The sequence below is a fragment of the Microcoleus sp. Pol1C5 genome (assembly GCF_036701115.1).
Lineage (GTDB): Bacteria > Cyanobacteriota > Cyanobacteriia > Cyanobacteriales > Microcoleaceae > Microcoleus.
In genome coordinates, this window is record NZ_JAUBQE010000011.1 from 1 (window position 1) to 57,671 (window position 57,671).

A 57,671-nucleotide genomic window follows, 5' to 3' on the forward strand; every position below is an offset into this window, starting at 1 on the left:
CTGTGAGATTGCCGTTGCGATTGTTGCCTCAAGAGTTGACTTCGGCAATCAATTTAAAGTCAACTGTTTTGGTAGGGCCTTTAAACCCCTCAAATGATACCGTCCCCTCTCTCGAAGGCTTGCACGTTTTAGCTGTAGACGATCGGCTCGATACCAGGGAACTCTTAGAATTTGTGCTCAAAAGCTACGGGGCGGAAGTTTCGACGGTGGAATCTGCCAGAAGTGCGATCGTTGCTATGAAGGAAAACCCCGGCAGATATGACGTGCTAATCTCGGATATCGGAATGCCAGAGGATGATGGGTATTTCTTAATTCGAGAAGTGCGAGCTCTTGCAGCAGAAGCCGGAGGAGAAATTCCCGCCGTTGCGCTGACTGCTTATGCGAGCGATCGAGAACGCGAAAAGGCGATCGAAGCTGGTTTTCAAATACATATTTCCAAACCTGTTCAGCCCGATCAAATAGCATTAATAGTTGCCAATTTAGCGGGAAGATATTAATTTTTTTGGAGTTTTGATTTATGATATTTGAGATTAGATTAGGCAGTTAAACTCTTGTCCCCCCCTTCTTAAGGGGGGTTAGGGGGGATCGATCCGAGATTAGGAGGATGATGACCAAATTAAACGACTCGAATTTCCACCTACCTTACAACCCAAAACTCATCTCTATCGCCAAGGAACTTCGGAAAAATCCAACTCCAGCCGAAAAGAAACTTTGCCAAGATTTTCTCATAAATTTCCCTTTTAGAGTTTTGAGACAGATCCCGATCGACAATTTTATTGTAGATTTTTATTGTGCTGCTTTAAGATTGGTAATTGAGGTTGATGGCGAAAGTCATTTTACCGAATAGGGGAAACAATATGATGCGGAAAGAACAGGGATTTTCGAGGGGTATGGACTGCAAGTCGTCAGGTTTACGAATGTTGATGTGTTGCAGTGTTTTGAGGGAGTTTGTCAGGAGTTGTTGAGTGTGTGCGATCGTCATTCTTAGCGCCAGATCCCCCCTAACCCCTTTTAATAAGGGGGGGACAAGAGTGCGATCGGGCATCTCGTAATAGTTAAGGCCAGATCCCCCCTAACTCCCCTTAATAAGGGGGGGACAAGAGAGTTAGGTTGCGCTAAAAACAATTGCTAAAAATACCACAATATGAGAGTATACAAAAAAATATAATAATTACGGAGTTCAGATTCTTGGTAAATATTAAATGTCGGGGCATTACTTTCTCAAATATCGAAGCCGTAATCTTTGACAAAGACGGCACTCTAGAGGATTCTCAAGAGTTTTTAAGACTGTTGGGGATGAAGCGAGCGCGCCTCGCAGACGCTCAAATTCCGGGGGTTGGAGAGCCTTTACAAATGGCTTTTGGCATCGAAAGCGGCAGCATTGACCCCACGGGCTTGCTAGCAGTCGGTAGTCGCAGGGAAAATGAGATTGTTGCAGCGGGCTACATCGCGGAAACCGGCAGGGGATGGCTGGAATCTTTAACTATTGCGCGCCGCGCTTTTGACGAAGCTGACGAAATGTTTAAACATAGTGCTGTTTCTCCTTTATTTGTCGGCAGTTTGGAAGTGCTGAAATATCTTTCGGAAGCGGGTTTAAAACTGGGAATTCTTTCGGCGGCTACAACGGAGGTTGTGCAGAAATTTGTGAAACACCACGCATTAGGTGACTACATTCAGTTAGAAATGGGAGTGGATTCAACGGTTCACAAACCCGATCCGAAATTGTTTTTGGAAGCTTGTGAGAAACTCGGAGTAAATCCCGCAGCAACTTTAATGGTGGGAGATTCAGCGGGCGATATTCAGATGGGTAAAAATGCGGTCGCGGCTGGCTGTATCGGGATTTGTTGGGGGAAGGCCCAGGCTAGTCATTTGGAAAATGCGGATGTGGCGATCGCATCTTTGGATGAAATTAAAATTTTAGCAGATTGAGCAAACATGACATCGCCTGGGCAGGTTTTGCTTGGGAAAATCTCGCTTGTAGCTGAGTCCAGATCCCCCCTAACCCCCCTTAAGAAGGGGGGGACAAGAGTGTTCAAAGTCTCCCTTTTTAACGGGGAAGAGTCTTCTGTTTCGTCCCCCCGTTAAGAAAGGGAGACAAGAAATAGCATTCAAAGTCCCCCTTCTTAAGGGGGATTTAGGGGGATCTGGCCTCGGCTATAAGCGAGAGATACAAAGGTTTTTAATCTTAAGTTAACACGATAAAAAGCATTGCCGTTTCCCTACAGCTAACAACGCAAACCCAGAATTACGACATCTCTTTCAACGCCGTCAAGTTCGGCAACTTGTGGCATATATCCCCAGCGCTGAAAGCCAAATTTTTCAAACAATCTTACACTCGGCTGATTGTGAGCAAAAATTATTCCTATGAGAGTTTTAAGCTTCAATTCTGAACTCCGCACAATTGCCGATTGCAATAAATTTTGTCCGATTCCGCAGCGTTGGCGATCGGGTGCGACGTAGATGCTAACTTCTGCTGTATGCTGATAGGCGGCGCGTCCGTAGAAAAGCTGAAAACTCAGCCAGCCAACAATATTTTGTTCTGATTCCATTACCAAAATCGGCCAGGAATTGGGCGAGTGTTCTCTGTACCACGGGAGGCGGCTTTCAACTGAGACTGGTTTTAAATCTGCTGTGGCCATTCTGCCCGGTATTGCTGCGTTATATATTTGGACAATTGCTGGCAAATCGCTTTCTTCTGCGTCGCGAATTTTCATCGTTGGGTTGGCTGTTGACGGTTGACTGTTAACTAATGACTAATAACTAAGGACTCTTGTACAGTTCCATAATATCGCTGAGGGCCATTCTTGAATTTGGTCCCAAAGTCAGCAGCGATGTGTGTCCTCGCTGCAAGTGTTCTGCCGCCGCACAGCCGATCATTGCGGCGTTGTCCGTACAATATTTTAATGGCGGAAACAATACTCGCAAGTTGTGTTTTGCTGCTGCTGCTTGTAAGTGTTTTCGGAGTCCGCTGTTTGCTGCAACTCCCCCGCCCACTACAATAGTGGTAAGCCCGAAATTTACCGCACAGTCGATCGCTCTTTTTGTTAAACCCTTGGCTACTGTTTCCTGAAAGCTGGCCGCAATATCATTAATTGTAGAGGCAGGCAAGAACCCTTCCTCATCCACATTGTTATTTTGTTTCTTGAGTTTCTGTACTAATTGCAAAACTGCGGTTTTCAAGCCGCTAAAACTGCTGTCGTAGGGATGGTAGCCGCCACCAGGCAAGGAAATTCTGCCTTCTGGTAGAGGATATGCTTGGGGATTGCCAAGGGCGGCCAATTTGTCAATCAGCGGCCCGCCCGGATATCCTAGCTGCAACAGTCTCGCAACTTTATCAAAAGCTTCGCCGGCAGCGTCGTCGCGCGTGTGTCCTACTGTTTCATAAACGCCGCAATCTTTGACATAAATAAAGCTAGTGTGTCCCCCGGAAACTAACAAACACAAAAACGGTGGCTGCAAGTCGGGTTCGGTAAGGTAAGAAGCGTAGATGTGCCCTTCGAGGTGGTGGACGCCTAAAAAAGGTTTTTGATGGACTATTGCCAAGCTTTTCGCCGCTGTCAGCCCGACTAACAATGCACCTACTAAACCGGGGGCACAAGTCGCTGCAATGCCGTCAATTTCTGACCAACTGAGGTTTGCTTCACCGAGACACTGGGCAATTACCTGATTGAGCATTTCTAGGTGACTCCGCGAAGCCACTTCCGGCACAACCCCACCAAACTGCTCGTGGATTTTAATTTGCGATGCTACAACATTGCTGCAAACTTGACGATTCTTAACAATTGCTGCTGCTGTTTCGTCACAACTTGTTTCGATTGCGAAAATGGTTGCCATTAACTGGTAATTTTATTTGATAGGTTAGTTATTGCTAGCTTAACTAATTCGGCGCAAGTCCCCCGCTCTACCTGTACTCAGGTTATTGTTAAGGGATTTTTGCCCGCTCGACAGGTAAGGTCATCATCTGATGCAAGGAAGGAATATCCTCGCGGTATTGCTAGCTCAGCATTGACCTATGAAAACGCTAATCCCTCATTCTATTGGGATTTGCTGCATCAATGATGGATACTTTACACTGTCAACAAACACGGTAATCTGGATTCCAGATCGGCAAGTTGAAATGCTTGTACAAAAACTTATTGTTTTGTAACAAAAGGAAACAATTCCATGCGACGATTGTTTGCTGCAATTTTAGTGTTGAGTGTCTGGATCAGTTTTGCTCCAGTTGCTTCGGCTTACAATTTAGTGCCGTGCAAGGACTCTCCCGAATTCAAGGAACTGGCTAAAAATGCACGTTCTACCAATGGCGACCCGGCATCTGCGAAAGCAAGATTCGATCGCTATTCCCAAGCTATGTGCGGCCCGGAAGGATACCCGCACTTAATCGTAGACGGCAACTTGAGCAAAGCAGGGGACTTCTTGATTCCTAGCATACTGTTCTTGTATATCGCAGGTTGGATTGGTTGGGTGGGCCGTTCTTATCTGCAAGTTACCAAAAAATCAGCAACCCCAGAGGAAAAAGAGATTATTATCGACGTTCCTTTGGCAATCAAATGTATGCTGAGCGGCGTTTTATGGCCTCTGGCAGCTCTCACATCAATCACCAGCGGTGAAATGTTTGCGAAGGACGACGAAATTACTGTTTCCCCCCGCTAAAATTGGGAAATGGAGAAGAGCTAATAGCTAACAGTTAATTCATTAACTGGAAATTAGCAATTAGCCATAGACCGATCGGCAATTACCAACTGTCTCGAATTTTCAGGAGCAGAATTCATGCAATACTTTGTCAAGTTTCTTTCGACAGCACCAGTATTGGCTATCCTTTGGATATCTATTCAAGCTGCGGCTTTAATTGAATTTAACCGCTTTTTCCCAGACCTGCTTTTCCATCCAATGCCTTAAGATTTGAGGCCAATTAGGTTGCAAAACCTAGGAGGTAAAAGTTGAGAGTTTTGATTTTTGAATTATGAGTTACAGGTTAATTTAAAGCTCAAATATCAAAACTCTCAAACCATACCAGTTCGTGCTAGACAGCGTATAACTGGGTAAAATCCAAGGATATCAACTATTTAGTTATCAAATTAGTTACCAATGACTAATGATTACTGACTAATGACTAATGACTAATGACTAATATTGTGAATCGATGAAGTCTTATCTCGCCGCAGCAATTCAAATGACTAGCTTGCCTGACCTGCAAAAAAATTTGGTTCAGGCAGAGGAATTAATCGACCTGGCAGTGCGTCGGGGTGCCGAGTTAGTTTCCTTACCAGAAAATTTCTCGTTTATGGGCGAAGAGGAGGAAAAGATTGCTTTAGCAGAGGCGATCGGACTCCAAAGCGAAAAATTCCTCAAAACGATGGCCCAACGGTTCCAGGTAACGATTCTGGGCGGCGGATTTCCAGTGCCGACTCCAGGGGGAAAGGTATACAATACTTGTTTGCTGGTAGACCCAAACGGCACTGAAGTGGCAAGGTACAGAAAAGTACATTTGTTCGATGTGGATGTTCCCGACGGCATTACTTACAGGGAATCGAACACTGTGAAAGCTGGTGAAGATTTGCCGTCGGTTTATGTGTCGCCGGAGTTTGGGACGCTGGGACTTTCGGTGTGCTATGACGTGCGGTTCCCGGAAGTGTACAGGCATTTGTCGTACAAGGGGGCTGATATTTTGTTCGTGCCAGCGGCGTTTACTGCTTACACTGGCAAGGATCACTGGAAGGTTTTATTGCAAGCTAGGGCGATCGAGAATACTTGTTATATGATTGCCCCAGCACAAACTGGCCGCCACTACGGTCGCCGTCAAACTCACGGTCACGCGATGATTGTAGACCCTTGGGGTGTTGTGTTGGCGGATGCTGGAGAGGAACCGGGTGTGGCGATTGCAGAAATTAATCCCGATAGATTAGAACAAGTCCGCCGCCAGATGCCGTCGCTGCAACACCGGGTTTTTCTGTGAATGAATTTTGAGATTAATTAATCTCAAAATTTCATTTCCCGTCAGCGACAAGACCTGAAAAGTTTTTATTGTCGCGAGGAATTGTGTAGGTTCGTACACAAAAAAACTTAGCTCATGTGGGTGCGATCGACAATAATAAGCGGGTGGGGACGGATTTACGCCGATCGATGAGTGATATTGTCGATCGGACGTGACTCTGGCCCCCACAGCTTAATATATTGTTTTTTCCCGCCGATGAACGGCCAATAACTCGCGATAAAATATCTAATGCAGGTTCAATGGGCGTGCACTTCTGCTAAAAGGCGAATTGGCGAAAGTAGAATTGCACGAAATGCGTCTTTTTGGAGAAATGAAACACACTCTTTCGGTTTTAGTTGAAGATGAAGCGGGTGTCCTCACTCGAATTGCTGGTTTGTTTGCCCGTCGGGGTTTTAATATTGAAAGTCTGGCCGTTGGCCCGGCGGAACAAGGAGGAGTGTCTCGGATTACGATGGTTGTACCGGGAGATGACCAAATTATCGAGCAGTTGACAAAGCAACTGTACAAGTTGATTAACGTGCTTAAAGTTCAGGATATAACGGAAATTCCCTGTGTGGAACGGGAGTTGATGTTGCTGAAAGTTAATGCTGCTAGCGGGACGCGATCGGAGATCATTGAGTTAGCTCAAATTTTTAGAGCGCGAGTTGTGGATATTGGTGATGATACGCTGACATTGGAAGTGGTGGGAGATCCCGGTAAAATGGTGGCGATCGTCCAGGTTCTGAATAGATTTGGGATTAAGGAAATTGCTCGTACTGGGAAAATTGCCCTGACGCGGGAGTCGGGGGTAAATACTGAGTTTCTCAAGTCTTTGGAAGCGAAAGTTTAAGGAAGAAGGAAGAAGGAAGTTCGGCAACGGATTCTGTAACGGATGTAACGGATGTCAGTCCGAAGGAAGAAGGAAGAAGGTTTTAACTTCCACTTGCTAATTTCTAATTTCTAATTTCCAATTCCCGATTCCCGATTCCGAATTAGCAATTCCCAATGACTAATGACTCCTGACTCATTACCACTTGGGTTGACTTTCTATCAAAAGTGTGGCTGCGATGCTGTCTATCGGCTTTGAGAAAAAGTATCCTTGTCCGTATTCGCATTGCAGCGCTCTGAGTAAATTAAGCTGTTCGATAGTTTCAATGCCTTCAGCAATTACATCCATACCTAAATGACTCGCTAAAATTAAAATAGTCTGTACAATCGCTTCGTTGCCTTCATCTTCAGTCATGCGGCTGACAAAAGCTCGATCGATTTTTAAAGCATCAGTTGGAAAAGTGTGCAGGCGGCTCAAAGAAGAATAGCCCGTTCCGAAATCGTCAATATATAATTGAATTTCTAAATTTTTCAATTCCGCGAGGATAGCCACTGCAGATTCGGAATTCTCCATGATGACGCCTTCAGTAATTTCTACCTTTAAAGTGCGGGGGTCAAGCTGAGTTTCTTGTAAAATTTCGCGAATGCGATCGATTAAATCCGGTTGTTTAAATTGTTGATTAGAAAGGTTGACGCTGACAGTCAACGGCGGATTGGCTGGGAATTTTTGGTGCCACTCGTGGATCTGATGACAAGCCGATCGCATCATCCACCAGCCCATAGGTATAATCAATCTAGTTTCTTCAGCTACTAAAATAAACTCGCCAGGAGATACGACACCCCGCTGCGGGTGATACCACCGCAGCAGCGCTTCAAAACCGCTGATTTTACCGGTAATTAGAGAGACGATGGGCTGATAGTAAAGCTGAAATTCCTGGCAGTCTAAAGCGCGTCGCAGGTCGTTTTCCAGTTGCAAAAGGGCGACGGCGCGAGTGTGCATACTTAAGTCAAAAACTTCGTGGCGAGCTTTGCCCAATCCCTTAGCATGATACATGGCAGCATCTGCATCTCGGAGCAGTTCTTCCGGTCGATCGTACAATATCGACAACGGGACATTGCGAACAGGAGAGTCGGAAGATAAGCAAGACAAAGAAGTTTCCCGATCTATATTTCCCAGATTTTCGGGGCTCGACAGTTTGCGGGTTTCCGTTGGACACGGAGGAACACCAGAACAAACAATCCCAATGCTAGCACTGGTAAAAACTTGATACTCGTTAAGGTAAAAAGGCTCTGCCAGTTCCGCTTGCACTCGTTCGGCAATCTGGATCGCATCCTCGGTGCTTTTGATATTTTCCAGCAAAATAGCGAATTCGTCGCCGCCGAGACGGGCAACAGTATCTCCAGCGCGCAAACAGATTCCCAGGCGCTGCGCGATCGCGATCAGCAACCGATCGCCCACTAAATGCCCCAAACTGTCGTTAACAACCTTAAAGCGATCGAGATCGATAAACAGCACCGCAAATAAAATCTCGGGACGGCGTTTTGAAAGATCGATCGCGTGTCCCAAGCGATCCATAAATAAAGATCGGTTGGGCAAACCGGTTAGCATATCGTGCAAAGCATCGTGTACTAACTTATCTTCGGCTATTTTGCGGAGGGTGATATCCTCGACAGTGCCTTCGTAGTAAAGTAAATTTCCGTCAGGGTCGCGAACTGCCCGGCCGTTCTCGGAAACCCAGATAGTAGTGCCGTCAGCGCGGTAAACTTGGGACTCGAACTCAGACACAAAACCGTGTTTTTCGATCGCGCGCAAAAACTCCCCACGTCGGTTGGGATCGACGTAGAGTTGGCGGTCTATGTCTTGGATATTCGCGATCAATTCGGTGGCCGACTCGTAGCCGTAAATTCTTGCCAAAGCAGGGTTAGCGCTGAGGTAGCGTCCGTCGGGCGTTGTCTGAAAAATGCCTTCGATCGCATTTTCAAAGATACTGCGGTATTTCTCTTCCGCCTGTTGCAGCGCGAATTCGGCCTGCTTGCGATCGGTGATATCGGTCAACGTGCCGAGATAGCCTAGAACTTCCCCGCTTTTGGTCATTTCTGGCACTGCTTGCCAAAATACCCAGGTTGTGAAGTCACCGTTGCAAAAGCGATACTCTAACTTACAGGGCAACTTGTCTGTGACAGCGCGATACCACTGGCTCAAAACCCGCTCGCGGTCTTCCGGATGCAAACTTTGCGCCCAACCTTCGCCTAGTGCCTTTGGCGCAGTCAGTCCCGCCATCTCCAAAAATCGCTCATTGACATACAAGCAATCTCCAGCAGCGTCGGCGCGGAAAATCCCGACCGGCAGTATTTTTGCCAAGGTGTAATAGCGGTATTCGCTTTCTAGCAGCGCGCTGGCAGCTACTTTCGTCTCTGTGATATCAAACATTGCGCCTTGAAGGATGACAGACTTGCTTGCTTCATCGCGAACTGCGGTTGCTTGATCGCGGAACCAGACGACTCGGCCGTTGCGGGCGATCGCGCGGTATTCTGAAACCAGCGACCCCTCGCAGAAGATATCTTCTCCATCGGTGAATTTCTGTGTAGCGTTTTCAACTAACACGCGGTCGCGGTCTTCTGGGTGAACAAGTTTCAGCCACAAGTCGGGATCTGCTCTCCATTCAGCTACAGAATAACCTAGAAAAGTTTCTATTTGCGGGCTGATGTAAAGTTTGGCAGCCTTGCGGTTGAGGGGAGAAATGTAGGTGACAGCGGGCATTTGTTCTACCAGGGCGCAGTATTTCGCTTCTACAGTGGACAGTGCTGCTTCCAGGCGTTGCCGCTCTAATTCGGCGGCGGCCCGTCCCGCAAAGATGCTGAGAATTAATCGGAATTTGGCAAGATGTGCTTCCACCAAGGGTCGATCGTGAAAAATACAAATAATGCCTAAAGGTTCGCCGTAAGAATTTTTCAGCAAGACTCCCAGGAAACTGCGCGCACCTGTAACTACCGGTCTGCGGTCTTCTGGAAAGGTTTCACAGAGGTGGTCGGGACAGGAATACATTCCCGCCTCCAGCACCCGCGCTTCGGGAGTATTGGCGGCGTCGCACTCAAAGTTTGGCTGTTGCTGCCCGTCGCTCCAAAAACTGATAAGTTGCAATCTATCGGCAGCAGCATCGGTGCGTGCCTTCGACTTAATCGATTTGGCAGCGATGGCGGTGCGAACTCCCAGTGCTGAGGCTAAGTGGCAAACTAAAGCATCAAAAAATTCTGCCCCCCCCGGCGAATCAGTACCCGCTAGGATTTCGCCCAACAAATCTTCCTCTAATTGTGCGAAACCATTAACTTTGGGAGGGTTCTCGGCATTCGGGCGATCGGGATTGTCTCCCATCGAACCCGAAATGCCCAGACTTAGGGTTTTGGAGGTTTGAGGCCCCACAATAGGCGGAGAATTCACACTTAGGCGCTCTTGCTTGACCCAGAATACAGCCCGGCCCATACCTAAAACTTTACCCAAGAAGCTGTCAGTTGCCGGCCACTGATTTGGGTTGGGGAAAATCAAAAAGTTTTTCCGCATTTTCAATCTCGCAGATAAATCGTCGGGTTTTAATTCTGCCAACTGCCGTTGCTCTTGGGTTAGTGGTAGGTTGGAAGGCCTTCGGTGCCACTTGAGATAAATCGCGGACACCAAGGCTAAAATCGCCGATAATCCCAGAAAATATGCAAGAATCTCAAAGTAAAAAAATAAATCTAGCTCGAACATCGATTAGCACCGCTCGACAATTATTGTAGTTATCTGAAGCCAATCTATTTAAAAATAACTAAGTATCGTCACGGATGGGTAACGAATACAAGGTCAAATCGCCGTGAAGGCGACAAGAGAGTTAAGAGTTGACAAAAAACCGGGCAATAGTTAACATTACCCAACTTTTTGTGTTTCTTTTTGTACAGGTTCAACCCGTACAGGTGAAATTGCAAACACATATATACGGTTATGGCACTCCTCTAAGGGTGAGCTTACGTTTACTTTTATAATCATATTTAACGCTGCATTCACCTCAGCATTAATCCAACTTTCCTTGAAAGACCTAAACCACCCTCGTTTACCTCTCTTACCCTGGTAAGACTCTTGCTTACCGACAGGCTCTAAATCCAAAAAGATGCACTTATTTGTATAAGATGCTTGTGTAACTATTACCTTGATACCGAATAACTCAGTTTTGTAAATAATATACCTTATGATTTTGGCATGAGGAATTACAACAAATTTATGATGTTTTTTTTCTAATTTTATATTTGGTTTCTTCCTCACATTTGTGCCAATAATTAACTGGATTATTTTCTCACCAACCAACCGCTTGACAATCAAACTGCTGGTTTGATGAAGGTAGTTTTCTAATCGCTGGTTTCGATTAAAGGTGATTTGCTGGATTTGGCGCGTGTTAGATTTTCCCTGGTCACGTTTTGACAGTAAAAATGCTCGGCGCTGATGGCAACATGGATTAATTGATTTGAGATGTTTTTTATGATATATTGTTGGAGTAAATGTTGGCTTAGTGGATGGCAAAGCAACGAAGCAATCAATGCGTAAATATATACCTGCTATGAGGTGATAATTTAAATCCACCAAAGTTACAAGCTTTTGATGGGCAGCCTCAACAAAGTAGAGCGCTGTTTCAAGACCTATCCTTACCTTGATGACATTTTGGGATTTTGTAGAAATTATTATGTCACTTTGAGAGAAATGAAGTAGTCCATTATTTTTGTCACCTCCCTTTTTTTCTATGGACTGGTTATCCTGAATTAACAATTGACGTTCCCAGATTTTATGTTTGTATTGGGGGATGCTGGGGAGGAATGAAAATCGAGGTAGAGGTGGGTCATCAGCTATTCTTGAATTTTTGCAATCGGCCCAATTTATAACAACTTGATTGCTAATTTTAGCAGGTAATGATTGAGAGTAGTATGTAGGTTTTAGGATAGCAGATAACTGTTTGATAATTCTAGTACCGCCAACTTTAGTTCCAGAATTAAACAAGTGTTTCCTCATATAATATTTACCGTCGTTGTAGAGACTTCTCGACATAAACGATAAGTAATCAAGTTGTTTATAAAACTGATGCTGCCGATCTATGTACGGCCTTTCAACAACAATCATAAATTTTGGGATAAACGATTTTTTTTTGTTGCTTTGCTAAGCAATGTACAATAAAGTCTAGGGATTATCTGATCTAGTGTAACACCCATGATGAAAGCGATCGTTTTTCAAACCCCCGGCAGCCCGTCCGTATTGAAACTACAACATATCCCTGCCCCTACTATACAAAGAGAAACTGAAGTTTTGGTACGGTTGCGAGCGGCGGGTATCAATCCGATCGATACTAAGTTGCGATCGCGCGGCACTTTTTACCCCGATAAAGCTCCTCACGTTTTGGGGTGCGACGGTGCTGGAGTCGTAGAGTCTGTCGGTGCTGGCGTGCAAAGTTTCCAAGTGGGAGACGAGGTTTTTTTCTGCAATGGCGGTTTGGGCGGGTCGATCGGTACTTATGCTGAGTTTGCCGTTGTAGACGAACGCTTTCTCGCCCTCAAGCCTGCTGCTTTAAGTTTTGCTGAGGCGGCAGCGGCACCATTAGTTTTAATTACAGCTTGGGAATCGCTGTACGATCGAGGGCGCTTGCAAGCCGGCCAAAAAGTGCTGGTTCAAGCTGGTGCAGGCGGTGTCGGCCACGTCGCGGTACAGTTGGCGAAATTACAGGGGGCAGAGGTTTGCACGACTGTTAGTTCTGAGGAAAAAGCCAATTTTGTCAAGCACTTAGGTGCAGATTCAGTTATTTTATACAAAAATACCAATGTTGTCGATGAGGTTTTGACTTGGACTCAAGGACAAGGAGTTGATTTGGCTTTCGATACAGTCGGGGGAGAAACTTTTTATCAAACTATTCCGGCTGTGAAGATTTATGGAGATTTGGTAACAATTTTGGAACCCGATCCAGCTTTGGGCAATTTGAAAACAGCGAGAATGCGGAATCTGAGAATTAGTCTGGAATTAATGTTAACACCGATGCTGGAATGTTTGGTGGAGGAACAGGAACAGCAGGCTCATATTTTGCAGAAGTGTGCTCGTTTGTGCGATCGCAACTTGCTAAAAATTCATGTCACCAAAACTTTCCCTCTCGAAGAAGCGCCAGCCGCTCACGAACTGTTAGAAACAGGCTCAGTAACCGGTAAAATAGTGCTTGAAATTGGGGTTTAAAAATGCGGATTTTTAAATAAAAAATTCACAACTGATATCATTTCCGGTCGGGAAACCGCGATTTTTGTAGGGCGGGTTCACCAAGAAGACCTGCCAATAATTGACAATCTCAAAAACTCGCCCCGACCGGGATATTATCCTTAATCGCTCGGACATGATATGAAATTCTTGGAGAGAAATGTGCAAAATCATGGTTAATAATTTTGAGATAGTTCTGGCTAATTCAACGACCAAGGTAAATCTTGCTTTTATATCAAATCCGTTGGCATCGGAATGATTCATCTCTCTCTTCCCTTTCTCTGTATCCTCTGCGCCCTCTGCGGTTTAATCATTCCAATACAACCAGAATTCATATTATTACGCTGATGATTAAAAGGCTGGCAGCCTAAAAGATGTCAAATCGGTTCTATAAACAAGAGCGAAAACCGCATAGGAAAAATGCCGCTGTCGATCGAGAAATTTGGCGGTCAAGTGCTGAATTTAACACGACCAAAGGCACGGCGCCGTGTCCTAATGTTGGATAACTAACGGCGATTCACTTGTAACCAAATTTCCAGCGTCACCAGCAGCCACAGCTTCAGCCCATAGCGGGGAAAAACTTCGCCACGATAGTTTAGCCACTCGCGGATTAGTGTTAGATCGAGGTAAGGCGCGATCGCCGCATGACGATTCAGCAGCAACGATCGCGCTTGCCGCTGCCAATCCCTCAAAAACCACTGCTGCATCGACATCACCATGCCACTTTTCGGACGGTTGACAATGACATCGGGCAGCAAATCCGCCACAGCAGCCTTGAGAACCGCTTTTTCCTGCGCGCCCGAAAGCTTATATTCTGGCGGAATTTGCAAACTCAGCGCTACCATCCGCGCATCGAATAGGGGCGATCGAGCTTTTAGTCCCGCCGCAGCCGTGAGATTATTCACCTTGGTCAAAATGTAATCGGCTCCTTTAAACTCAATGTTGAGCCGCATCAGCCGATTCAAAAACGTCGTTTCTGTCTGTTGCAATTCCTCAGCAAAGACGGAAGGCGCATTCTTCACCTTTTCCAAAACCTCCGGCTTCAGCAAACGTGGCAAATCCACATAGCATTTTTGAAACGAAGTCAAGTAAGCTGCGATCGGATCTGGTTTACCCTGAATAGAACCATACAAACTGTTGAGTAACATCGGCTTATTTTTCGGCCCGCCAAAGCACGGATCGCCGCCTTCGCCATTTAGTACCACGTCTGCGAATTGCTTTGCCGATCGCCCCAACAGCAAATTTGGCACCGTCAAGCCTTCCCCCACCGGATCATCCATCGCCGCCAGCGTTTCCGGCAGCAACTCCCAAATTTGCTGCGGCGAAACTTCCAAAACGTGGTGTTCAGTGCCACAATGCGCTGCGACGATGTTAGCAAATTCAATCTCGCTGGGATATTGAGCGCCAAAGTGCATCGAGAAAGTGTGTACCGGACGATCGTGCAGCCTTGTGGCGATCGCCGCGACGCAACTTGAGTCAATCCCGCCCGAAAGATATGCTGCGACTGGTTCTCCCGGTGGTAGCGCTTCCTGCACCAGTTGTTCCAAAAGCGATCGCACTTGTTGACTGTGCCATTCCAAAGGGCGATCGGCGTTAGTAATGTGCTCCTGTGGCTGCCAGTATCTCTGCGCCTCAACATCCGGTAAGTACAAATAGCTACCGGGCCGCAACTCTCGCACCGCTTCCCACAGCGTTTGTGCTCCGGGTACAAACGCACAGCACAAGTAGTCGCGCAAAGCAACTAAATCAAGTTCTCGATCGTGATACGGATTGAGCGATCGCAGTCGAGGCGCAATCCACCGAGTCGTTCCTGTACGGGTGTAATAGAGCGTTTTGGCTCCCACGCGATCGCGCCCCAGACACAAGGTTTTCTCCTCTCTATCCCACACAGCAAGGGCAAATTGTCCTTCCAGTAAGCTCAAAGTTTGAGGGCCTGACTGTTCCCATAGCCGCCCGACGATCGCCAAATCGGTCAATCCATCTGTGTCAATCTGTTGTTTGAGCGTGGGGGTGCGATCGAAGCAGCAGTCACCTACTAGCACAAATCGCTGATTGGGGCTGAAGGTGGGTTCAGCTCCGATTATGGCAAAACCGGAAGTTTCCCAAGTTGCAGGGTGCGATCGGGCTTCTGGCCCCCAAGCAATCACCCAATGAGGGTAGATAGACTTCTGAGTCTGCATTTTAAATAAAACATCTCCCATAATTAATTATTGTGGAACAGGCCGGAAAGCCTGTTCAAAACAGGCAATTCTTGCGATGAATATTACATTAAAAAACGTTTGAAAGTAACTTATAAATCAAGCGAAAAATAGCTGTTCCAGCGATCGCACCCAAAGCACCCAACCATCCCACAAATAACACGCCAGTGATCGGAGAATTTGGATAAATCGCAACTGCAGCCGTCTGTAAAACGGGGAAAAACCACAGTAAAGCCACAGTACCTGCACCAATAATCAACATCTCAGTTTGTTCGATCGCCCTGCGGTACTGCCCGTAAATCAAACCCGCCACAATCATCCCCAACAATCCGATACTCAAGCCAGGAGACGGCAGCAAACTCGTCAGGGCGATCGCCAGCACCCCCGCCTCAAAACCCGTAAACGCTGCCCCCGACAAAACCTCCCAAATCGAAAAAGTCGCTCTCTGCGAAGATTGCAGCGCTCCTGGATGAGTCGCAGGAACAGGCACAGGAGGCTGCTGAGTCGGTGGTAGCTGCTGAGTCGGTAGGGGAGTCGGAGTCCGTAGGGTCGGCTGCTGCACGACGATGTTAGGCTGTTGAGGCCCAGACATCAGAGCCGCTTCCACCTGGGCCGCAGATTGAAAACGCTGGCTGGGAGCTGATAATAACATTCGATCGAGAACGTGAGCCAAACGCGAACTTACCTGCACCCGCGACTGCCAATTCCACTCGTTTCTGTAACTATCAAACAACTCCGTCGGCTGCAAACCACTCAGCAAAGTAATACAAGTCACAGCCAAAGCATACAAATCCGTTGCCGGATAAACTTCTTGCCCGCTCATCTGTTCTGGCGGAGCGTAACCCAAAGAATAAATACCAGTCGAAGCTTTTGCACTCCCAACACTTTGTGTTACTTGTTTAACAGCCCCAAAATCTAATAAATAAAGCCGACCGTTTTTACCCCGCATAATATTAGCAGGTTTTATATCCCGGTGAATCGAACCGCGAGAGTGGACAAAATCGAGAACCTTCAAAATTTCCCGCAGCACCTCCACCGTTTCCGCCTCCGAAAACCTGCCTTTAACAGCTAGTTCATCCTCCAAATTTTTACCGTCAATAAATTCTTGAACCAGATAGAAAAACTGATCGTTTTTTCCCGGCTGCAAACTCGCAACAGTCAGCTCAAAAAAAGCCAGCAAACTCGGAATTTGGGAATGTTCGTTTCCCAGTTCTTCCAGCACCGCCGCTTCCCGTTCAAACAGAGTTTGAGCGATTTTTAGCTGGGGCGGAGTCAGACTTACCGACGGCTGCAAAAGTTTAGCAACGCACTGCCGCATCGCCGGAGTATCGCGGTCTCTGGCCAAAAAAGCCGCCCCAAAACCGCCTTGACCCAATAACCTCACGGGCAAATAGCGGCCCCTCAAAATTAGGGGCATCCCGCAAGCCGTGCAAAACTTTTGCTGCACCGTTTTCAGCAGCGAACTGTCATTGAGGTCGGGAAAATAGTTTTGAGGGCGCGGGCAGCCCGGGCGGGTGCAGTAAACTTCCATTTTTGTTTGCTAAGAAGAGGGAAGAGGGAAGAAGGAAGAGGGAAGAAGGAAGAGGGAAGAGGGAAGAAAAAGTGATTGTTAAATCAGATTTCGATTTCTCAACTAACCGCGAACTGCTAACTGCCAGCGACCTAAGAGATTAACTTCCCGCCGAGTTGGGAGTTGCTATTTCTATGAATCCCAAATCGAGCGCCGGGGGTTCTTTCTTCTCCAGGATGGTCGAATAAGTAGCAAACTGCGGCAAAATTTCATTGCTGAAGGCCTCTGCTGCTTTAGAACGGTAGCGGTTGGGGTTGTAAATCAGCGACAAAATGCGAGTTACCAAAACTTCGTCCATTTGAGATTTGTGCAAGACGCCCATGAGCAACTCTTTTTCGATCGCCGAAACCGAGACAAAAGCAGCTCCCAGCCCCGACTGAACGGCATTTTTAATTGCTTCGATCGAATTTAGTTCCATCTCTATTTTCAAGCGGCGCGTGTCTATGCCGCAGCGAGTCAGTACCTGATCGATTACTTTGCGGATCGTAGACTGCGAATCGAGGGATATAAACTGCAATTTGTAAAGGTCTTCTTTTTGGATACTTTCTTGTTGTACCATCGGGTGGGACGGAGGAAGAATCAGAGCCAGTTCGTCCTCAGCGTAAGGAACAATTTCTAAAGCTTCTACAAGTTCGGTAGGAATTTCTCCGCCAACAATTGCCAAATCGATTTGCCCGTTTGCCACACTCCACGCCGTGCGGCGGGTCGAGTGAACGTGAAGCTGTACTGCTACATCCGGGTACTTTTGGCGGAACATCCCGATCATCCGGGGCAGCAAATAGGTTCCCGTTGTTTGAGAAGCGCCGACGATCAAAGTACCGCCTTGGAGATTTTGCAAGTCTTCCAGAGCTCGACAAGTTTCCTGGCAAAGCGATAAAATTTTCTCGCCGTAACTCAGCAGCAGGTGTCCGGCTTCGGTCAGTTGCGCCCGCCGCCCCCCCCGGTCAAACAGCGGCACGTCCAACTGTCTCTCTAAGTTTTGCACCTGCAAGCTAACTGCTGGCTGGGATACATAGAGGCTGTCCGCGGCGCGTTTGAAGCTTCCTTCAGAGGCGATCGCCTTGAGAATGCGTAACTGGTCTAAAGTGAAAGGAAGGTCAGACATATATCTAAATTGTCAGTTGTCAGTTGTCAGTTGTCAGTTGACGGTTGACGGTTGACTGTAGGCAGCGAACAGCAAACAGCGAACAGTCAACAGCGAACAGTCAACAGCGAACAGCGAACAGTCAACAGTCAACAGCGAACAGTGAACAGTTAACTGACTGATAACCGCTGAATGCTCCCATAGATACTTTGTGACACAAATTGGCCGAGAATCAATAACTTTTCTTAATATTTGCAATGACGATCGACTTGGCGCTCGACTCCCACTTTGTTATTCTGGGTCTGTTACTGGTTTTTGCGATCGCCCACAGCGGTTTAGCAGCCCTCCGGCCCAAAGGTGAAAAGCTGATCGGGCCGAGACTTTACCGCGTTTTGTTTGCCCTTGTCAGTTTGCCGCTAGCCGTCATTCTGATAATCTACTTTTTCAACCACCGCTACGACGGTGTACAGCTTTGGCAAGTACAGGGATTACCCGGAGTTAAACCTGCAGTTTGGATACTTTCGGCAATTTCCTTTCTGTTTCTGTACCCAGCAACTTTCAACCTCCTAGAAATTGCCGCCGTCCAAAAGCCCCAAGTTCACCTCTACGAAACTGGCATCATTCGTATCACCCGTCACCCGCAAATGGTGGGACAGGTGATTTGGTGCGTGGCCCACACCCTGTGGATTGGCACTAGCTTTACCCTCGTCACTTCCATCGGTTTGGTACTTCACCACCTCTTCGGAGTGTGGCACGGCGACAGGCGACTTCAGGCTCGTTTTGGCGAATCCTTTGAAACCATCAAATCTCGAACCTCAATCATGCCTTTTTTGGCAATCCTACAAAAGCGCCAAACCCTTGATTTGCTTGAGTTTCTGCGTCCTTCCTACGTAGGTGTAGTCATTTTTACTGGTTTGCTGTGGGAAATTCATCCTTTTTTGATGCGTGTCACTAGGAACATATACTGGTAGCATGATCCCTAGGATAGAAAAAAAATTATTAAATTTTGAGGGATCATGGTGTTGTCGGTTAGCGAACGCACTTTTGCACAAGAGGTGTTTCAAGCCTCTACCCCCGTTTTAGTTCACTTTTCGGCTCCTTGGTGCGGTTTGTGCCGCGCGATCGACCCCACGCTTAAGACTTTTGAGGCACAGTGGGCAGAAAAAGTCAAGTTGGTCGGGGTGAATGCCGATCAATGTTTCAAATTGGCCCACACTTATCGGTTGACAAGTCTGCCCACGCTGATTTTGTTTGAGGGCGATAAAGTTCGATTTAGATTGGAAGACTACCAAGGACGCGAGGAACTGCGGCGGACTCTGGATTCCTGGATGCTCGCAGCTCACGTAGCTTCCCCATCTCAACGGCTGCAACTTCAGGAAGTCGCCAACAGGTAATGGTCCCAAGGCATTCGGCTCTTGTTTAGAAGGCATTCGGCTTTTATGTAGAAAGCAGAAGGCATTCCCCATTTGTGCATCAACCATCGGACACCAAAATAAATTTCGCAGTCTTGAACCCACAGGACTGTGAGATTTATCACATAGTTTCCCTTGCCACGGGAATAATAATTTTCGCAGTAGGGTGCGATAGTCTCGCTCGCCAGGAAAAAAGTAGTGCGATCGTCTCGCTCGCAATTGCACTCAGGTATAGCAATACTTAAAGAATTGGATCAAGTATTTTGGCCCAGTGGCGCAGGCGTGTGTCACAATTGTTTACAGTTTTGTCAATATCTAGTAGAAACTTTAAACTACCTATCAGTCATGGAACTGCTTTATCAATATGCTTGGCTGATTCCTGTCCTGCCGCTGGCAGGCGCAATGCTAGTAGGTCTAGGCTTAATCACCTTTAACCAGGCAACCAACAAGCTCCGACAAGCGAATGCGATATTAATCGTCTCCGCGCTCGGAGGTTCAATGGTACTCTCCTTCGCATTGCTGTGGAGTCAACTACAGGGCCACGCACCCTACACCCGCAGTATTCAGTGGGCTTCTGCTGGCGACTTCTCGCTGAATATGGGCTATATTATCGACCCCCTAACGTCGGTCATGCTGGCGATCGTAACCACGGTCGCTTTTTTGGTGATGATTTACACCGACGGCTACATGGCTCACGATGACGGGTACGTGCGCTTTTACGCCTACCTGAGCATCTTCAGCGCCTCGATGTTGGGTCTCGTAGTGAGCCCGAACATCGTTCAGATTTACATTTTTTGGGAACTCGTAGGTATGTGTTCGTACCTGCTAGTCGGATTTTGGTACGATCGCAAACCCGCTGCTGACGCTTGCCAAAAAGCTTTTGTCACCAACCGCGTCGGCGACTTCGGCCTGCTGCTGGGCATCCTCGGCATTTACTGGGCCACCGGCAGCTTTGAATTTAGCGTCATGGGCGAACGCCTGCACTCCTTAGTCGAATCCGGTGCTCTTTCGGCGACTCTGGCGACAATCTTCGGCATCCTCATATTTTTGGGGCCAGCAGCCAAATCCGCTCAATTCCCCCTCCACGTCTGGTTGCCAGACGCAATGGAAGGCCCTACACCGATTTCGGCATTAATCCACGCCGCGACAATGGTAGCCGCCGGCGTATTCCTGATCGCTCGGATGTACCCGGTATTTGAAGGGTTGCCGGCAGTCATGAATTTGATCGCCTGTACCGGCTGTTTTACGGCATTTATGGGCGCTTCGATCGCGATTACCCAAAATGACATCAAAAAAGGCCTCGCCTACTCCACCATCTCCCAACTCGGCTACATGGTGATGGCAATGGGCGTCGGCGCTTACAGTGCCGGACTTTTCCACTTGATGACTCACGCTTATTTCAAAGCAATGCTGTTCCTGTGTTCAGGTTCAGTCATTCACGGTATGGAAGCAGTTGTAGGCCACAACCCCGCTCTCGCTCAAGATATGCGAGTCATGGGCGGCTTGCGGAAATATATGCCGATTACCTCTGCTTGCTTTTTGATCGGAAATTTGGCAATCTGCGGAATTCCGCCGTTTGCTGGTTTTTGGTCAAAAGACGAAATCCTCGCCAGCGCCTTCGCAGCAAATCCCGCTTTGTGGGCTGTTAGCTGGTTGACGGCCGGGATGACCGCGTTTTATATGTTCCGGATGTATTTCAGCACCTTTGAGGGCGAATTCCGGGGCAATGACAGCGCTATCAAGCGGCAACTCCTGCAACCCGGTGTTGTTTTTGGCCCGGGAGCGATGAACGTTAAGGAATTGGCATCAACTGGCGACAGTCACGATGAGCACGACCATTTGCCTCACGAATCTCCTCTGACAATGGCTCTGCCGTTAGTCTTGCTGGCAGTACCTTCTGTGTTTATCGGTTTTCTCGGTACGCCGTTTGCCAATTATTTCGAGCAGTTTGTTCGCGCTCCTGGCGAGTCTCTCGAAGAAGTTTTGGAACACGCTGCTGAGTTCAATTTGACGGAATTTTTGATTATGGGCGGAAGCTCTGTAGGTATTGCTTTGCTGGGCATTACTTTGGCTTCTCTGATGTATTTGAGCCGTAAAATTGACCCAAGTGCGATCGCCCAAAAAATCAAACCGCTTTACGAGTTCTCCCTCAACAAGTGGTATCTGGACGATATCAATGAATTTCTATTTGTCAAAGGCAGCCGCCGTTTGGCACGGCAAGTCATGGAAGTGGATTTGCGAGTCGTCGATGGTGTCGTCAACTTAACAGGGTTTCTCACCCTGGTTAGTGGCGAAGGTTTGAAATACTTTGAGAGCGGTCGCGCTCAATTTTATGCCCTGATTGTGTTTGTCGCAGTTCTGGGTTTTGCGATCGTTTCAGGAGTCAGTTAAATCTGTTGGGAAACGGCATTGTCCAAAGCGTGTCAACTTAATATCAAACCTACCCTATCTCTTGTTTGTCTCGAAGTCTAGATCCCCCCTAACCGCCCTTGATAAGGGGGGAACAAGAGTATTCTCTCAAAGTCCCCCTTCTTAAGGGGGATTTAGGGGGAGCTGAACTGGGCGAGCAACGAAAGATACAAAAGTTTTTAGAGTTAATTTCACACGCTTTTGGCATGGCCGTATCCCCACGAGGAGATATTTTAAAAAATGGTATTAGCTCAATAACTAACCATTGACAATTAGCAAATAGAAATAAATCTTTGATTAAACTTAACTGTTGCGATCGCATAAATCGTCAAAATAAGAGCAAAAAAATTTGTTACGTATAAAGAAAGTATAAAATTTAGGCTAAAAGTGGCAAAATGTGTTTAAACCTAATAACTGATGGATCATTTTAAAACGCAATGGATACAGCTAACTTTCCCTGGTTAACAACAACAATTCTGTTTCCCATTGCTGCGTCCTTGCTGATTCCTTTAATTCCCGATAAGGATGGCAAGACGGTGCGGTGGTATGCCCTAATTGTGGGTTTGATCGATTTTGCCCTACTTGTTTACGCTTTTTACACTCAGTACGACTTCAGCAATCCAGATTTGCAACTGGTAGAAAGTTACTCTTGGGTGCCACAACTGGATTTAAATTGGTCTGTGGGTGCTGACGGTTTGTCGATGCCGCTGATTTTGCTGACGGGTTTTATTACCACTTTAGCTACTTTAGCAGCTTGGCCGGTTACTTTTAAACCGAAGCTATTTTACTTTTTGATGCTGGCGATGTACGGCGGCCAAATAGCAGTTTTTGCCGTGCAGGATATGCTGCTGTTTTTCCTGGTTTGGGAACTGGAATTAGTGCCGGTTTACCTAATTTTGTCGATTTGGGGTGGCAAAAAGCGCCTTTACGCAGCAACTAAATTTATCCTGTACACGGCAGGGGGTTCGCTGTTTATTTTGGTTGGCGCGCTGACGATGGCGTTTTACGGCGATACGGTGACTTTTGATATGCGGGCGATCGCAGCTAAAGATTACGCCCCCAATATAGAATTGCTTCTGTACACAGGTTTCTTAATAGCTTACGGCGTCAAACTGCCGATTTTTCCCCTGCACACCTGGCTCCCTGACGCTCACGGCGAAGCAACCGCACCCGCCCACATGTTGCTAGCAGGAATTCTGCTAAAAATGGGCGGTTACGCTTTACTGCGGATGAATGCGGGAATGCTCCCGGATGCTCACGCTACCTTCGCACCCATCTTGGTAATTTTGGGTGTGGTTAACATTGTTTACGCCGCCTTAACTTCTTTTGCTCAGCGCAATCTGAAGCGGAAAATTGCTTATTCTTCGATTTCGCACATGGGGTTTGTGCTGATTGGGATAGCTTCGTTTACCGATTTGGGAACTAGCGGTGCAATGCTGCAAATGGTTTCCCACGGTTTAATCGGGGCGAGTTTGTTCTTCATGGTAGGTTGCACTTACGATCGCACTCACACGCTCATGCTCGATGAAATGGGCGGTGTAGGACAGAAAATGCGTAAGGTTTTCGCGATGTGGACTGCTTGTTCTATGGCTTCTTTGGCTTTGCCGGGAATGAGCGGTTTTGTAGCAGAATTGATGGTGTTTGTGGGTTTTGCAACGAGCGATGCTTACAATCCTGTGTTTAAGGTTTGCGTGGTATTTCTAGCCGCTGTCGGGGTGATTTTGACTCCGATTTACCTGCTGTCGATGCTGCGTGAGATTTTCTACGGGCCTGAAAATAAGGAATTGTCGGATCACGAGGAATTAGTGGATGCGGAACCGCGAGAAGTGTTTGTTATTGCGGCTCTGTTAGTGCCGATTATTGGCATTGGTTTGTATCCGAAGATGCTGACTCAGGTTTACGATGCGACTACTGTAAAGTTGACTGCAAGATTGCGCGATTCTGTGCCGTCGCTTGTGGCTAAGGCTGCTGCGGATAAAACTGTGTCTCTGCGTGCTCCCGCCATCGAGCCGAGCAAGTTGTGATTTGAATTGGATTTAGGAAGAAAACCCCCAAACTAATGTAAAAATAGCGGGCGTTGCTGATTCACGCTATGAATCACCTTTTCCCTTGAAGTTACAAAACTCACCCTCAAGCGGGCTTATAGCAATTGGGAAATCTTGAATTCATACCTCTATTCAGCAACGCCAGCTTTCTGAGTTAACAGGAGTTCATGTGGGAATGCAAATTGAACCCTACGACCCTCGCCACCTTGATGCTGTTATTCGTCTTTCGCTTCGGGCATGGACCCCAGTCTTTGATTCGATTCAGAAGGCGATGAACGCTGATGTTTACCAAGCATTCTATCCCAATCATTGGCGTGTGAGCCAGCAAAAAGCTGTGGAGGATGTCTGTGCTGCGGAAGACACGAATGTATGGGTTGCGATCGATGCAGGTTCTACTGTGGGCTTTGTAGCTGTGAAACTACACTCAGAGGACAGCATGGGTGAAATCTACATGGTTGCTGTCGATCCAGACTTTCAATGTCGCGGCATTGGTAGTGCTTTGATAGAATTCGCTCTGGGTTGGATGAAAGATGCGGGGATGTCTATTGCTATGGTTGAGACTGGGGGCGATCCTGGTCATGAAAGAGCCCGTCATACCTATGAAAAGGTTGGCTTCGAGCTATTTCCAGTCGCCAGATACTTCAAGAAGCTCTAACTGCAGATGTTAAGTCTCAAGGTTTACTTTGTTCTATAGCTAGTTAATCGCGATCGCTCAATCGAGTCATGTTTGGTTTCACGTTACCCTGATTCACAAGTAAGGACGTGACAAGCTTTACCCAACCTACAGCGAGGGGCGATCGCACTCGTTCTTACTCCGCCCGGGCATACTCCGCGAAGGCAGAGCCTCCACTAAGCGCTCAAGGCACATCAGAGCGGTAGGTTAGGACATTAGGTTAATGCTGGATAAGATCGATATAGGACCTGGTATCCAGCAAAGGTGACGGATAGCACCCAAGAACCCAGACTTAACCTGCAAGGTTTCTGCTTAATCCCTTAAAATTGAGATGTTATCGAGCAGATCTAACGGATAATCTTGGAAATCTTGGGTGTTATGCAGCAGTTCTAACGGTGAATACATAGTTAGGCTTCACTCTTCTTTAGGGCTGTTCTTGCCACCCGTTCTTACTAACCTTTTCTTGGGAGTATCTAATTCCCTTTTGATTAAGGCATAAGTTGTCTAGTAGTTAATCGTTGTGACGGTAATTAAGCTAAAGTTTATTAGAACTGAAAGCATCCGCCAATCTGTTGTTTTTGCAAGAATATATGTAAGTTTTGTAAGTGTCCGCTAATTTGTTAATTAGGCCTTATGAATGACTCAGTAGATATTGAAGCAATTAGAGCTGAAGCATTAAGAAAACTGGGGAGAAACATAGTTAATTTTTCAAAAATCGAAGCAGCCTTCAAATACTTGCTTTCAGTGAGCCAATTAGATGGAACTGGAAAAACAATTTCAGCTCAGTTACGTAGGAATGAAACTCGACTCCGAAAACAAACATTAGGTAAGTTAGTTCAGGAATTTAATAAAAATATTTTGGGAGAGGCTAGTCAATCTGAGCCTACACCAGATTTTTCTGAGGCAGGTATTTCTCTATCATTTAAGGTTACTTATGACAATACAGATTTCTTAAAAGTAGAAAAACTTAAACTTGCCAGCATTGTAGCTGAGCGAAACAAATTAATTCATCAAAACCTAGCGTTTCTTGATACCAGTTCTGTAGAAGATTACCACAATTTACAGCGTATTCCAGGTTTATAAAGTACAGTAGCAGCAACTTGTAAACCAGTTTTTAAAGTGCTTAGGATTGACCAAATCAAGGGCCGTAGCCAGCAAGATGTCAACCATCTTGGTGGTGGTTGGTGAAAACTGACGTAAAAAAGCTTTCAGTTGCGACCACCATAATTCTATAGGATTGAAATCGGGAGAATAGGGTGATAAGTTCAGTAAACTAGCACCAGCGGCTTGTATCAATGGTTCAATAGTCCCCAACTTGTGAGCAGGTAGATTATCCATAACAACTACTGCACCCTCCCATAAGTTGGGGACTAAAAAATGTTCAATAAAGACTTCAAAAGCTCTACCATCCATTGACCCATTAAGCGTCATTAATCCTACTACTTTTTTTAAGCTAATTGCTCCGACAACTGTGACTTTGGCGCCCCGATAAAATGGTTTTAAATCGTAGACTCTACTACCACATATTGAACGTGCATGGGTTCGTGTTAACCCTAATAAAACGCCCATTTCATCCAAAAAAACGAGGTTGTCAGGGTCAATTTTTTTCACTTTTTCCCAATATTCACACCTCAGAATTTGCACTCTTTCAGTGGCAGACTGACTACTGCGTATGGTCTTTTTTTTCGCGTTAAATTTTGTTTTTGTAATTCCCGACACATCATGCTAGGGCTGACAGCTTCCTTGTAGTTCATAAGCCAATATTCACAATATTCTGACAACGTGCTATCCGGATATTTTTCTACCATCTGGATCAATTCAGTTGTGCGCGAGTTTAAGACACTTTTAAGACTTCCACCTTGTTTTCTGGGTTGAACATGACCAATGGTTTGTTTTTGTTTTAAGATTTTTTGAACAAACCCTTTACTGACATCAAATTTGGCGGCTACTTTTCTAATCGAGGTATCACCTTGTTCATAAATTTTAACTATTTTCTCACGCAACTCGATCGAATAAGGTTTCATTTTTTTCGCTTATGTACTAAATACAGTGTATTATATATACATGGAATATGCTGTAATTACCCTTTTAGACGAACAAAATCCCCGACTATTAGCTCAACTTGAAGAACTGAGGGGGATGATAGAGTTCCTAAGAGAGAGTTTGGGAGCCTTTAAGGATTTGTCTAAATCACCAGATTTTCTTCAAAGCATACAATCTAACCAATCTAACGCCTAAGCCTAACACTGCATGGCAGTGGACGGTCGAAACCCACTGGTCTTTAGTTCGAGATTATCTGCCGCCGGTGCATTTGGCCGTTAGACCGCTATGTATGCGATATAAGCTACAGGTTGTAATCAAACAAAGGCTAATCATTGGAGGTTCTAATTGGAACTTCTACAGATTGTAGGTACGGCCAATGCTTGGAGAGTGAAGTGTGACTGCTAGATTCACAGTTTGAAATCTAATTTCGCGATCGCATTCTATACCTCCAACTTAGTCCTGTAGAGAGACGAATGGAAATACGAATAACAACTACTCATCAGGTTTGGCTTTGCAAAGCCAATTTTTGATACTCCTGTTTAATAGGAATCTGAATAATGAACTCTGCTCCCTGGCCGGGATGAGAAACACACTTCAACTGTCCGCGATGTTTTTCTACCACAATCTGGTAGCTGATTGACAGCCCCAGACCGGTGCCCTTCCCTACAGGTTTCGTCGTAAAGAACGGGTCGAACAACCGCCGGTTCACTTCCTCTGTCATACCGGGACCATTGTCGCAAATGCGAATCACAACAAATTGGGGAGCTTTCCGGGCCGGAGCGAGGTTCTGGGAATCCACCTCAGCCGAAGAAAATCTAGAGCTTTCCGCAAGGGGGGGATTGGAAATCGGGGATTTTTCTCCTTCCCCATACCCCACTGAGGTGCGAATTGCGATCGTGCGCGGCCCCCTTTGGTCATTGAGAGTGTCAATCGCATTCGCCAGTAAATTTACAAACACTTGGTTCAGTTGGCCGGCATAGCACTCCACCAGCGGCAGCGGGCCGTACTCTTTAACTATTTGAATAGCAGGCTGGTCTAATTTAGCTTGCAGTCGGTGCTGCAAAATCAGTAGGCTGTTATCGATGCCCTCATGGATATCGACCTCTTTCATTTCCGCTTCATCCAGTCGCGAGAAGTTTCGCAGGGAGAGGACTATTTCGCGAATTCGGTCTGCCCCCACCTTCATCGAATTCAGCACTTTGGGTAAGTCTTCCATCAAGAAATCTAATTCGATTGCCTCAATATCCTCAACAATCGGTGCTGTGGGATAGGGGTATTGTTCTTGATAGAGTTTCACCAGTCCTAGTATGTCTTCACTGTATGTCCTAACGTGGCTCAGGTTGCCATATATGAAGTTAATCGGGTTATTGATTTCGTGGGCCACCCCGGCCACCATCTGTCCGAGGGAGGACATTTTCTCAGTCTGAATTAGCTGGGTCTGGGTGCGCTTGAGTTCTTGGAAAGAAACCTCTAGTTGTTCGGCTTGTTTTTTTAATTGCGCTTCTGACATTCGCAGAGCTTGCTCTATCTGCACGCGATCTCGAATTTCCTGGCTCAGGAGCAGATTTTTTTCCTTTAATTCCTGCGTCCTCTCTTCCACTTTATGTTCTAAAGTTCGGCTGTAATCTTCTAATTGCTCATTGGCTTGTTTCAAGTTGTCAGTCGCCTCAGACAAATTGGCATAGAGTCGAGCATTTTCCAGGGAAATTGCCGCTTGAGAACAGAGCACGGTTAAAACTTCCAGACGATCGGGAGTAAACGCACTCCTTGTCAGATTATTTTCCAAGTAAAGCAGACCAATGAGCTTTCCTTTATGGACGATCGGCATACATAAAACTGACTTGGGTTGGGCGTTAACTATATAGCTATCCCTGGTAAAAATTCCCTCCTGACTTGCATCATTTAATACCACACTTTCCTGAGTTCTCACCACATAATTGAGGAGAGAAGACGGCAAATTGTGAGTGTTTTTTATTGGTGTGGATTGCAACAATACTATCTCATTATTATCTATGCTTGCCGTCCCTTCTACCACCAGTTGACCATCTTTTTCTAAAATTAAGTAGCTTTTTTCAGCCCCAGCATTCTCAATCGCAATTTTCAATAACTTAGAAAGCAGACTTTCCAGAACAATTTCGCCAGAAATAGCTTGAGAAGATTTCATCACAGAGGCGAAATCCAGTGCTGCAAAACTCCCCGTAGTCGTCGAGGTTGTCGTCCGCGATACGTCGAATATGGGGGCTTCTTTAGTCAGTATTCGCGAGAAGAATTCAGGATATTCTTCAGATAAATCCTGCACTTTTGCTTTCGCTCCCCAGCGAACATAGCCATAGTAAGCATCCGTCAAATAAATCTCCGCTATCTTCTCCCGGCCGCGAGAAAAATAAAACTCGGCAGCCAGTTCATTAGCTAGGGCTTCTTCCTGAATGTATCCCTGTTCTCTGGCTCCTTGAATGCTAGCGTCATAATACTCCATCGCTTTGCCAATTTTACCCAATACCCGCGCTTTCTCCGCCTCCACTAACTCGTACTTATGCTGGAAGTTAGACGGGGCATGAAATGCCCATTTCTGCATTTTTTCTTGATTAGCTTCAACTAAGCTGATGTATTGTTGTTGTTCGGCGTCTGAAGCTTGAGGATAAACAGCGAGTAGAGCGAGGGAATAATAGAAGTTGTGAGGAGCACTAACTACCATTCCCATCACGCTTACTGCGTGTTCGGCGGCTAAACTGGCATTGGCAACGGCATTCTTTGGTTCTTTAAAGAGATATAATAGAATTGTCTTAGCTAGATAAGTAATAAACAGCAAAATTGTATTGTTAGTTTCAATAAAAACAGGCAACATTTGTGTTTCATTAAAACTTTTGCCTACCAACTGACATTTGGCTTCAGATTCATTTTGAAGATTTAGCGTCAATTGGTGAAAGAGCTGGATGTAATAAATAGAATAGTCTTGTTTTAGTTTGAACACTAAATCAAGATATTGCTCTTGTTCCTCTTCTACAATGTCTAATCGTTCGCCAGTCAAAAATATGCTCGCACAATAGACAGTAACACAATAACCGGCATATTCTATATCTCCAGTTTCCAGTCCACTTTGAAAGGCTGACAGTAAGGGGACTAAAGCTTGTTTAGCTGGCTCTTTCCAGTGTATAACAAAGCCATAAATTAATTGATTAACTCTACATTTAAGCGAGTTGGCATTAAATTTATTCAACAACTTTAATGCAAAATTACCAGACTGATATCCGGCATCTATATCCCCTATTAGCGAACACAGTATTAAACTATAAAAAGCATACGCAAAAGCAGCAATAGAGGAATAGCCATGCTCCATGCAGAGTTTAACCAAAGTCACTGCAAGTGGGAGCAAAATTGCGGGTTTAGCAGCAAGAGCAGGAGAAATAAGAGAAGTCAGTATACTTAAAGCCGCTATTTTGTAAGGGTCTGTCATCTCTGGGAGATTGTCTAAGTCTGCGATATCTGGCAACTCAACCACAAAACCCCCGTTACCCTCGTCATTTGACAAGGAAACACCCAGCATATCCAGCACTTGCAGCCCAGTATCAATGGCTTTTAACATCTGATTTTGGGCCATATAATACTGGATTTGTAGCTCGTATACTTTCACTTTTTCGAGCAGGGTGCTAGCTTGTTGTAGAACAACTTCAGCAAGAATTGCTGACTTTTCGTAATTGGTATTAATATATTCTGCTTCCACCGCTTCTACATAAAGTGCTAGTGTCAGATCGTAGTTACTCTGCCAACTGTTTTCTGCCAAGAGTTCTAACCCTACTCTTAGTTGCGTGACAGCAGCTTCATAAGCTGACGCTGCTTTGGCTTTTCGACCAGCTATTAAATTTAATCGGGCTAGACGATCTTTTTTTGCCTGATTGGTGATGAAGTCAGCCCCAACATTTAACTGATTGACAATCTCAAAGATATTTTCTTCAATCTCCTCTGTTGGAGTATGCTCTAGTAGCAGTTCACCAATTTTAAAGTGGGTCTGTTGTTTCTGAAATTCCGGAATAAGAGAATACGCCGCTTGCTGCACCCGATCATGGAGAAATTTGTAAGCGATAGGCGCGTGATAGCTGTAAGGCAAAGGGGCAGGTGAGGATGATAGCAGAGGAGAATCTGGAGGTATTCTTTCATTTACTTCCATGCTCATTTCATCGGAGGTAAAAACGAGAGGGATTTTGTAGGCTTCGCTCAGGGGCAAAACCAAGCCAGCCTGAAGTGCTTGCCACAAATCAGCCGCCGTTTCCGATTGAGATTTTTCATTGACAATAGCCAGAACGTCTAAATTAAATTTGTCTCCAATACAGGCTGCTAACTTTAAGACATCCTGGGTCTCTTCCGGGAGTTTTTGAATATTTCTGGAAATCAGTTCGACGACATTATAATCTGTGATGCCTACCGCTTGAATTTGGTTCAATGACCAATGCCAGCACCCAGCACTGAAATCAAAGGTCAATAGCTTTTCTTGATGCAGAGTAGCGAACATCTGAGCCAAGAAGAAAGGATTTCCCTGGGTTTTATTGAAAAGTAGCTCGGACAATTCAGAAACCCGGTTTCTCAGAGCGGAAGACTCATTCAGGGTATCTGCTACCAGCAAGCTGACGTTGCCAATATCCAAAGGACGGAGGGTGATATTATTTACAACCGCCCCATTCTTTTGAATCTCATCCAACGTCAGCATCAACGGATGCGTCGGACTTACTTCGTTATCTCGATAGGCTCCCATCAGCAGTAAATATTGGCTGTCCGGGTCACAAATAAGCAGATGAATCAACTTGAGCGATGCCGAATCTGCCCACTGTAAGTCATCCAAAAAGACGACGAGCGGGTGTGAGGGTTTAGTAAATACATGAATGAATTTTTTAAACACGCGATTAAAGCGATTCTCGGATTCAGATAATCCCAATTGCGGAACCGCTCCTTGAGGCCCGACAATCAGTTCGACTTCGGGAATGACATCTACTATGACTTGGCCATTGGAGCCTAAGGCTTCTAAAAGTTGCTGTTTCCAAATCGCTAGTTTTTCCGAACTTTCTGTTAACAGATGCCGCATCAAGCCGGCGAAAGCTTGAATCAAAGAAGCATAAGGAATATTTCGCTTTAATTGGTCAAATTTACCGGAGATAAAATACCCGCGCTGCCTGACAATCGGTTTTTGAACTTCATTCACTAAGGAAGATTTGCCAATTCCTGAGTAACCGCTCACTAGCATCAGTTCGCTGTTTCCGCCGGAGACTCGCTCAAAGGCTTCCATCAAAGTGGCTACTTCTTGCTCGCGGCCATAGAGTTTTTGCGGGATAAGAAATTGTCCAAATTTATCCCTCTTACCGATTGAAAAGTTGCCAATTTTTCCATGCGTTTGCAGTTGATGACGGCACATTTCTAGGTCAGCTTTTAGGCCCAGGGCGCTTTGGTATCTGTCTTCAGCGGTTTTGGCTAATAATTTCATTACGATGTCAGAAATCGCTTCGGGAATCTCACCGATTTGCTCATGGGGTGGCACTGGTCTTTTAGCGATATGGCAGTGAATTAATTCCAGGAGGTCGGTGGCTTGATGCGGCAGCTTTCCCGTCAGAATTTCATAAAAGGTGACACCTAATGAGTAAAAGTCGGTGCGGTAGTCTATTGAGCGATTCATCCGCCCGGTTTGCTCTGGAGACATATAGGCGGGGGTGCCTTCTAGCAAGTTGGGATTGCTGAGGCTCTGATTTTCTCGCTCTAGGTACGTGGAAATGCTAAAATCTATAATTTTAATTTTATCTGTTTTGGAATTGATAATGATATTCTGCGGTTTAATATCTTTATGGATTATCTTATTTTCATGCAGTTGAGCTAGGGTCTCTGCCAAATGAATTGCCAGACTTAGAAATTCGCTTATTTCAAGGTGTTTAGCTGCGATTAGGTTTTTCAGAGATTTTCCCCCAAAATCTTCTAATATCAGCGCCAGACCGTTATTATGCTTTTGTAAAGAGTGAGCTTTGACAATCCCTGTCATGTCCAGAGTTTTGAGGATTTTATATTCATGTCTCAACCGCGCGATTTCTTCTATTGTGGGGTACTCGGCTTTGAGGGTTTTTACTATAACCTGAGTTGGCTCCGACTCCCGAACCCCCCGATAAATAACTGTATTGACACCTTCATGAAGCGGCAACGATAATAGTTTGTAACCGGGCAGCGTGGTTTTCATATTCGTTTTTTCCATGAGTACGATTATTCTGGCCTGGAATTGATAGAAGGAAATCGGAGACGGCGATGTTCGATCGCCTGTTGGGAAAAATTAAACGAGCAGGGAATCAGCTTATTAGCAAGTGGCAATATTTTATCCGCTCATTCAATGCTAAAGTGCATCAGGGTCGGATATTTATCTATAATACTTCTGCTGGAGTTGGACAAGTAAGAAGGCGCATTCACATAAATTATCCGAGCGCACTACCTCAATCATCTGTTTAAACGTCTCTCGCTGTACTTCGCACAGATGCTTAAAGTTTTCCGAACTCAGGTTTTTTACATCCCAGTAGCTTACCTATTTCAGCATGAATTATTCCAACTTACTATTATACATCCTACTACCACATATTTGCAGCGCTGCGACCGAGCGCTAGTGTTCGCGTCGTGCTAAACATTTGTATGAGAGCAGCATACCTCCAAAAATTGAGTTAGAAGATAATATTGGCAAGATGGTCATCCTTGATATAGAAACAGGCGACTCTAAAGTTGATGAAAATGGTTTACACGCTGCTGATTACCTGAGTGCGAAACATCCAAATGCTAAACTCTTGGGTATCCCTATTGGATATAAACTTGCTGCATCTGTAGGTAGTGTCATTGAGCGTCTCTCTAAGTAATTTCACGTATGGTAGGTGATAGATAGGCTAAACTTAATTTTATTGGATTTTGCTTGAAAGTCAAGCTGTTAGAGTTGGAATTCATAAGAACCTTGACTGCGGTGGTTCCGAAAGACTCTGACCCTAATTTATATGTACTCTATGTTCTCGGTTTCTAAGAGAGCGCATTCTCAAGGAGAAACTTTAGACGACATACAAGCGAACTTACGGGAAGCGAGTAAAATGTGGTTGGAAGATGAGAATCGAGCATTAAATCGACCTTCTATTCACTACGAGGTTCACTTAAGTACGATCGCCATTTTAGTCTTTACCCTTAATTCTTCTAGTTGCTCTAGTTGCTAGGATAACAGCGAATACTAACCGGACTGCAACTCATACTAAAAACCATCGAAGGCATTTGCATTACTTGCCAAATTATCCTATGATGGTGCATCACGATCTTGATGATTGTTTCATTATTATAAGTAAGCTAATATGCGATCGCTTGTATTGACTCTAGCTCTCATATGTTTAGCCACCCCCGCTGTTGCCACAACCTGCGAGGAAAGCTTTCAAAAAAAGGGGGACTTTTTGAATGGTGCCGCCTTTTCTGCACGTGTTCAGGTTGAGGGGTTATCGATAGAGAGAGCATTTGCCCAATTACGACCAATTTTGGCCCGCGAGGGCATCAAGACTCTCAGCACGGATATGAACTTAGGTGTAATGAAAGCTGAAAATCCCGCCACAGCATTTCAACGTGCTTTGCCAATTGATGTATTTGCCTCAATGGACGGCAATCTATTAAATGTTGAGATGATCTTTACTCTTCCCAGTGGGGTGGGTGCAAGTAAAGACACGGTGAAGCGATACTTGTGTGGTGCACTAAATCAACTGCTGCCCCAAACTACAAAGTAATATTTAATCATTCATTTGATGAATGGTAGTTTCTCACACTCGATCGCAAAACCCAATACTTCAAAATTACCTGGGGGCGATCGCTCTTTAATTCGGTGCGATCGCTCTCTGAGTTTCTAGCCTTATTGTCCTATGGATAGTGTGATATTAGTTTGGGCGATCGAAGTGTTAGACAGCAACTACAGTATAATTAATAGTTATACGCTCTGAGTTATTTGTTGAAGCATAGTTGTAAGCTTACTGGTGGGTAATTAAAATTTATGAGCTATTCAGAAGCATTTTCACCCAACTACATTACGGCACGAGAGCGATTTCGAGCAGCATCTTCATCTGTCGGTTATCAGGACACTGCCTATCCAATCGAGCAGGTTAGTCCAACTGGTGAAGAATTAACTATTGATGTGGCTATCGGTGGTTCTTCCAACCCACGACGATGTGTAGTCATTTCTAGTGGCTTGCATGGAGTAGAAGGCTTTCTGGGCTCTGCAATTCAACTTACATTGTTAAAAAATCACCAACTTCTCAGATCGTTGTCGCCTGATTTTAAGGTTATATTTATTCATGCTCTGAATCCTTATGGTTTTGCATGGCGACGACGTTGGAATGAAAACAACATAGACTTAAACCGTAATTTTTTATTATCTGAAAAATTTTTTGATGGCAGCCCAAAGGATTATCCTAAATTCAATTCCTTTCTAAATCCAACGTCGTCGCCATCACGCTTTGAACCTTATATTTTTCAATCTCTCGGGCTGATTTTGAAATATGGAATGACGAGTTTGAAAAACACTTTTCCTGTAGGGCAATACGATTTTCCAAAGGGGCTGTTTTTTGGCGGTCATGCTCCATCCAAAACTCAAGAGATTCTAGCTAGCAATTTGCCCCAATGGATTGGTAATGCTTCTGAGGTAGTGCATATTGATTTCCACACAGGTTTAGGGCGCTGGGGAACTTATAAGCTTTTGTTTGACGGATCTGCAACATCAGAATCTTGTTCAAGACTAGCTCAACGATTTGGAGGAGAAACAATAGAACCGAACAATACAGAAGGTGTGTCATATCCAATTCGCGGTGGATTAAAAACATGGTGCCAAGCTCTTCTACCAGAGTGTCGCTATGATTTACTAACTGCAGAATTTGGCACTTACTCAACGATTAAAGTTTTGAAGGCATTGCGGGCGGAGAATCGTGCTTACTGGTGGGGTAAGTCAGACCAGAACTATGAATGGACAAAAAACCAGTTGGTAGAAATGTTTGCACCCAGATCTCGCAAGTGGCGAGAACAATGCTTAACTCAAGGACTTGATGTTTGTAAACGAGCGTTGATTGACTGAAGGAGTTGCGACGGTAAGCGATCGCAATACTCAATACATTAAAAATACCAGTAGATCGATCGCCCTTCAATTCAATGCGTTAGCGAAGCCCTCGAAGAGGATCGCTCTCAGGGTTTCTAGCGTTAAGTTTATTGGTGGGTGTTCTGCATCAAGTTGGATGGAGAGCTTTTTACACTTGGCAAATTATATTTGGTCGCTGAAAGCTGTGCAACCATTTCTGCACGAGACGAAACCTCAAGCTTACGGAACATTCGCTTCAAAGCTTGCTTCACTGAGTTCTCAGTAATCCAAAGTTCCCTCCCGATTCCTGCGTTGGTTCGCCCCAAAGCAACCAATTCGGCAATTTGCAATTCACGAGGCGTTAGGCGTGAGCTCTCGAAAGGTTGGTGTTGCGATGCCCTAGGGGATAGCTTAGCTTCGCGCACTGTTGCAGCCCAAACAGACAAATGCAAACAGATCGCACTCAAATCCGCTAGATTTTGTGTATCAAAGGCGGGCATTGACCGATCGCGCGTACAACCCACTACACCCATTAATTGACCGCGACTGACAATCGGCCCCGCCATCACGTGCCAATGATCGGGGCGGGGACAAATTATTGTCCAAACCTTGGGTGATGATGTCACTAATGCTTCATGGACAGGAGCATGGCGCTCCACTAAATAACGTGCAACAGGATTATGTTCGATCGATAGCGCAAGTTTCAATGTTTTCTGAAAATTGCTATCTGCTAAAGGAAGTCGATCGAAGAAAAAGATTCCAGAGCGTTTAGCTGCAAAATACTCACCGATTGTGGGCACGATTTGCGATCGCAGCTCTTGTTCATCCTTCACCTGGTCGATCGCTTCAAATAAAAGCTGCAAGGGACTTGTCATGCTCATGGTGTCAAAAAGAGTACCCGATCGAGGTCTAGAAGCATTGCAATACTCGAATTATATTACCGTTATAGTCTCAAAAACAAATTGACATGACAACAGATTTGGAAATCGACCGCGCTCCTACACCTTGGATGCCGATCGGCTTTTATGCGACTTCAATAGTCTTTAATGTCTGCTTAATTGCTCAGTTATTGACGGTTGGAGTTGCCTATTTCAATAATCCTGCATGGTGGAATATTCATGTTTGGCTAGTGCGAGGGTACAGTGGACTGTCATTAGTATTACTGGGATGGTCGTTTATCGCCCCATTCTCACGTAGAATACGACATCTCGCCGCAAGTTTGCCAGTGCTGCTTGGACTACAATTTGCCAGCATTCATCTTAAAAGTCCTCTTCACCTAGAGATACTCCATCCTCTAATTGGATTTACGTTACTCTATGTTTCTTCAAGCCTTGTACATCACATATCGCGCACTTTATCGTCCAGCAACTATCAAAACAATCAAATTTTAGAGGTATAAATGACGCAAGATACCATCTTCACTCCCTTCTTTGCCACAGTGTTTCTTACACTCGTAGTCTGGGTGTATATGTACATCCGCCGTATCAGTTTTATCACCAGTAGAAAGCTCGGTCAAAAGGATTTTGCTGTAGCGGGCGCACTGGCACAAATCTCGCCACCAAGTGTATCCAATCCATCGGATAACCTAAAAAATCTGTTCGAGATTCCGGTGCTTTTCTATGCACTTGTCCTATACCTCTTCATCACAAAGCAGGTGGATACAGTGTATGTAAACGCCGCGTGGATATTCGTTGTGTTTCGCACATTGCATAGTGCTGTCCATTGCACATTCAATCTCATCATACTTCGGTTCTACCTTTACTTATTTGCCACGCTCGCGGTGTGGTTCATCGCGATCCGCGCAGCATTTATCCACTTTGGCACAATTGATTAACCTCCCTCAAATGAGCTAGAAGTTATCAACAGTCGGCGAACACTGAGCGTGCAACGGAAAGCCCGCCCTGTTTGTGCGTGTGTGTTCGGGGTCTTGCGGGGCGGTCTGCCACTGAACCAAGTCGTTAGGTCCCGATCGCAATACCCAATGCTTCAAAATTACCAGTAGATCGATCGCCCTTCAATTCAGTATTGCGATCGCTCTCTTAATTTCTAGCGTTATTGTTCTGCCAAGAGTGCAATATTTGTCAAGGGCGATCGCGCTTCTAAGATTCTTACGGCTTCAGAGCGAGCACTTGGCGGTAATTAACATCCCGATCGATTATGGTACCGCCTCAGATTGTTTGAGGGCTCCACTGAACGCGAAGTGGTTAAGATTGAGTAGCGATCGGGGATGCTGAAATTGTCTGTTGCCGAATGGGGATCTGAATAACAAACTCAGTGCCTGAGACAGGTGTAGAAAAACACTTGATTTTACCGCGATGCTTTTCAGTAATGATTTGATAACTAATCGACATTCCCAAACCCGTACCTTTACCGATGGCTTTGGTCGTGAAAAACGGGTCAAAAATGCGCTCCTTCACTCGGTCTGGCATACCGATTCCATTGTCAGCGATCGCCACCTCCACCCATTGATTGTCGATCGCAGAAGTCCGAATCCTAATCTGCTTCGGCGTGTCTTTAAGATCCTGATAGGAGGGTTTGGTATTCATCTCATCTAGGGCATCCAGGGCATTAACCAAAATATTCATGAATACCTGATTGAGTTGTCCGGGGAAACATTCCACCTTGGGCAAAGTGCCATAGTCTTTGATCGTTACCACGCCTGGACACTCTGGTTTATCTTTGAGCCGGTGTTGCAAAATCAGCAATGTACTTTCAATTCCCTCATGAATATCAACATCTTTGAAGTCTGCTTCATCCATGCGAGAAAAGTTTCGCAACGAGACGACAATACCGCGAATTCGCTCGGTTCCTATTCTGATAGATGAAATTATCTTTTGGATATCTTCAGTGAGGAATTCCAAATCGATGTCCTCTGCCATTGCTTGCACCTCTGGATCGTTGCTGGGATGGCGCTGTTGATAGAGTTCTATCATCTGCAGCAGATTTTGGGTATATTCATCCAGGTGGGTGAGATTACCGTGGATGAAGTTGACCGGGTTATTTATTTCATGGGCAATTCCCGCAACCAACTGTCCCAAGCTAGACATTTTTTCGCTTTGGATAACTTGCATCTGGGCTTTTTTCAGTTCGTTTAGGGTCGTTTCCAGTTCTTTAGCTTGCGCGGTCGAGGAGATTGCTAATTCTTCGATCGCAGCAACCTGGGGCAGAGTTGTCCAGCAAGCAATCGCCACTCCCACAAATGCCAGCGTCATCAACACAATCATCAGCAGATAGGGATTGTTGGTTCCGGCTTCTACCCGCAGCCTGGAGCGGATCAGCCAACTGATCGTCGCTGTACCACAAATCAGCGCAATCAAAATTACGACCTGAAGCACCACAAAGTATTCATTTTTAGGAGGAGTTACTGGCTTGGTATGGAGTCGATCCCACCACGGTAAATGCAAAGATGCCCAAGGAATCCGCAGAATCGCAGCGTCGATCGCTATCACTACTAACGGCAACAGCAATCCGAGACAAAAATCCATCCATCCCCAGCTAACGCCACCCACCACCAGGGAAATGAACTCCACCACCAGTAATGCTAAGGATAGTCGCCCCCAACGCACGACTGGATCGTTGCGCTGCATCCAGAGCCCCAAGTGCAACCCCATGATAGAAATGAAAAAACTCACCCCTGACACCACGACAATTCGAGTGGTGTTGCCCCATACTAAAAACCCTAAACTACAGATAAAGGTTAGCAACAGCGCGGGTTCTAGGGCACCCCGACGGGACACTGCGCCAAACACCGGAGACAACAGCCCATCCTGCGCGAGTTGGAAAAGGATGCGGGGCGTATTGCAAACGCTAGTCGCAGAGCCCAACAAACAGCTAGCGGCAACCAGCAATGTGACTATGGCAGGGGCAGCGTCTCCCCAGAAAGGCTTGGCAGCCGCCAGGAAATTGCCGTACAAATTGCCTTCTAAACCGGCAGCGGTTGCCAACTGCACCAACACTAAACTGCCACCCACAAACACCAGAGGCATGAACCAGGCAACCCAAGACAGCGCCTTGAGGGTGCCTTTTGGGCGGAGACTGTCTGCTACAAAGGATGAAGCTGTATCGCAGCCATAGAAGCTATAAGCGGCAAACAAGTACCATTTCAGCCAGTCATGGACGCTTAGGGCATCAATGCTGCTGGGCAAGAGTCCGGGGCTTTGGGGCGAAAAGGCAAGCCAGCCTAAACCCTGAACGCAGAAGAGGAGTAAAAAGCCGATTGAAGGAAAGATAAAAAAGAGGTGCAGAATGGCGACGGCGCGGGTGCCACTTAATGCTAAAAAGTAAGCGATCGCAGTAAAACCGATCTCAAACACTTTTTCTGGAATATTCAGCCCCATCGGTTCTAAATGGAATTGAATCAAGTTTGTGAGGACGATCGCATTAATGGCCGGAAAGGAAACCCACCCCAAGTAGTAGGCAATCGCCAAGTAGCGGGAAAAGGCAGGGTAACGATGGAGCAATCGCGTGATGTAATTTGGTGTTCCTCCAGATACATCTGGATATTTCTCACCCAAACTCTGAACTTGAAGGTTAAACAGAATTCCGACGATAACACCAGGAATCCAAACCAACAGTGATGCAGAGCCAATTTCTGCTTGCATCAACGGCGCTAAGGTAAACCACATCAGATATCCAACCACACTAAACCCCCAAGCTTCCGCAGAGGACATGGTGCGCCGGAGGCGATTCAGAAATGGCACACGATCTATTTCCATAACAAGCAGATAGGGGTCATCCTATTGTGATACACGTGTAATTTCCACAGCCCAGAAAAAAACACCTACCTAGTGTTTCGTTCTCGGGCTGAAAATTGTAAGCTCGATCTGATGTAGCGGTGAAAGATTGAGGCGTAATCAGTTAAAGTTGCTAGCGATCGCACTCTCGATCGCAACAACTAATGGGAACTGATATCTTGCACCAGTTGCAATAACCCTTTCACGGGCGGACTAGAAGAGCAAAGGCCCACAAAAAAATTAACTTTTTGTGGAACAGGCCGAAAAGCCTGTGCGAGCGAGAATGGTGCAATCTCTCAGTTGAAACGGAGTCAATAGAGTCTTTTCAGTTTGTTTAATGTGCCGTTAGCTAGCGATCGCAATACTCAATACCCAATACTTCAAAATTACCTGCGGGCGATGGTGCCGGAGCAAGTTTTGAAGCGATGCACTAAAATCCTGTTCAGATAGCTATTATAGATTAATCATGAAGATTAAGGCGATTATCTGGCAAGAAGATGGCGTATGGTATGGCTCAGTTCCAGCACTTGCAGGTTGTCACACAAAGAGAGAGAGTTATGAACAATTGCTAGAGATGCTTGAATACGCTGTTCAAGGTGGGCTTGAAATCATCCATCAACAAAATGAACTTGCGCCGGAGAAACAGTTAATTGAGTTATCTATAGCAATCCTAAATCATTTGTGAATTTCTTACTCCCTCCCCTTGGTAAGGGGAGGGTTGGGGTGGGGTAAAATTTTTACGACTCATTTAGAATTGCTATATATGAAATCTGTTTCTGGCAAAGCACTCTGCAAAATCGTTGAGCGACATGGTTTGGAGCTAAAAAGAATCGCTTTGTATCGTCGTTAAAAGACTCTTTTGCTCTCCCTCCCTAAATCTTCAATACCCGGGGTGTCTTCACCAAAAAAATTGAAAAAGTAAAAGCATTTTTAAACCTATGAAATGGTTAATTCAATATCTTTATGAAATCAAATTAGATAAAGCTATTCTCTGGTGCTATCTTATTTGGTATGTTATAGTAGTTTGTTTCCATTTTGATCCTTCGGTTAAGATATGGATCAATTCAGTTGGTATAAGTGCTGTAATCGGTACGGGTCTGATGCTAAGTGTTTCTTCTAGTAAAGGCAAAAGAGATCATTGGCAGGCATTCAGGTTATATCTCATGCCATTTTGTGTCTCAAGCTTCTCTGCCTTGATTAAAGAGCAGGGATTTATCGTATTCATATCACCAAATATCACCGAAACAATAGTTTCTGTATCATGCTGCGGTCTATTTTTATTACTTATTCTAGCAGTAAAACTATTCAAAAATAATGTTATTTAGCAGGAATATAAAAACCTGAAAACAGCAGAAATATGACTTTTTAGGTTGAAATTACCCCGATCGCCTTTAAGGGCGATCGAGCTTGTAGAATTATTACGTCCCGATGAAGCGATTGAATTGCTGATTGAAAGGGCTTTTTTAGTTCCTAGTCCGATAGTTCTTTGAGTGCGATCGCTTTTTGGTTGAGCGATCGCCGAGTTGTACTATACTGGCCTATGTAAATAAATTATCAATATGCCCAGACTAATATCGGCGGTAAGCAGGTTGCTAAAATCGCTCGCGCTGGCATTTTTTGCCCTCAAATCGCTTTCTTTGGATTAATTGGCGTTTTAAATTCTGTCTTCTACTTTCTCCCTTGGGGCGATACAAGCGGCGGGTAATCCCCTCCCTACGGTCAATTGGCAATAACCCATTATTAATTGTTAATCTTCCATGAGGAAGCCGAAAAGATATATCATAACCTTAACCAGATCATTTCTTCCCAGATATGTTCTACTGTTCTAATCCAAGTTGCTCCAATCCTTTCAATCCCGACAATTCTAAATTTTGTCAAAGTTGCGGATCGCAAGGCCTCAACCCTTTATTCAGAAATCGCTACCGCGTGATTAGACTGTTGGGGGAAGGGGGATTTGGCAGAACTTATGAAGCGGTAGATACCGATCGCATGGACGATCCCTGCGTAATCAAGCAGTTTGTACCCCAATTTCAAGGAACCTCAGCACTTAAAAAAGCCGCAGAATTGTTTAAGCAAGAAGCGAAACGACTTTACGAACTCGGCGAACATCCCCAAATTCCTCGATTAATTGCTTATTTTGAGCAAGACAAGCGACTTTATTTAGTACAAGAGTTGATTGAGGGGCAAACTTTACTAGCAGAATTAACTCAGCAGGGTGTTTTTAGCGAAGAAAAAATTTGGCAGTTACTCGCAGATGTACTGCCTATTTTGAAATTTGTGCACGATCGCCATGTCATTCACCGAGACATCAAACTTGAGAATATCATGCGGCGTCGCACCTCTGTTAGCTCCTCCCTGCCAAAAGCGGGAAATTTTGGGAATTCAGCTTTCCGAAGGGGAGGGCGGGGAGAGTTAGTTTTGATAGATTTCGGCATTTCCAAACAAGTGACGGGCTCCCTGATGAGCAAAGTAGGCACGACGGTAGGAACGCCCGGATATTCGCCTGTAGAACAAATGCGCGGTCAAGTTTTCCCCGGAAGCGATTTGTACAGTTTGGGAATAACTTGCCTGAGACTGCTAACTCAATGTTTGCCAAAAAGTGACGGTTCAGATGACCTTTATGACCCGATCAACGGTTGCTGGATTTGGAGAGAACGCTTGCCAGTCGGCACAAAAATCAGCAGCGAGTTGACAAACATTTTAGATAAATTAATTCAAGATTATCTCAAAAATAGATATCAATCTGCTGATGAAGTAATCAAAGCTTTAAATCTCTATTCTTTACCTCCCCAACCCCCTTTTGTCAAGGGAGGACAACTTGCTTTAAATTCTTCAGTGACAAAGGGAGGGCCACTTGCTTTAAATTCTGCTGTGACAAAGGGAGGGCCACTTGCTATCAATACTCCGCTCAATCACAGCAGTCAAATCAATAGCAATATCTCTGTCAATCCCAGGCAAAAATCCAACACCAATCCGCCTCGTAACACTGCCTCGCAGAGAATTGCCGCTGCCAAAAGCACTTTTGAATTTCAGGTAGTGACAGTAGACAAGCGCGGGAAGGAAACTAATGTTAACAGGGGCAAAGCGCGTTTTTTTGAAGAACATCTTGGTAGCAGTACAGTCCTGGAAATGGTATCTGTTCCTGGCGGTACTTTCCTCATGGGTTCCCCAAAAAATCGGGGTGACAGCGACGAAAAACCCCAGCACCCAGTCACTTTAGCATCTTTCTATATTGGCAAATTTCCAGTCACTCAGGCCCAGTGGAAAGCAGTTGCCACACTGCCGCAAATTAAAATATTTCTCAATCCCGATGCTGCCCGTTTTAAAGGTGCAAATCGACCTATAGAAAATGTATCTTGGTACGAAGTTGTGGAGTTTTGCGCTAGACTTTCTCGCAAAACGGGTCATAATTATTGCTTGCCTAGCGAAGCCCAATGGGAATATGCTTGCCGGGGGGAAACTACGACACCGTTTCACTTTGGGGAAACGATTACCAGCGAGTTAGCAAATTACAACGGAAGCTCTAATTACGCTGAAGCGCCGAAGGGAATTTATCGCTTTCAAACGACAGATGTTGGCAGTTTTAAACCTAATGCTTTCGGATTGTACGATTTCCACGGAAATGTTTGGGAATGGTGTGCGGATTCTTGGCACAATAATTATAACGGTGCGCCTGCTGATGGTAGTGTTTGGGAGTCTGACGGGGACTCATCGCTGAGGTTGTTGCGGGGGGGTTCTTGGAACGATCATCCTCCGAATTGTCGCAGCGCGTGTCGCCTCAGATATCAGCCGGATTGCAAGGCTAGTATTGTGGGTTTTCGAGTGGTTGTTTCTGTTGTTTAGACTCCAATTGTAGGCATTCGTTCTCCTATCTTGAAATGCTTCTACGGTTTCCCTATCAATCAAAGATTTATGCAATAAGCCTATTGATCTTGTCTCGGAATGGAGAAACCCGGTTTCTTGAAGAAACCGGGTTTGGGAATGGACGATCGCCCAAATTCTTGCCTTATATCGTTTTCGGTTGCATCAGAATAATAAAATCGAGTCAACAGTTAACACTCAATCATTCAGTTTTTCGACCCGCCCGTCAACAGTCAACAGTCAACAGTCAACAATCATGAGGAGTGCAACCGGAATTGATATTAACTAGCCTTCTTTTGAGGAGCCATTATGCGTTCCACACTCATAGCAGCCACGCTCAATGTCACCACAGCCATGCCGAGAATTGCCACAGGCTGCAACTTCTCATTGATAATTATAAACGCAAAAAGTGCGGTCATCGCCGGCCCCAAAGTGCCAATTACTGACGCTAAGGCGGCCCCCGCAAAGCGGATGGCAAAATTATTCAAAAGATAGCTAAACAGCGTCAGCACCCCTAAAACAACGCCTCCCAAAATCAAACCAGGCCAAACATTTTGATCGATTTTAGGAGCAAAATTTTCTGACAGCGGCACCCACAAACTCAGGGCGGAAAATACAAAAATCGCTGCGAAATTAACTAAACTAAAAGGAATAGGGTGCAGCTTGCCCGCGGCCATTTGCGTCAGCAATACGTAACCTGCAAAGGTAATCCCAGAAGCCAGTGCAGCCGTGACTCCCACCCCGACATTGCCGCCGCCCGGAGCTGGGGCCGCAAAACTCGGCCACCCAGCTAAAATCAGACCTGCGGTAATCCCGACTATCGCCAAAAAGCCGACTGTGCTGGGGCGAGAACCAAACAATATCCAAGAACCCAGTACGGTGACGATCGGATAAATAAAGAAAATCGTAATCGCAATCCCCGCCGGAATATTGCCGATCGCCAAATAAATCAAAACCTGAGACAAAAACAGAAAAAATGCGCTTCCTAAAACCTTACTCCACAAAGCTCGATCGCCCGACTGGAACAACCGCCTAATATCTTTCCACACAGAAGGATACAGAAATGTCGCCAATATCGGCATCAAAGCCATCACCACGATCAGCCGCATCAACAAAATCAACAAAGAATTTCCAAAACCCGGAGTCACCACCCCCGGAAATTCAAACAAGCCAAAAACCACCCGAGGATTTTTGCCTTTAATCAGAATTCTCAAACAAACATTAAACAGCGACAATACCACCGCCGAAGACAAAGCCAGCACCAAACCTGTCTGCACTTGAGAAGCTACTTTAGCGGGTGCCGTCGGTGGCGCTGAAGAAGGCTGTGGAACGGGTTCTCGCGGCGTTTCCACAGGTGTTGGCTGCAGAAGTTGCGGGCGGACAGAATTAACAGAATTAACAGAATTAGTTGATTCCTCGACATAGGAATCTTGAGCATCGAAAGGATTCTCAAGATATTCTTCTTCTGATTCGAGTTCTTCCCTGATGCGGTTTACGAGATTTTGTAACAGCTCTTCCCCTTGCAGTTCCAGGGTTTTCATGTTATTGAGCCGCACGGAAAGCTCGCTTTCGTAACTCGTTAAATCTTGTTCCAGCATCTGGAAACTGCGATCGATCCTTTCATCCAGCGCCGCCAGCAACTGCGAGGCTCGTTCGTCGTAGTTGCTCGGCGGCAGGGGTATCGGGAACTCGCCGCTGGGAATCGGGCTGCTGAGAGAATTTCCCGAGTTAGCGCTGAGTTCGTTGAACCGCTGCACCAACAAATCCTGCAAATTGTGAGCCAAAACTTGAGCCAACTGCTTCAGCCACAATTGCTGCTGCTGAATGTATCGCCCAGAGAGAGATTCCATTTGCTGAGACTGCAATTTGCGATATTGCTCCCGGAGGTCTTCAATATCTTCAATCAGGTGATTTTTTTCAGTTTGCAGCCGAGTAATGTCTTGATTTAACTGGCCTTTGACATTTTCATGCAAAGCGTCCAGTTCTTGCATTACTGAGTGGAGGACTTCTTCTGCTGATTGTGCATCCTCTGGCTCGCCCTTTGACGAGTATACGTTCCGCTGCGCCATTAGCCTATAACCTCTAATTTAAACTGCACGTTCAGTGTTCTTAAGTATTGTGACAAATCAGGTCGCAAGTTCTAGTGAGTGGCTCTAAAAGATTGCGGACACTGTTGAATCAATAGTAGTCGCTAAGCTACAAATGTGAGAAAATTGCGTGAAGCAAAGCTATCCGGCAGGGAATCGCCCCAAGAACACTTTGTGCAATTAGAAATCATACTACAGCTTGACCTCTCCACGGATTGCTCCCGGTAATTCTCGCATCTAACTCACCCGATTGCACCCGAATCACAAGCCTAAGAGGCCCTTCCGCTACTAAATTTGATTGGGGGGTCGCACTCCTAGCCCCTCAATGGATAACTTGATGCTGCGGCCAGAAATCCGGTTTCTTTTGCCCGCCTTTCTCCCGCACTCCCGCACCCAGGTTTATGATTTTAACAGTTCCGATCTTTTGCTCGCGAAAGTTTTAAGAGGCGATCGCACCCTGAAAAAGCCACCCCCGCGCCATCCAAAAATTAACACATCTCATCCCCCAAGAGCAACAGATATGGCATCCGAAATTTATGACAATTCCTTTACAAAGGATATAGAAAAACTGAATATTTCCTCAGAAGGCGAAGTCTTTGTCTTTCCCGCCTCATTTGCCCAGCAGCGCTTGTGGTTTCTCGACCAATTCGCACCGGAAAACCCTTTCTACAATGTAGTAACAGCACTGCGCTTAACTGGTTCCCTCAACTTAACAGCCTTAGAGCAAACCTTCAACGAAATAGTGCAGCGCCACGAAACTTTGCGAACCACTTTTGCCACGGTATCAGGGCAACCAGTGCAGATAATCTCTCCCGCTTTCAAGACTAATTTAAAAGTATTAGACTTGCAAGATTTGCCACCAGAACAACGGCAAACAGAAGCAAAGAAACTCTCTGCAGCCGAATCTCTTCGCCCTTTCAATTTATCCACCGGACCGCTGATGCGAGTCACCATCCTGCGGCTGAAAGAAACCGAGCATATTCTCTTGCTAAATATGCACCACATAGCCTCCGATGATTGGTCGATCGGGGTACTAATTCGAGAACTGGAAGCTATCTATACAGCTTTGATAAATCAACAGCCATCTCCCCTACCAGAATTATCACTTCAATATGCCGACTTTGCCGAGTGGCAGCGCGAATGGTTGCAAGGTGAAGTATTAGAAACTCAGTTAGCTTATTGGCGGCAGCAATTGCACGGGATTTCGGCGTTAAATTTGCCTACAGATCGCCCTGCACCACCTATGCAAAATTATCGGGGAAAAACTCAATATTTAGAACTGCCTAAAAAGCTGAAAAACGCACTTTTAGCGCTCTCGCAGCGAGAAGGAGCGACTTTATTTATGACAGTGCTCGCAGCATTTCAAACTTTGCTTTACCGTTACTCGCAACAAGAAGATATTGTTGTCGGTTCGCCGATCGCCAATCGCAACCGCAGTGAAATAGAAGCATTAATCGGTTTTTTTGTCAATACTTTAGTGCTGCGAACAGGCTGCTCGGGAAACCCGACATTTCGAGATTTTTTGGGCCGAGTGCGGGAAGTAACTCTGGGAGCTTATGCTCACCAAGATTTGCCTTTTGAGAAGCTCGTCGAGGAATTGCACCCAGAGCGATCGTTGAACCGCCACCCGCTGTTTCAGGTGGTATTCGGACTGCAAAATGCGCCGCTGGACGAGCTAGAATTGCCAGGATTAAAGTTGAGTTCTTTTCCTTTGGAGACTCAAACAACGCGCTTTGATTTAGAGCTGTATTTGTGGGAAGCTTCCGATAACTTTAGGAGCAGATACGGCGAACATTGGGAAGATTCGGAAGGCCTGAGAGGCTTAGCTGTGTACAATACGGATTTATTTGATGAAGTTACGATCGCCCGAATGCTGAGGCATTTTAAAACGCTGCTGGAAAGCATTGTGGCTAATCCAGAACAAAGAATCGCTAACTTACCTTTATTGAGCGAGGATGAAGTGAATCAATTATTCAGAGAATGGAACGATACTCGGACAGATTATCCTCAAAATAAGTGCATTCATCAGTTATTTGAAGAGCGAGTCCAACAGCATCTGGAAGATGTCGCCCTAATTTTCGACAGCCAGCACCTGACTTACAGAGAACTTAACAGTCGCAGCAACCAACTGGCGCGCTACCTACAAAAACTGGGCGTGGGCGCGGAGGTTTTAGTGGGGCTTTGTGCAGAACGATCGATCGACCTAATTGTCGGGATGTTGGCTATACTGAAAGCGGGAGGAGCTTACCTACCGTTAGATCCGAGCTATCCGCGCGATCGGCTAAACTTGATGCTGGAAGATGCTCGAGTTAAAGTCTTGCTAATTCAAGATAAATTGATTGAGAATTTCCGAGACTTCTCAAACTCGGTGATTTACTTCGATCGCGACTGGGAACACATAGCCAAAGAAAGCGCCGAAAATCCCGCCAACACCGCAACAGCAGACAACCTAGCTTACGTTATTTACACATCTGGCTCAACAGGAAAACCCAAGGGAGTTGCTGTCACCCACAAAGCAGTAAATCGGCTGGTACTCAACACCAACTATATAAATATAGAACCTACCGATAAAATTGCCCAAGCATCAAACGCTTCATTCGATGCAGCCACATTCGAGATTTGGGGAGCCTTGCTTAACGGCGCTCAGCTCGTGGGAATTAGCACAAATATTACCCTTTCGCCGCACGACTTAGCCTTAGAACTGCGCCAACAAGGAATCACAGTTTTGTTTTTAACAACTGCCTTGTTTCAACAAATTGCTAGAGTTTTACCGCAAGCTTTTAATTCGCTGCGCTGCTTGCTTTTTGGCGGAGAAACGGTCGATATGAGATGGGTTAAAAAAGTTCTCAAACAGGCGCAAACCACTCAATTAATTCATGTTTACGGGCCTACAGAAAATACCACATTTTCGGCTTATTATTGCGTGCAATACGTACCCGAAACCGCAACATCTATCCCCATCGGTCGCCCGATCGCCAACACGCAAATTTATCTCCTTGATGCGGATTTGCAGCCGGTGGCGATCGGTGTTATAGGTCAATTGTACGTCGGCGGTGACGGATTGGCGAAAGGCTACCTCAACCAGCCTGATTTAACTGCTGCTGCATTCATTCCCAATCCTTTTAGCAATAAATCTGGTTCTAGCCTTTATAAAACAGGTGATTTAGGCCGCTATTTAGCTGACGGCAACATCGAGTTTTTAGGCCGCGTTGACGACCAAGTAAAAATTCGAGGCTACCGCATTGAGTTGGGAGAAATTGAAGCGGCTTTGTGCCAGCATCCACAAGTGCGCGAAGCAGTAGTAATTGTGAGGGAAGACATCCCCGACGATAAACATTTGGTAGCTTATGTTGTTCCTGACGGCATTAATGAACAATTAGAAATTCCCAATCTCAAGTCCAGTGAATTGCGCCAATTTTTGAAAGAAAAGTTACCAGGATATATGGTTCCTGCAACTTATGCAGTGTTGGAGAATATGCCACTGACGCCTAATGGCAAAGTAGACCGCCGCGCCTTGCCCGATATAGATACAGATAGCGAGGATCTAACAGAAAACTATGTAGCGCCTCGGACCGATATCGAAAAGGCGATCGGGAAAATTTGGACTAAAGTTTTGGGAAAACAGCAGGTTAGTATCTATGATAATTTCTTTGAACTAGGCGGGCATTCCCTGCTAGCAACTCAGTTGATATCTCGCATCCGAGACGCTTTGCAAGTCGAGTTATCGGTCAGCAATTTTTTTGAGGCTCCGACTGTGGCGAGTCTGGCAAAATACATTGAAACAATGCGCTGGGCAGCGACTGGTTTGGATACTCCCAGAACAGACGAAAATGAGCGCGAAGATGTGGAATTTTAAGGGCTTACATAATTGGATGATTTTGATTGTTTTGTGGAATTGGCATTTGCCTGTCGGTAGAAATTACCGCAATGGGAACTGATATTCAAGTCTGCTTCACGAGGAGATGTAGACCTGTTACTTGCTAACCTCCTAAAGGCTGAGGCTGCCTATATACTTGCAAAATTGCTTGCAGGGCATTAAAAATAAGGGAGAAAATGTTTTCTCAACAGCCAGTCATCAAGAAAATCCGAAACGATGTCCAACCAAGCGTCTGACCGTCTTAAACAAAATGCTGAAAAAATTATGCAGATGTGGGAGAAGCGGGCGCGTGAGGAAGTCAGCGCATCAACGCATCAAGATTCTCTTGTCTTGCAAGATTCCCTACCTCTCTACTTAAACCAACTGGTAGATGAACTCTCAAACAGAATTGTCAGGACATCTGCCCGAATTACAGCCGACGAGGTAGAAAGTACGCGGATTGGCAAGCTGCATGGGCATGAACGGGCGGGGTATGCTGACTACTCCATGACTCACGTAATTTTCGAGTATCACCTCCTCCGTCAAGTAATTTTTCAAGTTTTAGAAGAAGAAGCACCTTTAGGAGTGCAGGATAGAGACATTATTATCGGCTCCATTGAGCAAGCCGTTAATGACGCGGCTACTCAATTCTCCGAAACGCTACGAGATATTCAAGAACTATTTATGGTGACGTTAACTCACGACCTCAGAAATCCCATCAATGTCGTAAAAATGGGAACTCAACTAACTCTGCGGCGGCTGGAACGAGGAGATACCCACACGGATGTGGCCGCAAGGATGCTCAATGCTATCAATCGGCTGGATTCGATGATTCAAAATCTGCTTGATGCGAGTCGGCTGCGGGCAGGGCAGAGCTTAAAGATGGAATTTGAAGAATGCAATTTTGAGATGCTCGTCCAAGAGGTGGTAGAAGATTTGAGCTTTGCGTATGGAGAGCGGTTTGTTATAGTCTCTGATTCTGAGATCAGGGCTTATTGCAGCCGTAAAGAAATACGGCGGGTGATTGAAAATTTAGCAATTAACGCTGTGAAATATGGTGCGCCTAGTACGCCGATTACACTCACGCTCCAGCAAACCCAAACGCAGATCAGCCTTACTATTCATAATGAAGGCAATCCGATCGCCCTAGACGCTCAATCCATCCTATTTCAACAATTTCGTCGAACCATTTCTGCCGAAGAGCAAACCGGCTGGGGATTAGGATTATTTTTAGCAAAAAATATTACTGAGGCGCATCAAGGGACACTTGCGGTTGAAAGTGCAGAGGGCAAGGGGACAAGCTTTATTATCAACTTACCTAAAGTTATTCTTTAGTTCGGGACATTAAGACTAAGAAGAAAAATAGGGTATCCCCAGCCAGAACCTACAGGATTTTAACTCACATTTTTAGTCACGAAATTTCAGTGCAGAAGGCCCTGACAGCTTCGGCAAACTGCTGGTTATGTTCCATTAATGCCATGTGTCCTCCTTTCTGTATAGTAACTAGCTCTGCTTGAGGTAATTCTGCTTTCATTCGCAGGCTAGCTGGGGGGGTAGTGGCAATATCTGAATCGCCGCATATCACCAACACAGGAATGTCAATCGATCGCAAAGTTTTTGTTTCGTCAAATTTGAGCATTCCCAATGTGCCGCGAGCGAGAACGCCGGGAGAACCCAAGGCTGATAAGAAAGCGGAAAACTCTAATTGACCGCGCGTTTCAGTGCCTTTAAATCCCGATAATTCTACACTGATGTGCAGTGAACCATTGAGATAGCTCAGCCAAGTCATTCCCCACATAATCGGTTCAAGAGCTATTGTGAGATAGAGGATAGGTTGAAGCAGCGGCTTCTGCAAAGCGCGTAATAAACCGCTAAAAATAGCGGTTTTGACGGGATTAGTATAAGTGGTATCTACCAGAATTAAACCAGCTACTCGACTACCGAGAAGTTCTGGAAACAGCCGACTGAATGTTAGAGCAATCATGCCGCCCATGCTGTGTCCGAGTAGGATAACAGGTTTATTTCCTGCTATGGCAATGACGGCTTCGAGATCGCGGGCAAATTTTTCTAGGGAGTAGTCGCTGTTTTTTGGTCGAGTGGATTTTCCCAAACCTGGAAGATCCCAAACAATCACTCGGAAGCGATCGCTTAGTTGCCGTTTCGCGTAATACCAAACCATACTGTTCGGCCCCCAACCATGGGAGAGGATAATCGGCTGTCCGTCCTCTGGGCCGTAGAATTCTACTTGTAAAATAGTGCCATCAGGTCTCTCTACTCGCTGAACCGTACCCGTCCGCGTCGGCTTGGGTTCGTCAGCACCGGGGCGGCGGAACAGCGGCAAACTGATAAAGCGGCCGCCAACAGACCAAAGAAGCATTAAGACTCCGCTGACTAAGTAGGAAATCCCTACAAGTTCGCCGATGTACCATTCGTAAATAATGTATATACCTCCGCCAAGTACCCCGATGGACAGCAGTCCCACCAGCCATAGGAACAGAAAATTGAAGGGCATGAACGGCATAAGCTGAAACCTTGGGTAGAATTTGGGTTGCGGATTCAAACAGAATCATACTCAGGTTAGGCCACAGTAAGCAAGCGGTAAGTTAAGCTCTTAACTTGTGCGCTGGTGGAATTTCTTTGATTGATTTGCCCAAGTAATGACAGGATGACTCAAAATGCCCGATCCAAAAATAGCGAGTTCATCGCCAAATGCCAGAGATTCTGTCAGGGTGGAGTTAGTTGAGTTTTTATCTTACCTTCGCAGTCTAGATATTAATATTTTTGTTGAGGGCGAGATCCTGCGCTGCAATGCTCCCGAAGGAATTATTACACCCGAACTGCGGGCAGAAATTTCTCATAAAAAAGCCGAAATTATTTCATTTTTAAAAGCAGCTAATCTTACTTCTAGTTTCACTCCTACACCGATTGTTCCTATGGGGCGGGACGGAAATCTACCGCTTTCCTTTGCACAGCAGCGCTTGTGGTTTCTCGACCAATTAGTACCGAACAATCCCTTCTATAATGTTCCCGCAGCCTTGCGTTTGACAGGTTCGCTCAATTTTTCTGCGCTGCAACAAACCTTCAATGAAATTGTGCGCCGCCACGAAGCTTTACGCACGACTTTAGCAGTAGTTTCGGGGCAACCTGTTCAGAGAATAGGTGCTGCTTTCCATCTTCCGATTAATGTAGTGGACTTGCGAAACTTGCCAAAGGAATATCGACAAAATGAAGCAAACAGGCTCACCGCCCAGGAAGCTCAACGCTCTTTCAATTTGTCCAAGGACTTGTTGCTGCGAGTCACATTATTGCAGTTAGATGATGCCGAATATTTACTAATGCTGAATATGCACCACATTGTCTCCGATGGTTGGTCTATCGGAGTGCTAATTCAGGAATTAGGCGCACTTTACACGGCATTTGCTAGCGAAAAACCTTCGCCTTTACCGGCTTTGTCGATCCAGTATGCTGACTTTGCAAAATGGCAGCGCGAATGGCTGCAAGGGGAAGTTTTAGAAACGCAGCTTGCTTACTGGCGGCAGCAGTTAAACGGCATTTATATGCTAAATTTGCCTGCGGATCGACCCAGGCCAGCAATTCAAAGTTACCGAGGCAAAAGGCAATTTTTGCAACTGCCAAAACAACTGAGCGAGGCTTTAGAAACGTTGAGCCAGCGCGAAGGAGTGACGCTGTTTATGACAATGCTGGCAGCTTTTAAAACGTTGCTTTACCATTACGCGCAGCAAGAAGATATTGTGGTAGGTTCGCCGATCGCCAATCGCAACCGTAGCGAAATAGAAGCATTAATCGGTTTTTTTGTCAACAGTTTGGTGCTGCGTACAGATTTGTCGGGAAATCCAACTTTTCGGGAACTTTTAAACCGAGTCAAAGAGGTAGCATTAGGAGCTTACGCTCACCAAGATTTGCCGTTTGAGAAGTTAGTAGAAGAATTGCACCCCGATCGCGCGTTGAACCAAAATCCCTTGTTTCAGGTGGCGTTTGCGCTGCAAAACGCGCCGGGGAATCGGTTAGAATTGCCAGAATTAACACTGAGCCCGCAGCAGTTAGATGTGGGTACAGCGCGGTTTGATTTGGAGTTTCATTTGTGGGAGCGAGCGCCCAACAGCTCCGGAAACAACCAATCGCCCAACAATAAGCTGTGGGTTGATAGCTCCGAGGGTATCAGCGGCATGGTTATTTACAGCGCCGATTTATTTGATGAAGCTACGATTGCGCGCCTGATCGCGCATTTTCAAACTCTGTTAGAAAGCATTGTGGCAAATCCCGAAGAGCGAATTGCCAACTTGCAATATTTGAGCGCCCAAGAGCGCTATCAGTTGTTAGTTGAATGCAACAATACTCAGGCGGATTATCCGCCTGATTTGTGCATCCATCAGCTATTTGAAAAGCAGGCCGATCGGACACCGGATGCGGTGGCGCTGGTATTTGGAGATGAGCGAGTCACCTATCGAGAGCTAAATCTCCGCAGCAACCAACTAGCACGTTATCTGCAAAAAATTGGGGTTGGGGCGGAAGTTTTAGTCGGGCTTTGCTGCGGGCGATCGCTCGATCTGATTGTGGGGATGTTGGGTATCCTGAAAGCGGGAGGAGCTTACTTAATTGTAGATCCGAGCTATCCTGCTGAGCGATCGAGCTTTATGGTAAAAGATGCTCAATTATCTGTTGTGTTAACTCAGCAGCAATGGGTAGAGAATTTGCGCTCGCCCAATTTACAGATAGTTTGTTTAGACACAGACTGGGAGATGATTTCCCAAGAAATCGCCGACAATCCCACCAGCGCAGCCACAGCCGAAAATCTGGTTTACGCGATTTACACCTCAGGGTCCACGGGAAAGCCGAAAGGAGTGGAAATTGAGCACGGGAGCTTGTTAAATCTCGTTTTTTGGCATCAAAGAGAGTTTGGGGTGTCAGCGGGCGATCGAGCAACGCAAATAGCAGCGATCGGCTTTGATGCTTGCGGGTGGGAAATTTGGCCTTATCTCGCCGCGGGAGCTAGCATATACTTTCCAGAAGATGACATCAGGCGAGATCCTGAAAAACTGCAAAACTGGTTAGTATCAAACGCCATGACAATTAGCTTTTTGCCAACACCTTTAGCCGAGAAAGTTTTGCTATTAGATTGGCCTCAAACAACAGCGTTGCGAATCTTGCTCGCAGGCGGCGAAAAACTGCAACAGCATCCTTTAAAATCCCATCCATTTAAGCTAGTAAATAATTACGGCCCAACCGAAAACACCGTCGTCACAACTTCCGGTTATATTCCTGCAACAGAGCAAACAGACATCGCCCCGACAATTGGCCGCCCCATTGCTAACACTCAAATCTACATATTAGACAAATATTTGCAGCCAGTGGCGATCGGCGTTGTTGGCGAATTGTACATCGGCGGAAACGGACTCGCTCGCGGCTACCTCAACCGCCCAGATTTAACCGCACAACGCTTTATTGTCAATCCTTTTAAACCAAATTCAGGAGAGCGAATTTACAAAACCGGCGATTTAGTGCGCTACAGAGCCGATCGCAACCTTGAATTTTTAGGACGCATTGACGAACAAGTAAAAATTCGCGGTTTCCGCATCGAATTAGGAGAAATCGAGACAGTATTAACTCAACATCCGGCCGTGCAGCAAACTGTAGCAATAGCTTCTGAAGATGGACAAGGAGATAAACGTTTAGTAGCTTATATTGCCCTGAATGCAGAATATAGCAGTGCCAGCGAAAAAAACCAAATAATGCAATTGCAGGACGAACAGGTATTGCAGTGGCAAATGCTCTACAATGAAACTTACAATCAACCTGCTGTTGAGTCAGATCCAACATTTAATATTGTCGGCTGGAATAGCAGTTATACTAATCAGCCAATTCCAGCAGAACAGATGCGCGACTGGGCGAACAATCAAGCCGCCCAAATTTTAGCTTTGCAGCCTAGCCGCGTGTTAGAAATTGGCTGCGGCACAGGTTTGTTGCTGTTCCAAATTGCCTCTCGCTGCACTCAATATTGCGGAACCGACTTTTCACCTATTTCGCTCAACTATATTCAGCAGCACTTGTCACGTCAACAGTTAGCTAATGTAACGCTGCTTCAGAAAATGGCGACTGACTTTGAAGGAGTAGAAACAGCAGCTTTTGACGCAGTAATTCTCAACTCTGTCGTGCAATATTTCCCGAATATCGACTATCTCGTGCAGGTGCTAGAAGGTGCGGTGAAAGCCACTGCTCCCGGCGGCTTTATATTCATCGGAGATGTGCGCAGCTTGCCGCTGCTGGCAGCTTTTCACGCTTCGGTACAACTGTATCAAGCCGAACCTTCTCTCGCGGGCGAACAGTTGCAGCAGCGAGTACAAATGCACATTTTTCAAGAAACAGAGTTAGTTATTGAACCAGATTTTTTTAGCGCATTAAAGCAGCGCTTTCCGCAGATTGGCGGCGTAGAGATTCAATTAATGCGCGGTAGTTATCACAATGAGTTAACTGATTTTCGGTACAATGCTATTTTGCATATTGCGTCGGAAACAGCACGCCCAAAATCATCGCCAAAAGGGGAGTGGCGCGCCGAAAAACGGCTGGATTGGTTGGATGAAAATCAGAATCTGACTGTTACCAATGTGCAACAAATATTATTGCAAAATCAACTCGATGTTTTAAGAATTGCTAATGTGCCTAATGCGCGGGTAACGGCAGCAGTTAAGGCGGCAGAATTGCTGTCTGTTGTCGATAAATTTCCAACGGCAGGTCAGTTGCAGAAAGCAGTGGAAAAACTCGATGATTTAGGAGTAGATCCCGAAACGTGGTATGCTTTGGAAGTTCCGTACAATGTTAATATTAGTTGGTCTAATTCCGACGGTCAAGGGCGCTACGATGTAGTGTTTGCACGCGGCGAAACCAGAGATTTTGTGCGAGAAACCCGAAGCGATAACTTGCGTCCTTGGCGCTCTTATGCTAACAATCCCTTACAAGCTAAAGCAGCGCGGAAATTAGTGCCGCAGTTGCAGGCTTTTCTAGCAGAAAAACTGCCGGAATATATGGTTCCGTCGGCTTTTGTGGTGCTGGAGTCGCTACCAATGACGGCTAACGGAAAGGTCGATCGCCTCGCTTTGCCTGCACCGGAGCCGATTAAGTTAGAATGGGCTGGCGGTTATGTTGCGCCTCATACTTCTATTGAGGAAGTTTTAGTGAAAATTTGGGCTGAGGTTTTGGGGATAAAGCGAGTGGGTATCCGGGACAATTTCTTTGAATTGGGAGGCCATTCGCTGCTGGCGACTCAGCTTGTTTCTAGAGTGCGAGATGCTTTCGGGGTAGAGTTGCCTTTGCGCCGGGTTTTTGAAGCACCGACAATTGCAGAATTATCTAAGATTGTGGAGAGTTTAAAGGACAGCAGTGCTAAAATTAAAGTACCAGCCTTAGTTCCTGTCTCTCGCGAGAGCCGCAGGCTCAAATTATCCTCCCTCAACCAAGAAAGCAAAGACAGAGGATGAAAACTCTATTGTCCTTTTAAAAAAATACACCCAATGAGTTCATACGCTTTCTGGAACA

General features: G+C 45.8%; 39 protein-coding genes and 1 pseudogene (1 of these 40 running past the window's edge). 26 read left to right on the top strand and 14 right to left on the bottom strand.

The window, feature by feature from the left end:
- The 3 genes and pseudogenes from QUA23_RS08390 to QUA23_RS08400 form a co-directional block, all read left to right on the top strand.
- A partial coding sequence (locus QUA23_RS08390) for a response regulator (protein ID WP_333110342.1) occupies positions 1-497 on the top strand: 497 nt, incomplete at its 5' end.
- 110 nt (positions 498-607) lie between these two features.
- Positions 608-988, top strand: a pseudogene (locus QUA23_RS08395) (endonuclease domain-containing protein).
- 200 nt (positions 989-1,188) lie between these two features.
- Complete coding sequence (locus tag QUA23_RS08400) at positions 1,189-1,929, top strand: HAD family hydrolase (RefSeq protein WP_333073824.1); 741 nt, start codon at positions 1,189-1,191, stop codon at positions 1,927-1,929.
- 296 nt (positions 1,930-2,225) lie between these two features.
- On the opposite strand, the gene QUA23_RS08405 is transcribed toward QUA23_RS08400, so the two are convergent.
- Positions 2,226-2,714 (bottom strand): N-acetyltransferase family protein, encoded by a 489-nt coding sequence (locus tag QUA23_RS08405; RefSeq protein WP_333073825.1) that lies wholly within the window; start codon positions 2,712-2,714, stop codon positions 2,226-2,228.
- A 46-nt stretch (positions 2,715-2,760) separates the two neighbouring features.
- A complete protein-coding gene (tsaD, locus tag QUA23_RS08410) occupies positions 2,761-3,834 on the bottom strand; it encodes a tRNA (adenosine(37)-N6)-threonylcarbamoyltransferase complex transferase subunit TsaD (protein ID WP_333073827.1) in 1,074 nt (357 codons plus the stop codon).
- A 330-nt stretch (positions 3,835-4,164) separates the two neighbouring features.
- Between tsaD and QUA23_RS08415 the strand changes: the two genes are divergently transcribed.
- The 4 genes from QUA23_RS08415 to ilvN all read left to right on the top strand — a co-directional run bounded on the left by QUA23_RS08415 (position 4,165) and on the right by ilvN (position 6,824).
- Complete coding sequence (locus QUA23_RS08415) at positions 4,165-4,653, top strand: Photosystem I reaction center subunit III (RefSeq protein ID WP_333037176.1); 489 nt, start codon at positions 4,165-4,167, stop codon at positions 4,651-4,653.
- A gap of 117 nt (positions 4,654-4,770) precedes the next feature.
- A complete protein-coding gene (gene psaJ, locus QUA23_RS08420) occupies positions 4,771-4,899 on the top strand; it encodes a photosystem I reaction center subunit IX (RefSeq protein WP_333037175.1) in 129 nt (42 codons plus the stop codon).
- Between the two features lie 244 nt (positions 4,900-5,143).
- Entirely contained in the window at positions 5,144-5,956 is an 813-nt protein-coding gene (locus QUA23_RS08425; RefSeq protein ID WP_333073828.1) for a carbon-nitrogen hydrolase family protein, read from the top strand.
- Between the two features lie 349 nt (positions 5,957-6,305).
- Complete coding sequence (ilvN, locus tag QUA23_RS08430) at positions 6,306-6,824, top strand: acetolactate synthase small subunit (RefSeq protein WP_041622928.1); 519 nt, start codon at positions 6,306-6,308, stop codon at positions 6,822-6,824.
- 177 nt (positions 6,825-7,001) lie between these two features.
- Here the strand turns inward: ilvN and QUA23_RS08435 are convergent, their stop codons facing one another.
- Complete coding sequence (locus tag QUA23_RS08435; RefSeq protein ID WP_333073829.1) at positions 7,002-10,547, bottom strand: EAL domain-containing protein; 3,546 nt, start codon at positions 10,545-10,547, stop codon at positions 7,002-7,004.
- Positions 10,548-10,703: 156 nt separating this feature from the next.
- Entirely contained in the window at positions 10,704-11,942 is a 1,239-nt protein-coding gene (locus QUA23_RS08440; RefSeq protein WP_333073831.1) for a transposase, read from the bottom strand.
- Positions 11,943-12,032: 90 nt separating this feature from the next.
- Here QUA23_RS08440 and QUA23_RS08445 point away from each other — a divergent pair, with 90 nt between their 5' ends.
- On the top strand, positions 12,033-13,037 hold the full coding sequence (locus QUA23_RS08445) for a zinc-dependent alcohol dehydrogenase family protein (protein ID WP_333073975.1): 1,005 nt from the start codon (positions 12,033-12,035) through the stop codon (positions 13,035-13,037).
- A gap of 524 nt (positions 13,038-13,561) precedes the next feature.
- Here QUA23_RS08445 and QUA23_RS08450 read toward each other — a convergent pair.
- The 3 genes from QUA23_RS08450 to QUA23_RS08460 form a co-directional block, all read right to left on the bottom strand.
- Positions 13,562-15,256 (bottom strand): asparagine synthase-related protein, encoded by a 1,695-nt coding sequence (locus QUA23_RS08450; RefSeq protein ID WP_333073833.1) that lies wholly within the window; start codon positions 15,254-15,256, stop codon positions 13,562-13,564.
- Positions 15,257-15,323: 67 nt separating this feature from the next.
- Complete coding sequence (locus QUA23_RS08455) at positions 15,324-16,784, bottom strand: serine/threonine-protein kinase (RefSeq protein ID WP_333073835.1); 1,461 nt, start codon at positions 16,782-16,784, stop codon at positions 15,324-15,326.
- Between the two features lie 139 nt (positions 16,785-16,923).
- On the bottom strand, positions 16,924-17,928 hold the full coding sequence (locus tag QUA23_RS08460; RefSeq protein WP_190663891.1) for a LysR family transcriptional regulator: 1,005 nt from the start codon (positions 17,926-17,928) through the stop codon (positions 16,924-16,926).
- Positions 17,929-18,164: 236 nt separating this feature from the next.
- On the opposite strand from QUA23_RS08460, the gene QUA23_RS08465 reads away from it, so the two are divergent.
- The 6 genes from QUA23_RS08465 to QUA23_RS08490 all read left to right on the top strand — a co-directional run bounded on the left by QUA23_RS08465 (position 18,165) and on the right by QUA23_RS08490 (position 25,529).
- The gene (locus QUA23_RS08465; RefSeq protein ID WP_333073837.1) at positions 18,165-18,878 is read left to right on the top strand and encodes an NnrU family protein; all 714 of its coding nucleotides are present in this window, start codon (positions 18,165-18,167) and stop codon (positions 18,876-18,878) included.
- A 45-nt stretch (positions 18,879-18,923) separates the two neighbouring features.
- The gene (locus QUA23_RS08470; RefSeq protein ID WP_006635621.1) at positions 18,924-19,301 is read left to right on the top strand and encodes a thioredoxin family protein; all 378 of its coding nucleotides are present in this window, start codon (positions 18,924-18,926) and stop codon (positions 19,299-19,301) included.
- A 363-nt stretch (positions 19,302-19,664) separates the two neighbouring features.
- Positions 19,665-21,710 carry an NAD(P)H-quinone oxidoreductase subunit 5 gene (locus tag QUA23_RS08475; RefSeq protein ID WP_333073977.1) on the top strand — a complete coding sequence of 682 codons (2,046 nt, stop codon included), beginning with the start codon at positions 19,665-19,667 and terminating at the stop codon, positions 21,708-21,710.
- Positions 21,711-22,165: 455 nt separating this feature from the next.
- The gene (gene ndhD1 / locus QUA23_RS08480) at positions 22,166-23,752 is read left to right on the top strand and encodes a photosynthetic/respiratory NAD(P)H-quinone oxidoreductase subunit D1 (protein WP_445243479.1); all 1,587 of its coding nucleotides are present in this window, start codon (positions 22,166-22,168) and stop codon (positions 23,750-23,752) included.
- 292 nt (positions 23,753-24,044) lie between these two features.
- Positions 24,045-24,428, top strand: a complete 384-nt coding sequence (locus tag QUA23_RS08485) for a GNAT family N-acetyltransferase (protein ID WP_333073838.1) — start codon at positions 24,045-24,047, stop codon at positions 24,426-24,428.
- A 651-nt stretch (positions 24,429-25,079) separates the two neighbouring features.
- A complete protein-coding gene (locus tag QUA23_RS08490) occupies positions 25,080-25,529 on the top strand; it encodes a hypothetical protein (protein ID WP_333073840.1) in 450 nt (149 codons plus the stop codon).
- Here the strand turns inward: QUA23_RS08490 and QUA23_RS08495 are convergent.
- The 3 genes from QUA23_RS08495 to QUA23_RS08505 all read right to left on the bottom strand — a co-directional run bounded on the left by QUA23_RS08495 (position 25,524) and on the right by QUA23_RS08505 (position 32,697).
- Entirely contained in the window at positions 25,524-26,057 is a 534-nt protein-coding gene (locus tag QUA23_RS08495; RefSeq protein WP_333073842.1) for a transposase, read from the bottom strand. The genes QUA23_RS08490 and QUA23_RS08495 overlap by 6 nt on opposite strands.
- A 20-nt stretch (positions 26,058-26,077) precedes the next feature.
- The gene (locus QUA23_RS08500) at positions 26,078-26,470 is read right to left on the bottom strand and encodes an IS630 transposase-related protein (protein WP_333073844.1); all 393 of its coding nucleotides are present in this window, start codon (positions 26,468-26,470) and stop codon (positions 26,078-26,080) included.
- Positions 26,471-26,988: 518 nt separating this feature from the next.
- Entirely contained in the window at positions 26,989-32,697 is a 5,709-nt protein-coding gene (locus QUA23_RS08505) for an AAA family ATPase (RefSeq protein ID WP_333073847.1), read from the bottom strand.
- 436 nt (positions 32,698-33,133) lie between these two features.
- On the opposite strand from QUA23_RS08505, the gene QUA23_RS08510 reads away from it, so the two are divergent.
- The 4 genes from QUA23_RS08510 to QUA23_RS08525 all read left to right on the top strand — a co-directional run bounded on the left by QUA23_RS08510 (position 33,134) and on the right by QUA23_RS08525 (position 35,583).
- Positions 33,134-33,355 carry a hypothetical protein gene (locus QUA23_RS08510; RefSeq protein WP_333073849.1) on the top strand — a complete coding sequence of 74 codons (222 nt, stop codon included), beginning with the start codon at positions 33,134-33,136 and terminating at the stop codon, positions 33,353-33,355.
- 132 nt (positions 33,356-33,487) lie between these two features.
- A complete protein-coding gene (locus QUA23_RS08515) occupies positions 33,488-33,697 on the top strand; it encodes a hypothetical protein (protein WP_333073851.1) in 210 nt (69 codons plus the stop codon).
- 228 nt (positions 33,698-33,925) lie between these two features.
- Complete coding sequence (locus QUA23_RS08520; protein ID WP_333073853.1) at positions 33,926-34,249, top strand: hypothetical protein; 324 nt, start codon at positions 33,926-33,928, stop codon at positions 34,247-34,249.
- Between the two features lie 260 nt (positions 34,250-34,509).
- Positions 34,510-35,583 carry a M14 family metallopeptidase gene (locus QUA23_RS08525; protein WP_333073855.1) on the top strand — a complete coding sequence of 358 codons (1,074 nt, stop codon included), beginning with the start codon at positions 34,510-34,512 and terminating at the stop codon, positions 35,581-35,583.
- A gap of 128 nt (positions 35,584-35,711) precedes the next feature.
- Here the strand turns inward: QUA23_RS08525 and QUA23_RS08530 are convergent, their stop codons facing one another.
- Positions 35,712-36,458 carry a LuxR C-terminal-related transcriptional regulator gene (locus QUA23_RS08530; protein ID WP_333073856.1) on the bottom strand — a complete coding sequence of 249 codons (747 nt, stop codon included), beginning with the start codon at positions 36,456-36,458 and terminating at the stop codon, positions 35,712-35,714.
- 134 nt (positions 36,459-36,592) lie between these two features.
- Between QUA23_RS08530 and QUA23_RS08535 the strand changes: the two genes are divergently transcribed.
- Entirely contained in the window at positions 36,593-36,982 is a 390-nt protein-coding gene (locus QUA23_RS08535) for a DUF6220 domain-containing protein (protein WP_333073980.1), read from the top strand.
- Positions 36,983-37,417, top strand: a complete 435-nt coding sequence (locus QUA23_RS08540) for an MAPEG family protein (RefSeq protein ID WP_333073857.1) — start codon at positions 36,983-36,985, stop codon at positions 37,415-37,417.
- A gap of 370 nt (positions 37,418-37,787) precedes the next feature.
- Here QUA23_RS08540 and QUA23_RS08545 read toward each other — a convergent pair whose 3' ends face one another.
- The gene (locus QUA23_RS08545; protein WP_333073858.1) at positions 37,788-40,298 is read right to left on the bottom strand and encodes an ATP-binding protein; all 2,511 of its coding nucleotides are present in this window, start codon (positions 40,296-40,298) and stop codon (positions 37,788-37,790) included.
- Between the two features lie 484 nt (positions 40,299-40,782).
- Here QUA23_RS08545 and QUA23_RS08550 point away from each other — a divergent pair, with 484 nt between their 5' ends.
- A complete protein-coding gene (locus QUA23_RS08550; protein ID WP_333073859.1) occupies positions 40,783-41,001 on the top strand; it encodes a type II toxin-antitoxin system HicB family antitoxin in 219 nt (72 codons plus the stop codon).
- Positions 41,002-42,128: 1,127 nt separating this feature from the next.
- A complete protein-coding gene (locus QUA23_RS08555) occupies positions 42,129-44,159 on the top strand; it encodes a bifunctional serine/threonine-protein kinase/formylglycine-generating enzyme family protein (protein WP_333073861.1) in 2,031 nt (676 codons plus the stop codon).
- A gap of 299 nt (positions 44,160-44,458) precedes the next feature.
- Here QUA23_RS08555 and QUA23_RS08560 read toward each other — a convergent pair whose 3' ends face one another.
- Positions 44,459-46,246 (bottom strand): EamA family transporter, encoded by a 1,788-nt coding sequence (locus tag QUA23_RS08560; RefSeq protein WP_333073863.1) that lies wholly within the window; start codon positions 46,244-46,246, stop codon positions 44,459-44,461.
- A gap of 538 nt (positions 46,247-46,784) precedes the next feature.
- Between QUA23_RS08560 and QUA23_RS08565 the strand changes: the two genes are divergently transcribed.
- Both QUA23_RS08565 and QUA23_RS08570 read left to right on the top strand, forming a co-directional pair.
- Positions 46,785-50,120 carry a non-ribosomal peptide synthetase gene (locus QUA23_RS08565; protein WP_445243481.1) on the top strand — a complete coding sequence of 1,112 codons (3,336 nt, stop codon included), beginning with the start codon at positions 46,785-46,787 and terminating at the stop codon, positions 50,118-50,120.
- 237 nt (positions 50,121-50,357) lie between these two features.
- On the top strand, positions 50,358-51,455 hold the full coding sequence (locus QUA23_RS08570) for a HAMP domain-containing sensor histidine kinase (RefSeq protein ID WP_333073867.1): 1,098 nt from the start codon (positions 50,358-50,360) through the stop codon (positions 51,453-51,455).
- Between the two features lie 76 nt (positions 51,456-51,531).
- On the opposite strand, the gene QUA23_RS08575 is transcribed toward QUA23_RS08570, so the two are convergent.
- Positions 51,532-52,632, bottom strand: coding sequence for an alpha/beta hydrolase (locus QUA23_RS08575; protein ID WP_333073868.1), 1,101 nt, complete (start codon positions 52,630-52,632; stop codon positions 51,532-51,534).
- Positions 52,633-52,795: 163 nt separating this feature from the next.
- Between QUA23_RS08575 and QUA23_RS08580 the strand changes: the two genes are divergently transcribed.
- Positions 52,796-57,613 (top strand): amino acid adenylation domain-containing protein, encoded by a 4,818-nt coding sequence (locus QUA23_RS08580; RefSeq protein ID WP_333073869.1) that lies wholly within the window; start codon positions 52,796-52,798, stop codon positions 57,611-57,613.
- Positions 57,614-57,646: 33 nt separating this feature from the next.
- Positions 57,647-57,671 carry the 5' end (the start) of a ParA family protein gene (locus QUA23_RS08585; RefSeq protein WP_333073870.1) on the top strand. 1,040 nt of this gene lie beyond the right edge of the window, so only the first 25 of its 1,065 coding nucleotides appear in the window; its start codon is at positions 57,647-57,649; the stop codon falls past the right edge of the window.

Coding starts and splice junctions, on each gene's coding strand:
- QUA23_RS08405 (WP_333073825.1), bottom strand. CDS start 2,714: ATGAAAATTCGCGACGCAGAAGAAAGCGATTTGCCAGCAATTGTCCAA.
- tsaD (WP_333073827.1), bottom strand. CDS start 3,834: ATGGCAACCATTTTCGCAATCGAAACAAGTTGTGACGAAACAGCAGCA.
- QUA23_RS08415 (WP_333037176.1), top strand. CDS start 4,165: ATGCGACGATTGTTTGCTGCAATTTTAGTGTTGAGTGTCTGGATCAGT.
- psaJ (WP_333037175.1), top strand. CDS start 4,771: ATGCAATACTTTGTCAAGTTTCTTTCGACAGCACCAGTATTGGCTATC.
- QUA23_RS08425 (WP_333073828.1), top strand. CDS start 5,144: ATGAAGTCTTATCTCGCCGCAGCAATTCAAATGACTAGCTTGCCTGAC.
- ilvN (WP_041622928.1), top strand. CDS start 6,306: ATGAAACACACTCTTTCGGTTTTAGTTGAAGATGAAGCGGGTGTCCTC.
- QUA23_RS08435 (WP_333073829.1), bottom strand. CDS start 10,547: ATGTTCGAGCTAGATTTATTTTTTTACTTTGAGATTCTTGCATATTTT.
- QUA23_RS08440 (WP_333073831.1), bottom strand. CDS start 11,942: ATGATTGTTGTTGAAAGGCCGTACATAGATCGGCAGCATCAGTTTTAT.
- QUA23_RS08445 (WP_333073975.1), top strand. CDS start 12,033: ATGAAAGCGATCGTTTTTCAAACCCCCGGCAGCCCGTCCGTATTGAAA.
- QUA23_RS08450 (WP_333073833.1), bottom strand. CDS start 15,256: ATGGGAGATGTTTTATTTAAAATGCAGACTCAGAAGTCTATCTACCCT.
- QUA23_RS08455 (WP_333073835.1), bottom strand. CDS start 16,784: ATGGAAGTTTACTGCACCCGCCCGGGCTGCCCGCGCCCTCAAAACTAT.
- QUA23_RS08460 (WP_190663891.1), bottom strand. CDS start 17,928: ATGTCTGACCTTCCTTTCACTTTAGACCAGTTACGCATTCTCAAGGCG.
- QUA23_RS08465 (WP_333073837.1), top strand. CDS start 18,165: ATGACGATCGACTTGGCGCTCGACTCCCACTTTGTTATTCTGGGTCTG.
- QUA23_RS08470 (WP_006635621.1), top strand. CDS start 18,924: ATGGTGTTGTCGGTTAGCGAACGCACTTTTGCACAAGAGGTGTTTCAA.
- QUA23_RS08475 (WP_333073977.1), top strand. CDS start 19,665: ATGGAACTGCTTTATCAATATGCTTGGCTGATTCCTGTCCTGCCGCTG.
- ndhD1 (WP_445243479.1), top strand. CDS start 22,166: ATGGATACAGCTAACTTTCCCTGGTTAACAACAACAATTCTGTTTCCC.
- QUA23_RS08485 (WP_333073838.1), top strand. CDS start 24,045: ATGAACGCTGATGTTTACCAAGCATTCTATCCCAATCATTGGCGTGTG.
- QUA23_RS08490 (WP_333073840.1), top strand. CDS start 25,080: ATGAATGACTCAGTAGATATTGAAGCAATTAGAGCTGAAGCATTAAGA.
- QUA23_RS08500 (WP_333073844.1), bottom strand. CDS start 26,470: ATGAAACCTTATTCGATCGAGTTGCGTGAGAAAATAGTTAAAATTTAT.
- QUA23_RS08505 (WP_333073847.1), bottom strand. CDS start 32,697: ATGAAAACCACGCTGCCCGGTTACAAACTATTATCGTTGCCGCTTCAT.
- QUA23_RS08515 (WP_333073851.1), top strand. CDS start 33,488: ATGTACTCTATGTTCTCGGTTTCTAAGAGAGCGCATTCTCAAGGAGAA.
- QUA23_RS08525 (WP_333073855.1), top strand. CDS start 34,510: ATGAGCTATTCAGAAGCATTTTCACCCAACTACATTACGGCACGAGAG.
- QUA23_RS08530 (WP_333073856.1), bottom strand. CDS start 36,458: ATGACAAGTCCCTTGCAGCTTTTATTTGAAGCGATCGACCAGGTGAAG.
- QUA23_RS08535 (WP_333073980.1), top strand. CDS start 36,593: ATGCCGATCGGCTTTTATGCGACTTCAATAGTCTTTAATGTCTGCTTA.
- QUA23_RS08540 (WP_333073857.1), top strand. CDS start 36,983: ATGACGCAAGATACCATCTTCACTCCCTTCTTTGCCACAGTGTTTCTT.
- QUA23_RS08545 (WP_333073858.1), bottom strand. CDS start 40,298: ATGGAAATAGATCGTGTGCCATTTCTGAATCGCCTCCGGCGCACCATG.
- QUA23_RS08550 (WP_333073859.1), top strand. CDS start 40,783: ATGAAGATTAAGGCGATTATCTGGCAAGAAGATGGCGTATGGTATGGC.
- QUA23_RS08555 (WP_333073861.1), top strand. CDS start 42,129: ATGTTCTACTGTTCTAATCCAAGTTGCTCCAATCCTTTCAATCCCGAC.
- QUA23_RS08560 (WP_333073863.1), bottom strand. CDS start 46,246: ATGGCGCAGCGGAACGTATACTCGTCAAAGGGCGAGCCAGAGGATGCA.
- QUA23_RS08565 (WP_445243481.1), top strand. CDS start 46,785: ATGGCATCCGAAATTTATGACAATTCCTTTACAAAGGATATAGAAAAA.
- QUA23_RS08570 (WP_333073867.1), top strand. CDS start 50,358: ATGTCCAACCAAGCGTCTGACCGTCTTAAACAAAATGCTGAAAAAATT.
- QUA23_RS08575 (WP_333073868.1), bottom strand. CDS start 52,632: ATGCCCTTCAATTTTCTGTTCCTATGGCTGGTGGGACTGCTGTCCATC.
- QUA23_RS08580 (WP_333073869.1), top strand. CDS start 52,796: ATGCCCGATCCAAAAATAGCGAGTTCATCGCCAAATGCCAGAGATTCT.